This is a genomic window from Pseudoclavibacter sp. RFBJ3 (genome assembly GCF_002931375.1).
In the GTDB taxonomy this organism is placed as follows: Bacteria; Actinomycetota; Actinomycetes; order Actinomycetales; family Microbacteriaceae; genus Pseudoclavibacter.
On the sequence record NZ_PSXZ01000016.1, the window covers coordinates 1 to 55,685 of the forward strand.

Consider the following 55,685-nt stretch of genomic DNA (forward strand, 5'->3'; position numbering starts at 1 on the left):
TGCTCGGTGCTCACTCGCTTGAGGAGCTGAACCCGTCGCACGTCACGCAGCTGAAGCGCTACGTGCCGACGACGTTCATCGAAGCGGCCCCCGACCGCGCGTAGTTCCGGCAGGCTCATCCTGCTGTCATTGCGCGCCCGAGAGGGCTGAGGCTGGTGAGGCCTCGCGCCACCCGCGGATAGGCCCGTCGGTCGCGCGATGTCTGCGCGGGAGCATTGTGGCCTTAACTGTTCCCGCTCCGGGGACACCACCACGCCACTACCCTTCGCCAGGTGGCGGTGATGGCGAGGGTCCCCGCCCAGCGAGTCGGCGCGCGGCCGCGCAGGCTCGCACAGCAGATCATTGCAAGAGCCGCGGCGAGGGCCGCGGTTCTATGAGGAAAGACTGCGCGGTCGTTGTCTGGCCGACGGTCCCAGCTAGCGCACCGTATCCCGGCACTGTTAGGACGCCGCCGAGGTAGATGACCGCGACCGCCTGCATGCTAGCGATGATTGTGATCACGCTCAGCGGTGGTCCCGCGCGCTTCGTTGAGATTCGCGACTCCGTCGGCGGGATCACGGGCAAGGTGCTCACTTCAACACCGGAAGACCTCGAACGCGACGGCATGGTGGCTCGCACTGCCTAAGCAGAGATGCCACAACGCGTCGAGTACGAGCTGACACCACTGGGGCAGACGCTTCGCGGTCCGCAGACTGCCCTGGGGCCCTGGGCAGAAGCGAACTTCGATGACGTGCTGTGGGCGCGAGGAGCATTCGACGAACGTGTCCCTGCATAGGGCAGTCCAGCACGAGCACGCCGTGACTGGATAGTACTTTGTGCAGTTGACGTAACCTGTCCGTCCTGTGCGCTATTAGGTGAATTATCTACGAGCTTCACGGCGCCACACATGCCCAAGCTGTCCCGTCGTTGCAGCCCTCACCGCAGCAGGCCTCAGTATCTAGGCGGCTCGGTCATCGGTAGTGTCTGCATCGGCGCACTCCTAGGTCTGCTTGGTGACGCGCACTAGGCGCCACGGCAGGGTCCCAGCTTGTGGTGATGTCCGACTACTTCTCGGCGCCGGGGTCAATCTGGTCCGCGCCAAGAGAGAGCACTCTACGGGAGGGTCAGGCTGTGAGCAGTCCACCGAATTCTGGTGGCCGGGGGCGCGACGAGTTTCGGCAGGAGCCGGACTTCACCTAAAGTGATGAGATGAGTGACATCATCCCAGTAGAAGGCGGGCACCTTCGGACCCGTGCCGCGGCCGGTGGGGGCCGCCCTTTGTCATCTAAATTGGGTGTAGCCGTAGTGCACGACCTTGTCGCGGCCATCGTTACGGGTGAGGTCCAGCCGGGATCTCCGCTGCCACCCGAAGTGGTCCTGAGTCAGAACTTCGGCGTCAGCAGGACTGTCATCCGTGAGTCCATCAAGCGCATAGAAGAGAAGGGGCTCGTCAGGATCGAACAAGGGCGTGGCACGCACGTCCGCCCGGCCAGCTCGTGGAATGTACTGGACCCGGTCGTGCTGTCCGTGATGGTCGAGAATGACGAGTCACTTCGGGTGCTCGACGACCTCTCAGTCGTTCGGGCGTCACTGGAAGCTTCGATGGCTGGGCTTACAGCTTCGCTCCGTAGTGAAGATCAACTCCAGGCTTTAGCGCAGCAACTGGCGAACATGGAAGCTTCTCTTGACGACGAGGAGGCATTTGGTGAGGCCGATGCTGAGTTCCATCTGCTCGTAATGGCTGCCTCCAGGAACACCCTGGCGGACAGCATTACACGCATTCTCTTCGAGCGAGCGAGAGAGAGTGGGCGCTTCCGTGGGACTGCTACACGAGAGCTGCTCGAGGTGACTGTTGATGAACATCGCTCTGTTTATGAGGCAATTGCGCGCGCGGATCCCGCGGCTGCCCAAGAATTAATGCGCGTTCACATTCACGGTTCGTGGGCACGGAGGCGCCCGAGCTGAAGTGCATAGTGGGGCGTATTGCTGCCCTGCAGGGAGCATCTCATCCTTGCTTTTTCCTGCGTGAAAGGTCGGGATGATCGCCAGGAGGGTTCGAGGGCCAGCTCTCGTTCAACGCCGTGAGCTCCAGCGTGGCCATTGTCCCTAGTTGTATCGACCTAGTAAGCGTGAGCGGAGTCGGGTTTAGCGCGCCAGACCACTGGTCTCGGTCGAGACCAGTGGTCTGGACCGAGCCTCTGCCGAAGCCTGCCGCTTCTGCGAGCAACAAGAGTGGTCTGCTCAGCGCTCGACGCCGTCCAGTACGACCCGGAGGCCAGCCCGGGACGGCCGCATGTGCGGACCAGTCGGATCTGCCCAGCCGCGCCCCGCATCCACGATCGCGGACTCGTCGATCGAGATGCCGGAGCCGATGGCGTCCCCCAGCACGATGCCCCCGTCGGCGAACTCCTGATCGACGCTCATGCCGTGCGCCCAATGCAGCGACTGCACCTCGGTCGTCAGGTGATTGGGCACCGCCGTCATCGCCGCGGCTACCGCGGGATTCGCGTTGTAGCCGACCGGACTGACGGGGAGGTTCCTGGCGTCCGCCGCGTACGCGAGGCGCAGCACGTGCGTGACCCCCCAGATCGCACCGGCCTGCACGACGTCGGGCGCGCCGGCGTCGAACAGCGGACGGAACTGGTCGACACCGGTCAGGTTCTCTCCGGTGGCGACGGCCGCGCGGACGGCGGCGGACAGGCGCGCGTGACCGAGCGCATCCCACCGCCGGAGCGGTTCCTCGACCCACAGCAGGTCAACCTCGGCCTCGATCGCCGACACGTAGCGCACCGCCTGCTTCACCTGCCACGATTCGTTGGCATCAAGCATCAGACCGGGATTCGGTGTGTTGCGGCCAAGCGCGGCCTGCATGACGCGGAGACGGCGCAGATCAGCACGCGGGTCCACACCGCCCTTGAGCTTGCCTGTCACGTAGCCGCGATCGGCGAAGTCCTCGTAGAACGCAGAGAGCTCTCCGTCGTCGAGGGCGATGTCGAGGCCGGATGCGTATCCGGGCACGAACCTGTCGCGTCCGCCGAGCAGGCGCCAGAGGGGCTCGCCGGCGAGCTTCGCCTTGAGGTCCCAGAGAGCGGCGTCGAGCGTCGCGACCCCGCCGTAGGTGGCACCCGCGTGACCGGACTTGAAGACCTGGGCGAGCATCCGGTCGAAGAGCGCCGAGACGCCTCGGGGGTCTTCCCCCTCGAGTGCCGGGAAGAGCCTGGCGATGTCGGCGTGCGAGCCGATGCCGACCCCTTCGACCCCTTCGTCGGTCTCGAGGATCACGATGGGGACGTCGGTGACTGCGGCGCGGATGTGGCCGTTGACGTCGCCGATCGACCGTCCCCAGTCGTGCCTGGTGGTGAGCAAGCGGAAGCCGGTGATCTTCATATCGTCCTTGATCTTCAGATGGATAGTTCAACATTTATCATACGATGTCATTCATCATACGTAAAATGAAAAGCAGTGTTCATAGCGGTGTCGTCCGGCACGGTGGCGGTGCAGCAGCCGCTTCCGTTATGGTCTGCGGCGGAATTGCTGTATCCGCAGATACTGGATCAATCCCGGGGGAGTGGGGACGAATGCGGATGAGCGGGATGGTCGTTCAGATAGTCGAGCGGTCTGAGTAGAGCGCTGGCAGTCAGCAAGGCTGCCTGCCAGCACCGCAATCACAGAGGTGCGCCGTTGCCGAGCATCTCCTCGGCGCGATCATGGAAGACGAAAAGATGCCGGCGGCCCGGCTATCGACGCGGCCGCCACGGATCTGCGGGTGCCCCACGTGCGCGGCGGCAGGCGATGAATGGGCGGTCATGTCTGAACCGGTCTCACCCGCAGGCCGCCGAACCCGCCGTCGACGGCGACCACACTGCCGGTGGTGGACGCGGAACGCGGTGACGCGAGGTACGCCACGGCGCCGGCGACCTCGGCAGGGGTGACGAGCCTCCCCGTCGGCTGGCGAGCATTCATGGCCGCGCGTTCCGCCTCTGGGTCGGCGACGTTCGCGACCATCCGCTGCACCCACGGAGTATCGGTGGTGCCGGGCGAGACGGCGTTCACGCGGACGCCGTCGTGCACGTGGTCGGCGGCCATCGCGAGCGTCAATGCGTGCACGGCACCCTTGGTGGCCGAGTAGAGCGCGCGCTGCTGGATGCCCGTGGTGGCCGCGATCGACGTGAGGTTGACGATGGCTGCCGCGTCCGACTCGCGAAGCGCGGGCATCACCGCGGCGCACACGCGAGCCACGCCCTGCACGTTCACGTCGAGCACGCGCGCCCAGTCCTCGTCGCTCGAATCCTCGACGGTCCCGAACGCACCGATGCCCGCGCAATTGACGACGACGTCGAGCCGGCCGAAGCGCTCGAGCACGGCCGCGACCCCCGCATCGACCGATCTCCTGTCGGACACGTCGACGCTCACGCCCAGAGCCGGCCCCTCGACCGAGCCCCCGTTCAGGTCGAAGACGGCGACGTCAGCGCCGCGCGCGAGGAGCTCTTCGGCGACGGCCGCCCCGATCCCGGATGCACCGCCCGTGACGATCGCGACCCGCCCACCGAACTCACCGCTCACGATGCGTCCTCGAAGCGCTGCCTGGCGGTGCCGAGACCGTCGATGGAGAGCTCGACGATGTCGCCGTCGCGGAGGTAGGGGTTGCCCTCGATGCCGAGCGCGACACCGGCCGGGGTGCCCGTGTTGATGAGGTCTCCCGGCTGCAGCACCATGAACTGGCTGAGGTACCAGACGATGTGGTTGACGTCGAAGACCTGGTCGGCGGTGGTGCCGTCCTGCCGCTGGACGCCGTTGACGCTGAGGCGCAGTCTGAGCGCCTGCACGTCGCCGAGCTCGTCGGCGGTCGCGACCCATGGTCCGAGGGGGTTGAAGGTCTCGCAGCTCTTGCCCTTGTCCCACTGCCCGCCGCGCTCGAGCTGGAACTCGCGTTCGCTCACGTCGTGGGAGAGCACGTAGCCGCCGATGACGTTGGCGGCGTCGGCGGGTGACGCGAGGTAGCGCGCCTCGCGGGCGATGACGACGCCGAGCTCGACTTCCCAATCGGTCTTGACGGAGTTGCGGGGGATACGGACGGCGTCGAACGGACCTGTGATCGTCGACGGGTCCTTCATGAAGATGACGGGCTCTTCTGGGATGGCGGCGCCGGTCTCGGCGGCGTGGTCGCGGTAGTTGAGTCCGATGCAGACGATCTTCACGGGCCGCGCGATGGGCGCGGCGAGGTCGAGGCCTTCGAGGTCTCGTCCCTCGGTCGCGAGGGCTGCCGCCTCGAGCTCGCCGAGCTGCTCTTCCGAGCGGGCGAGCAGCGCGCCGTCGACCTGGTCGACGCCGGCGAGGTCGTAGACCCGGTCGCCGTCGACGATGCCTGGCACGACTTGGTCGCCGTCTCTGCGCTGAACGAATCTCACGGTGGTTCCTCCTGGTGGTTGCTGTCGGGTCGGGGTGCGGCGGTGCGCGGCGGGCGCTGAGCGGTCGGCGGCGCCGGGTGGGGTTGCGGGTGCGGGCTGTGAAATCGGGTGCGCGTGGCTACGCGGTGAGGCGGATGCTCCGCGGGTCGATGAGGCCGTGGCGTTCGAGGTCCGGCCACAGCGCATCTGGGACGGCGACGGATGCGCGCCGCAGGTTGTCGCGCACCTGGCCGGCAGTGCGCATCCCGAGGGCGATGCCGGCGACGGCTGGATGCTGCAGCGGGAACGCGAGGGCCGCGTCCGGCAGTGTCACGCCGTGTCGCTCGCAGATGTCCGCGATGCGGTGCACCCGTTCGAGCGCTGCGGGCGGGACTGGCAGGTAGTTGTAGACGGCGTCCGGGCCCGGCCGCGGCGTCGAGAGGAGGCCCGAGTTGTAGACGCCCACGGCGATGACGGACGCTCCTGCCCTGCGGGCGGGTTCGAGCACGCTCTCGAGGCCGGGCTGCTCGAGCAGCGTGTAGCGGCCCGCGAGCATGGCGACGTCGATGAGGCGCTCGTCGAAGAGGGAGCCGAGCTGGCTGGTCTCGTTGGTGCCGACGCCGATCGCGCCGACGACTCCCTCGTCGCGCAGCTCTCGCAGTGTCACGAGCGCTTCGCGGGCGGCCCCTTCGCTGAAGGCGTCGGGGTCGTGCACGAACGCGATGTCGATTCGGTCGGTGCCGAGCCGCTCGAGGCTGCCCTCGAGGCTGCGGAGCACGCCGTCGCGGCTGAAGTCCCAGTGCCTCATGAGGGTGTCGGGCACGACGAAGCCGTCGTCGAGGCCCGAGGGTTCCGGATTGGGCACGAGCAGTCGGCCGATCTTCGTCGAGATGACGAGTTCATCGCGCGGGTAGGCTGCGAGCGCCGCCCCGAGGCGTCGTTCGGAGAGTCCGAGTCCGTAGTGCGGTGCCGTGTCGAAGTACCGGATGCCGGCATCCCACGCCGCCTCGACAGCGCCCGCGGCTTCCTCTTCGCTCGTCTCGCGGTAGAGGTTGCCCAGAGACGCTGCACCGAAACCGATGCGGCTCACATGCACGTTGGTCTGGCCCACGCGTCGCCCGAGAAATGCTGAGCTTCGCGCCTGCGTCTCGGTTTCTGCAGATGCGTCCCTTGCGGGCCCCAGGTCGAAGCTGCCACCCGTGTTCACTCGTTCACTCCGTACACTCGCGCCGCGGTGCCAACGTCAATCTGCCGTTGTTCAGTGTTGCTGAGCGCGGCCGTGGTGGATCGATATGCATCCATCCAGTCCTGGTAGCCCCCGCGCGTGAGACGGACGAGTGGCCAGTCGGATCCGAACATGAGGCGGGTGGGCCCGAACAGCTCGAGCGCTCGGTCTATGGCGCGCCTCATCGCCGCTTCAGACCAGCCGTCCCAGTCGTCTTCAATGGTGAGGCCAGAAATCTTCGCTGTGACGTTCGGTAACGCGGCTAACCGGCGCAAGCTCGAGTACCAGCCCTCGAGCTCACCCGTCAGGAGGGGCGGTTTGCCGAGGTGGTCCAGCACGAAGCTGGTTCCGGGCACCCGCTCCGCGACCTGGGCTGCCTGCTCGAGCTGCCATGGCCTGATCACGAGATCGAAGGCAAGTCCCCGCGCGCCAAGCTCCGTGAGGCCGTCGGCAACTTCGACATGCGAGAGCCAGTTTTTGTCTTCCTCGGTGTGCACCGGATGTCTGATGCCGACGAGCTTCGACGCGCCCGGGTGCCTGGCGAGGTCATCCAGCTGCAGGCGCACGCCGTCCGCCCCACCGCGCAGGTCCACCCAGCCGACGACGCCGACCACCTCGCTCGTCTCCAGCGCCTCGTCGAGGAGGAAGTCGTTCTCGATGAGCGTGCGGTCGGATTGCACGACCACAGCGCGGGTCACGCCGACCTCGCGCAGCTGCGCGCTCAGGTCCGTGCCGGCGAACTCGCGGTTGATGGCTGCCATGGAATCCGGGTCGACCCAGGTCTGCGGCACCACAGACCGGTCCCAGAGGTGCACATGCGTGTCGATTGGGATGCGTGTGGCACTGGCCGTGCCACGGTTCAGCCGAGCGCGCTCTGGCGCTTCTGTGCGGGTCAGTCCATGTGCCATGCCAGCTCCATCTCCCGCCACAGCTCACCGTCGCGCGCCTCACCGAACGGGGTCTGGCAGGGGTTCGTGAGCCGCCACCAGCGCTGGCTCTGCTCGTCGAGCTGCACGCGCGCCATGTCTGCCTCGTAGTCGTCACCGACGTACTCGTAGGTACCGAAGAGCGTGTTGTCGATGATGAAGATCGAGTAGTTGCGGATGCCCTGCTCGCGCATCGCCGCTTCGACGCGTGGCCAGACGGCCCGGTGCAGCTCCAGGTACTCCTCGCGTTTCTCCGGCCGCACGTCGACCACGAATCCGTGCCGCGACACCGCGGTCCTCTCCGCACTCATCCCTTCGTGCCGCCCGCGGTCATCCCGGAGACGAGGAAGCGCTGCGAGAACAGGAAGATGATGACGATCGGCGCAACCGAGAGCAGCGTCGCGAGGGCGAGCGTCGGCAGCTCGATGACGATGCTCGTGGCCGTCGTGGGGTTGAACTGGGGCACGTTGGAGAGCAGATTCGCGAGGCCGACCTGCACTGGCACATTCTTGCCCCCCACCATGAGGAAGGGCAGGAAGTAGTTGTTCCAGTTGCCGGTGAAGCTGAAGAACCCGACCAGCGCGATGACGGGTGCGGCGAGGGGCATCGCGACCTGGGCGAAGACCCGCAGCTCGCTCGCGCCGTCGATGCGCGCGGCGTCGAGCAGGTCTCGGGACACGGCCGTCGAGAAGTAGATGTAGGTCAGGTACACGCCGAAGGGGAAGAACGAGAAGGGCAGGATCACGGCCAGCGGAGATCCGATGAGCTTGACCGCGCTCAGCTCGAGGAAGATCGGCAGAACGAGGGCCGTGTTGGGGATGAGCATGACGATGAGCGTCACGAGCAGCAGCGCCTTGCGGCCCTTGAAGTTGCCGAGCGCAAGGGCGTAGCCGGCGGGGACGCTCACGATGAGCGTGATCACGAGGGCGCCGAACGAGTAGAGCGCCGAGTTGCCGATCCAGGTGAGGAAGATGCCGTTCTGGAAGCTGAAGAGCTGCTCCCAGTTCGCGGCAAGCTGCTCGAACGAGCCGAACGACATGGGGTTCTCGAGCAGCAGCGAGCGGGCATCCTTGGTGCCGGCGAGGAGGAGCCACACGATCGGGAGCAGGAAGAACACGACGAACGAGGCGATGACCGCGCCGAGCACGATGCGCATGATCCACTCGCCCGGTGTCAGCTTCCGGCCGAGCGCCTTCGTCGGCGGATGCGCGGTGTCCTGGTGCTCGACGTTCCTGGTGTGCACGGTGTCAGTCACGTTCGAACAGCTTTCCCTTGAGGATGAAGACCGTCGAGAGCGCGAGGGCGACGACGAGCAGCGTGATGGAGATGGCGGCCGAGCCCGAGAAGTCGCCCTGCTTGAACGCGTAGAGGTACGCGAGCTGGTTGAGCGAGTAGTCCTCCGGCACGACGCCGCGGCTGGCCTGCGAGAGCACTCGCGGCTCGACGAAGAGCTGCGTTCCCGCGGCGAGCGACATGATGCCCATGTAGGAGATCCACTTGGTCATCATGGGCAGCTGGATGTAGAGAGCCACCTGCAGGGGGTTGGCTCCGTCGACCTTCGCCGCTTCGATGACCTCGGTGCTGATGTTGTTGAGCGCGCCGTACATGATGACGATCCAGCTGCCAGCGCCGGTCCAGAACGCGATGACCGTGAAGACGACCGGCAGGTTGCTGATGGAGACGGTGTTGATCAGCGACTCGTAGCCCATGGCTCGCAGGAGCCCGGCGACGGGGCTGACGGTCGGGTCGAGCACGAACAGCCACAGCATGACGCTCGACGCTCCTGCGATGGCCCCCGGTATGTAGTAGAGGAAGCGGATGCTGACGCTCAACCACTTCGCGCGGATGGAGTGCACGATGATGGCGAGGAACACGACCAGGATGATGAGGCTGAGCAGCCAGAAGACGATATACAGGGTGACGTTGGCGACGGCGGGCAGGAATCGGTAGTCGCCGAAGACGCGGACGAAGTTGTCGATGCCGACGAAGATGCCGTTCTTCGTTACGGAGAGGAAGACCGCGTAGAGCGTTGGCACGATTCCGAAGGCGAGCAGCAGCAGGACGTAGCCGCTGATGAAGACGTAGCCGAAGCGGGTCTCGTTCGCGAGCGGGTTGGCGGCGCGCTTGCGCTTCGCCGTGCGTGGTTTCTTCGGCCCCGCCGGGTCGGCGTCGCTCAGGAGAGCGGCGCCGACCGCGGGTGCAGCCTGGGTGGAGGTCATTCGGTGACCGTGTACCCGTTCACCTGTGCCTCGTTGAGCACTTCGGTCTGCCAGTCCGGGAGCACCGACTCGATGGTCTTGCCTTCGGAGATGGCCGGCATCACGGTGGTCGCCCAAGCGGTCTCCGGACTGAAGCGCGCCGATGCCCAGCCGCTCCAGACAGTGCCGCCGGCGTCGATCATCTGCTGCTCGAATCCGTCGATGAAGTAGCCGGTGTCGGCGAGCTTGCCAAGCCATCCCTCCGCGGCTGACGAGTACGCCGGGTAGCCGCTCGAGAGCTCGACCTGGAACTCGGGCGCGCTCACCGCGAACTCGAGGAACGTCTTGACAGATTCGAGGTTCTTGGTGTGGCTGGAGGCGTACCAGATGCCGCCGCCGACGTTGCCCGTGGCGATCTCCTCACCCTCCCAGGCGAGGGGAGCTGCGACGCCGAGCTGCCCTTCCGGTACCTGGAGTCCGCTCTGGAAGACGGCGCCCGTGTACCAGACCGGCCCGGGCATGACGACGACCTTGTCGGCGTACTTCGACGTGAACTCGGCGCTGAACACGCTGTCCTGCACGATCGTGCCGTTCGCGATCATCTTGTCGAGGATCTTGGTGATCTTCACCGAGTTCTCCGACTCCATGTCGGCGACGAAGGTGTCGCCCTCGGTCTGGAAGACCGGCGACTGCGAGCCCTGGTAGTAGACGTAGGGCATGAAGGCGTCGCCGACACTGCCGAGGATGTAGCCCGGGTGCTCCGCGGCGAGCTTGTCGCCGAGCTGCCCGTATTCCTCCCACGTGGTCGGCACCTCATAGCCGAACTGGTCGAGGAGCGGCTGGTTGTAGTAGGTGACGACCTGCGCGAGGTCGTTGCGGAGGCCGTAGACGGTGTCGTCGATCGTCGTCGGGTCGAGTGCGCCCGGTGCGAAGCCGTCGAGGAACTCCTGGTCGAAGAAGCCCTTGTTGAGCGGTGCTGCGAAGCCCTGTCCGCCGCCGGGCGCCGGCTGCGAGGCCCAGGATGCGTCGTTCTGCTGCGTGGAGAAGACGACGTCGGGCCATCCCTCGCCCGCCTGGTCCATGAGCGCGATGCGCGTCTGGAAGGTGCCGCTTCCGCCGGCGTTGCCGTCGTACACCTCGTACTCGATCGGCACGTCCGGGTTGGCTTCCTTGAAGGCGGCGATTGCTGGCTCGCGGGCGGCATCTACCCACACCATGATGGGGCTGTCGGCTTCCTGCTCCGCCGTTGCGAAGCCGTACTCGCTACTGACTTCGCCGCCTGCTCCGCCTGCGCATCCGGCGAGGAGCAGCGCTGAGGCAGCAGCTGCCGCGATGGTGGCGATGCGCCTGCTGCGGCGCTTCTGGGACGAATCTTGCAACATTGTGCGTCCTTTTCTGGTCGACGTCGTTGACGACTACTGCCCGCTGACTGCAGGTGCTGTTAGTACATCATACGTCCGACATGCACACAAGTGCGAGCATCTGCACCGTGTGCGGGTTTGCGAGTCGACGTTGTACCCGATCGTCGTCGCCGAGGTGGGGACCGTAAGGGTGCACAAGTCAGGGCGCGAGCAGGGCACCGAGGTCTTGGGTGAGGTCCTCGTAGGTCGTGGTGGGATGAAACGTCAGGTAGGTGTTGGAGATGGTCGGCTCAGGCATGGTGCTGAACGGGTTGCGTTAGTGGGTGACGAAAGTGTCGACTGCCACCGCAATGAAAAGAACTGCCAGATAGGCATTGGAGGCAACGAAGACTTTCATTGGCCGCGCACGATCAGGTGTCGCTGATCGAGTCGCTGTCAGATAGCGCCATGCATGCCATACGAACCAGGCGCCGGCCAGGGCAGCAGTGGTCGAGTAGATGATGCCCACCCCTGCGAGCGATATCAGTGCAAGGGCGCAAATCGAGGTGGCGATGGCGTAGCGGAGAACCGACGCGGCGACTTCCGAGGGTGGTCGGACTGCACCGAGCATCGGGATACCAGCCCGGCGGTAGTCGTCGCCGTACCGGACGGATAGTGGCCAGTAGTGCGCTGGGGTCCAGAAGAACACGACCAGGAACAGCAGCCCTGCTGACCACGTCACTGTCCCTGTCGCGGATGCCCAGGCGATGAGCACTGGGAAGCAGCCGGCGAGTCCACCCCAGACGATGTTCTGGATGGTTCGACGTTTCAAAACCAACGTGTAGATCACGACATACCAGATGATCGCGATGGTGGAGAGCGCCGCTGCGAGGGGATTCACCAGCAGGGCGAACCAAGCTGTCGCGAAGGCGGCGAGCGACCAAGCGAAGGTGAGGGCAGCACGCGGGCTGACCTCGCCGGTCACAATCGGACGCCCAGAGGTGCGGGCCATCTGTGCGTCGACGTCGCGGTCGAAGTACATGTTGAAGACAGCGGCAGCTCCCGAGCTGGCCGCCCCGCCGACGAGCGTGGCGCCAACGGCACCGAGGTTCGGCAGGCCACCCTCGGCGAGGACCATCGTCGGAGCGGTCGTCAGGAGAAGGAGCTCCATCACGCGAGGCTTGGTGAGCGCCAGGTAAGCCCCGAGCCTGCCAAGGCGTCGCTCTGGTCTCTCAGTGTTGACAGATGCGCTCTTAGGCACCGAGGATCTCGAGCACTTCTCGTGGTTCGACTCGCCGGCCAGTGAAGAAGGGAATCTCATCGCGCACGTGGAGTCTGGCTCGCGTCGCTCGGAGGGTTCGCATGAGGTCGACGAGGTCCACGGGATCGTCTGCTTCGAGGGGAAGGAGCCACTCAAAGTCCCCGAGCGCGAAGGCGGAGACCGTGTTGGTCAAGATATCTCGGTACGCGGAGCCGGCGCGGCCATGCTCCGCGAGAAGCTCACGCCGCTCCTCCTCTGGGAGGAGGTACCACTCGTAACTGCGGTTGAACGGGTAGAGCGTCAACCGCTGGGCTGGCGCGACCCCTCGAGCGAATGCAGGCACGTGGCTTCGCGTGAACTCCGCATCGCGGTGCACCCCGAGGGCGTTCCAGGTCGGAATCATTCCAGCAAACGCGGTCTGGCGTCGGAACGCGCGAGCCGCTGCCTGCAGTTCTGCCGGGTCGTCGCCGTGCATCCACACCATCACGTCTGCGCCGGCACGGAGGCCGGAAACGTCGTAGAGCCCGCGTACGGTGACGCCACGGCTCGCCAAGGTGTCGATGAGAGTGGATAGCTCATCGGTCGACGCCGGACGTAGGGGTGAGGGCGTTGGGGAGGCACCGAACACGTTCCAGAGCGTGTAGTGCCGAGTGTCGGCCTCGTTGTTCTCCATTTGTGCTCCTCGCGCTAAGACCGACGCCACTTGCAGGCCCACTGCAGGTCGGTGTTTGCGTGATAGCTTACAGGCTGACTGAAAGTTGAGGAGTCGAACTCATGCTTGAGAGAACCGCACATCGAAACGGCGCCATGGTGGTGATGCGAATCGTGTCTGCATTGGAGCTCATCTCCTTGATCGCGATCTTGACCAACCGGTTCACGCTGCAATCGCCGATGATTACGTCGACCGGAGGTCCGATACATGGTCTCTTGTACGTTTCCACGATCCTCTTCGCGCTCCTGCTGCCCTTCCCTCGATCGGCGAAATGGCTCGCAGCGATCCCCGGAATAGGTGGCCTCCTCACACTGTGGCGCGCGCGGCGGGTTGCAATGACTACCCACGTAGCCGCATCAGGCGTCGAGCGAACACACGAGCAGGTGGTGCTCACCGAGCATGATCGACAGGACGCGAATGTCATCATCGATGCAGCTACCGTCGTCTTCTCGGGGGCCCTGCAAATCGGGCCCCTCACCTTCACAGTTCCCAGGGGGAGTGTGACGGGGCTCATCGGGCCCAACGGGGCTGGGAAAACGACGGCGTTGCGAATGCTCTGCGGTCTTGTGACCCCGACCGCAGGGGTGATCACCGTGCAGCCAGGTCCTGGCGAGCTTGCACCGGATCGCGACCGTGCGGCACCGATGGGGGTGCTCATCGACTCGCCCGGATTCATCCCTGGTCTCACGGCGCACGCCAACCTGCTCGCACTGACCCGCCTCGCAGGCTGGTCGCCACCGCTCGTGGACCGAGCTCTCGAACGCGTCGGCTTGACGGATGTACGCGACCAGCGAGTCGGAACGTTCTCCCTCGGCATGAAGCAGCGCCTGGGGCTCGCGGCGGCGCTCCTTGGGCAGCCGCGCGTCGTGATCCTCGACGAACCAACCAACGGGCTCGACCCGCGTGGTGCTCTCGAGCTGCGCGCCTTCCTGCGCTCTCTGGCTGCGGAAGGGCTCACGGTCATCATTGCCAGTCACGCCCTCGACGAAATCGAAGAACTCTGCGACCACATTGTCGCCATGGAAAGAGGCCACGTTGTTTTCAATGGATCGCCCGCGCGCATGACGGGAACGCTCCCCAGCGGCATCCTCTGCGGCGCCCAGGACCCGGAATCACTCTCCATCGCCGTCGAAGCGCTCGAGCGCGACGGGCTCTCCGTGAGCGCCGTCAACGAGCTGACTTTCTTCATCCCCGGTGACGTCGAGGCGGGGGAGCGGGTCAACCGGGTTGTCGCCCAATCGGGCATCTTCCTTTCGGAGATCTCGCCCCAACGCCCGACTCTGGAGCAAGCGTTCTTAGAGCTCACAGGCAGTGGGAGTGAGCCCGGGGTTGATGCTGCCGGCGCGCCCGTCTTGACGGCGGTCGCACGATGATCGGCGCATTCCGGTCGGCATGGACCATGCTCGCTCGACCGATCCTGCTGTGGCCCGGGCTCGGGGCGATCGTCGTGTTCTCCATCACGGCGATCACCTTTACCTTCACGACGGCATCGGCGCCAGGCGGCTCGCGACTCACCTCGCCCCCAATCACCTTGGCAGACCTGGCGGGCCCCGACACCTTGACGCAGATGGTCGGACGGCCGGTGATGATCACCGGCACGGTGATCCTGGCCATTGCCATTCTGCAGATCACCAGTCAGTACGCATCCGGTTTCGTTCGCATCGCTCTGGTGTATCAGCCGCGTCGCGCTCTGTGGCTGGTGGGCAACTGGCTGGCCCTGGCAGCGGCCGCGATCATCGCGAGCGTCGTGGGTGCGGGTGCTGCCATCGCCACGGCTCTCGTGTGCGCGGCGGTGTGGGGTGTTGATACGGCGGCTTGGGGGCACGATATCGTCGGAATCCTCGGCGCAGTTGGCAACCTCGCCCTGGGGATGACCGCATTCGCAATCGCCGGCAGCGCCCTGGCGGTCTGGTTGCGTTCTCCGGTCGCGGCCCTCGGCACGGGGTTGGTGTACGCCCTGTTCGAAAACATGCTGCAGGCGGCTGCGCCAGTCGGGCAGGGGCTCCTGCCGGTCTCGGCGTTTTCGACGGTCGCCACATCCGGACTGAGCGGTGACCCCTATCTGCCATCGCTCATCGCGACGGCGATTCTGCTCGTCGCCATCATCAGCGGAACCTCCGGGCTCGTGACAAGTAGGGACGTGACCGAATGAGCGACAAACCCAACCGTGCAACTCGACGTGGCTTCCTCATCGGCGGTGCAGCTGCCCTAAGTGCAGCTGGCGGCGTCATCATCGGCAGCCGCTTCCCTGAGGGTGCGCCGGAATCGTCACCCGTTTCGACGGTGGATCCAGGCGGCAACTCAGTGCCGTTCTTCGGCCCTCACCAACCCGGCATCGCCGATCCCACGCCCACACATGCGATCTTCCTGGCCTTCGACCTTCGCCCCGAGGCAGGCAAAGCGCAGCTGGCGAAAGTTATGCGCGCCTGGACCACGATCGCCGCGTCGTTCGCGACCGGAGACACCAGTGTTGATCAGTCGATGATTTCGCACGGCTCAGGTCCAAGCATGTTCACAATGACGGTCGGGCTGGGCGGAAGCGCACTCGACCAGCTCGGGATCACTCGGCCCGCACCACTGGTTGATCTCCCCGACTTCCCTGGCGACCAGCTCGACCCGCAATCGTCCTACGGTGGTGTGTTTGTGCAGTTGTGCTCCGACGACGCCGTCTACCTGGGAGGCGCCCTCAGGGCTGTGCGACTCGCGGCAGCCTCGGTGCTACTCCCCAGATGGCAGATGAACGGATTCCGCGGGGTCACCGCCGCAACCACGAGCAGTAATGGTCGCAACCTCATGGGGCAGATCGACGGCACCAACAACATTGCGGTCAGCCGAGCATCCACCGGTGGGGCCGTGTGGGTGGATGCTGCATCGCCGGACTGGATGACCGGCGGGTCGTACGTCGCCGTGCGTCGCTTCCACATGCTCCTCAATAGTTGGGAGGCTGCGGGGGCGGAGGTGCGAGATCACACCGTTGGTCGGCACATTGCAACTGGAGCGCCGCTGGGCGCGCAGCAGGAATCTGACCCCGTCGACCTCGATGCTGTGGACGAGGCGGGGAGCCCCGTCATCCCGGCCGACGCGCACATCCGTCTAGCTGCCCCGCGGCGTGGTGCGGGGGAGGAAATGCTGCGGCGTTCCTACTCGTACTCAACGGGACGGCTCGTAGACGAGGACGGTGACGAGGATGCCGGTCTGATCTTCATTTCCTACCAATCAGATCCAACGACGAGCTTCATCCCTGTTCAGCAGCGGCTTGCAGAGTCGGATGCGCTCAACCGGTTCACGATCACGACTTCGAGCGCGCTCTTTGCGATCCTGCCGGGAGTCAACGCCGAGGGTGACTGGTACGGGCGCGCACTCCTGGAGTGACCTCAGTCAGTTGTCTTGCGTCGATCACGTTGGAACGTCGTAGCGAGGCGAACGAGCGCGTCTCCGAGGTCTTTCCACTCCCCGTCAGCAAAGAGTTCGCCGTCGACCTCGGAGACCATCTCCGTCGCACGATCAAGTGCATCAGAGCCAGTGGACGTGAGTTCAAGGACGGCTGCCCGGCCTTGACCAACGCCCCCGATCGTGTGGACGTACCCGAGATCGAGGAGTGTTTGCACGATTGGCTGCAAGCTCTGAACCTTGATGCCTGCACGTCGAGCGAGGTCGCTGAAGGAGATGCCGGGTGTTGCTCTCAAGTGCCCGAGAAGCCCGAAGCGTCGCAGGGACAGGCCTTGTTCCTTAAGTCTGCTCTCGACGACCGCTTCGACGCTGCGAGCATGCAGGATGAGCGTCATAGCGGCGCTCGGCGCAGCCCGTGGGGCTGGGCGAGCTTCGTCGACCCGGGATTTGCTGTCCATGATGGCTCACCGTAGCAGCACTTACAGTTAGACTGTAAGTATGATTCGTTTGCGCTCCGCGCTCGCCGCCACAGCAGTTGTCATCGCAATCACCACCTCCTTGTCAGGGTGCGCGCCCGACGTTGGCGACATCGACGCCCGTGCGTCCGCGGTTGATGTCCTCACCATCGACGAGATAGGAGAGGTGCTCGTCGACGGAGAGGGTGCTGTGCTCTACGTCTTCGCTCCAGACGAGGCGGAAGCGGTCAGCTGTGCGTTCACCTGCGCGACAAACTGGCCACCTTTCGTCGCGCCGGAAGGCAAGAGCGCTGTCGCGGGCGACGGCGTCGACCAAGCACTTCTCGGAGCGATCGCCAACCCATCAGGCGGTGAGGTCGTGACCTATAACGGTTGGCCCCTCTACCGCTACGCAGCCGACAAGCAACCAGGGGAGCACAAGGGGCAGAACCTCTACCTGAACGGGGGCGACTGGTTCGTCATGACCCCGGCAGGCGAACCACTGCGCCCGTGAGGTTGACGCCCTCACCTCATCCCACTCTTATCTGATCTACAGGAGGTAGCGATGCACTACGTGCTGCTTGTCATCCACGTCGCGACGGCCATCATCTTCATTGGAGGCGTAACCGTCTCCGCCAGTGTCTTCCCTCGATACGCGACCGCGGAAGCCGCAGCTCCGTACGCGGAGAATGGCGGCCACCCCGGAGCCTTAGCGATGCATCGCATAACAAGGGGGTATGGCCGTTTGGCGATCATCACCCCTGTAGTCGGGCTGATGCTGGCGATGTTGCTTGGTCGCCTCGGTGAACTCTGGATCTTGATCTCGGTCGGACTTGTGGTCCTAGGTGGGTGGGTCCTCGTCATGAAGATCATCCCGACCCAGGTTGAGATGCTCCGCGAGCCTCCGACAGATCCTGAAGCCCGCAAGCGAGCCATGCTCTATCCCGGCCTTCTCAACGTGATCTGGCTGGCCGTGCTCGTTCTGATGATCGTCAAGCCCGGCGGAGTTGGCTGAACGCACTCGAGACTCCAGAAGCGACTCCACCTAGGTCCCCTCCCATGAACAACAGTGAAAGGCACTCCATGCTTGTCCAGATAATCCTGTTCGAAGGATTCGACCCCCTCGACGTCGTCGCACCCTTCGAGGTCTTGAGTGCTGGCTCCGACGCGCTCGGAGGTTCACTCGAGCTCAGGCTCGTCGTCACCGACGAGCCGAGATCCGTCGTGAGTGGCACTCGCGGTCTCGAGCTCACGGCGACCCACGTCTTGGAGCCTGAGGCGCCAGGCATCGTGATCCTGCCCGGAGCATCCGGACCGACTTCCGGAGACCCCGATCTGGTGAAGACGATTCCTGTCATCCTCGCTGGTCTCGCTGAGACCGAGCTTCCCGATTTGATGCGGCGGGCCTTCGCGGCTCCGGACGTGCTCGTGGCCACGATCTGCGGCGGGGGTCTTGCGCTCGGGATGGCCGGCCTCCTCGAAGGAAGAACCGCGGTGACGCACACCCTCGGCAACGACGTGCTTGAGGCGACGGGAACCACCGTCGTTAGAGCGCGCGTTGTCGACGACGGAGACTTCATCAGCGCCGGAGGCGTGACCTCCGGCCTTGACCTCGCCCTCTACCTGCTTGAGCGCGAGTTCGGACCACAAATCGCGCATGCCGTCGAGCAACTCTTTGAGTACGAGCGCCGCGGCACCGTCTGGGCCGCACGGGGCCCCGAGGCGAAGCAACTGTGAGCGGGTCAGCATCCGCCGATCACGATGCGGAGCGCAGCGTGAAACGGTTGGCTGGCACGTGGGACATCTCGATGCGAACCCCTATCGGTACGCTGCGCGCAGTACTTATCTTTCAGGACGACGCAGGAACACTGAGCGGTGTCGCGGAGGGGAGCGGTGAGCTGGCGGTCCCTCTTCGTGACCTGCAGGTCGCAGTCAAGGACGCGGCGGATCGCGTCACCTGGGCGCAGACCGTCACAAAGCCCATGAGGCTGGAACTTCTCTTCGACGTGACGGTCGACGGAGACCTGATGTCTGGCTACTCGCGCGCCGGTCGTCTTCCAAAGAGCGCCGTGTCAGGAGTCCGCAGACAGGGATGACCCGTCCCGGCAAGCGTCGCTGGGCCCGATCTCCAGAAACAGGACACTCGGCTCGATAGGGACTGCAACCCTTCACTTACTCGAAAGCGCGTAAGTGAAGGGTTGCAGTCCTGCGCTCCTCAGCATCTGCACCGCAACTCTTGCGGCCAGAGCGTTCGAAGCGACGAGCAAGGAGAGCCGGCGCGCCGCTGCGCAGCAACGTGGCCGGCCTCTACTCCGGCGAAGCGCGAGCGATGTGCACGGCAAGGAACGCCACTTCCTCATCGGGGAGCTCAACCCCGTGTGCCTCGCGGATGAACGTTCGTACTCGTTCCGCAGTCGCGATCGCGCGAGGGGCGCGTTCGCTGAGGGTCCGGAACAGGAAGTCGTCGCCTTCGAGGAGTTGACCGGCGAAGAATCGTTCGGCGAAGAACTGCAGGTGCGTCAGGAACCGCGACGCATGGAGATCTTTGCGTGACGCTCGAACGGCCGAGGTCATGGTCACAATGCTGGTGACTTTTGCGACGAGATCGACGACTCCCATTGAGTCGACGTCCGGCTTTCCGGTGTCCGCATTAACCAGGTGGAAAGCCACGTTGGCGGCTTCCTCATCACCCAGCCTCACAGCGAGCCTGTCTTCGACGTGGTCGATCGCCTTCACACCGACTGCGTGATGGTCGGGGTAGACCGTGCGCACCTCCCACGCGAGTCTGTTGGTGAGCTTGATTCCCTTCTTGAACCGTTCGACCGCGAAGTGGAGGTGATCGGTCAGCGTGAGATAGACGTGCGGATCGAGCGTCAGCCCCGCTTGAGCCGCATCCGCCACGATCTCTCTCGTCAGCTCCACGTACTCCGCTGGGATCTGCGCGAGGAGCTCGACGAGGTTTCGGTGATCCGAGTCAGGGAGGGAGATGAACTCCTGGTCCGTGATCGTCGCGGAAACCTCGTCGCCCGGCTTCTGTCCGTACCCGATGCCCTTGCCCAGGAGGACGCGCTCGACGCCGCGGTCGTCGACGACGAGCACCACACTGGAATTGAGGATTTTCTTGATGGCGGGCACGGTGGTCTCCTTTGACGCCGCTGGTGGTTTCTGCTCGTCAGCTGGGTGAACTCGGCTGAGCTGAGTTGTTCTGAGCCCAGCTCAGCCGATCAGGTCAGCTGAGGTTCGTGCCGTTGGACTCGATGACCTGGCGGTACCAGTGGAACGAGTCCTTGCGTCGGCGCTCCAGTGTGCCATTCCCGAGGTCGTCGAGGTCGACGTGGATGAACCCGTAGCGCTTGCTCATCTGCGACGTCGACGAGCTGACGAGGTCGATGGGCCCCCAGCTGGTGTAGCCGAGCAGGTCGACGCCCTCGTCCACAGCCTGGATCATCTGCTCGAAGTGCGCTCGGAAGTACTCGACGCGGTAGTCGTCGCGGATCCGGCCGTCCTCGTCGACCGTGTCGCGCATCCCGAGCCCGTTCTCCACGATGAAGAGGGGCTTGCGGTAGCGGTCGTAGAGGTCGAGGAGGGAGATGCGCAGCCCGATCGGGTCGATCTGCCAGCCCCACTCGGACGAGCCGAGGTAGGGGTTCTTGACGCCGAGGACCGTGTTGCCGGGCGTGCGCTCGGCGTCGGGGTCGACGGATTCGGTCATCGACATGTAGTAGCTGAACGACACGAAGTCGGCGGTGTGCTCGCGCAGGAGCTCGACATCGCCGTCCTCGAACGGCACGGTGACGCCCAGCTCCTCGAGCTGGCGGAGCACGATCGGCGAGTACGAACCGCCGGCCTGCACATCCGAGCACATGTAGAGGAGGCGCTCCTTCGCACGCGTCGCGGCGACATCGTTCGGGTGGCAGGTGCGCGGGTAGGTCGTGAGCATGGTGATCATGCAGCCCATCTGCGCGTCCGGGTGCAGCTCTCGCAGCATGCGGGTCACGGACGCGCCGGCGATGAACTGGTGGTGGAGGGCCGTGTAGCAGGCCTGCGTGATCGAGGTGCCCGTCACGGTTTCCTCGATGATGCCGCCCGAGGTGAACGGGTGGCGTTCCATGCCGTCGATCTCGTTGAACGAGATCCACCGCTTCACGATGTGCCCGAACCGTTCGAAGCAGGTGCGGGCGAAACGCTCGAAGAGGCCGATCGTGGCCCGGTCGAGCCAGCCGTTGCGGGTGACCGCGAGCTCGAGGGGCGCGTCGAAGTGCGACAGCGTCACGAGGGGCTGGATGCCGTGGCGCTGCATCTCCTCGAACAGGTCCAGGTAGTAGGCGATGCCGTCCTCGTTGGGCTCCAGCTCCTCACCGGTCGGGTAGAGGCGCGACCAGAGAATCGAGACGCGGAGCACGGAGAATCCCATCTCTGCGAACAGCGCGAGATCTTCCTTATAGCGGTGCACGAAATCGATGCCTCGCCGCTTCGGGAAGTACGTGGGGTCGGGGTCGCGCTTGGCTTCGGAGATGCTCTCCAGTGTCACCGCGTGGAGTGCTGCGAAGTCGTCGTTGTTGGCGTTCGGGTGGCGGCGGAGCACGTCGGTGACGACCCAGCCGCGGCCATCCTCACCCCAGCCGCCTTCGGCCTGGTTCGCGGCGATTGCGCCGCCCCAGAGGAAGTGATCAGACAGTGCCATTTGCGGTCTCCTTGGTGTTGGTGAGGGTAATGAGTACTGCTCCGCGCTCGACCGTCTGGCCGGTCTCGAAGCGCGCATCTCTGCCTGCCGGGTTCACGACCACAACGGGTGTGATGGTGTCGAGTCCGGCTGCTGCGATTGCGGTGAGGTCGGCATCGATGACGTGCTGTCCGGCTTCGACCCGGTCGCCCTGCGCAACGTGCGTCGTGAAGGGTGCCCCGTCGAGGGCGACGGTGTCCATGCCGACGTGCACGAGGACTTCGATGCCGTCGTCGGTGCGGATGCCGATGGCGTGGCGCGAGTCCATGAGGGAGGTGACGGTTCCCGTCACAGGTGCCACGACGCGTCCGTCACTCGGGCGGATGGCGACGCCTTCCCCGAGCACGCCCGAGGAGAAGACACCATCTTCAAGCGATGCGAGTTCGACGATCTCGCCGCTCATCGGAGCAACGAGGGAAAGCCCCTCGAGGTTCGGAGCGGTCTCATCGGAATGTTCGGTCGTCTCGCCGAGCACTCGCAGGGTGCCGGAGTCCGAGTCCTTCCAGAGGACAACCCCGACCACGAACGACACGACGAGGCCAATGACGAGACCGATCAGCGCGTGGATGAGGTTCCACGGGTCGAGCGAGTCGATGAACATGGAGATGCTGGCCAGGCCAGGGCTGACGATCGCGAACGTGTCGACGAAGGTGATGCCGAGGTAGGCACCGGAGGTGATCGCGCCGGCGAGGACGGCGATGAGGGCGCGACGGTTCTGCAGCGTCACACCGTAGAGGGCGGGTTCTGTGACGCCGAAGAGGGCGGAGAATCCTGCGGACACGGCTATTGCGCGGAGTGCCTGGTTGCGGGTGCGGAGGGCCACGGCGAAGCTCGCGCCTGCCTCGGAGATGTTGTGCGCGAGGGAGGCAGTGAGGTAGAAGCTCTCCTTGCCGTACGTCGCCATGGTCGTGATCGTCGGCGGCAGGAGCGGCTTGTGCATGCCCACCGAGATGAGGAACGGCAGGATCGCGGCGAGGAGCGCGACCGCAATCCATCCGAAGGTGTTGTGGAAGTTGAAGAGCACACCGGCGAAGAGGTCGCCGATCTCGAAGCCGAACGGTCCGATGAGGAAGACGGTCGCGGGGGCCACGACGAGGTAGCACATGAGGGGCACGAAGAACGTGCGGATGGGAGGCCAGGAAAACTTCGTGAAGAAGCGCTCGGTGCCCCACAGGAGGAGCACCGCGAGGATCGCGGGGAACACCTGTGAGTTGTAGTTGACGACGGGGACGGGAATCCCGAAGAGTGCAGTGCCGCCTTCTTGCGTCACGAGGGTTGTGAACGCGGGGAAGAGGAGGAGGGCGACTGTGCCGAGCGCCACGGGACGGTTGACATCGAGCTTCTTGGCCGTCGTGTAGGCGACAAGCAGCGGCAGGAACGCGAACACGGCGTCAGGGACGGCGGAGATCAGCGCGTACGAGTCTGTCTCCCGGTCGATCCAGCCGAGCGCAGCCGCGAGGACGAGGAGCGACTTGAAGATTCCGGCGCCCGCGATCGCGGGGATGATGGGCACGAAGACGCTGACCACGAAGTCCAGCACCTTGGAACCGACTCGCTTGAACGTCCACGGGGTTCGTGGCTTCTCTGCGACGGGCGAAGCCGAGGAGCCCGAGCGGAGCTTCTCAACTGCGCGGTAGTACTCGAGCACTCGTCCTCCCACGATGACCTGAGTCTGCGGGCCTCGGACGACGCCGAGTACGCCCGGGATGGTCTTGAGTGCGGCCTCGTCGACGGTGCTGTCGTCGGCGAGGGAGAATCGAAGGCGGGTCGAGCAGTGCTGCAGGGCAGACACGTTGCTGCTCCCGCCGACGTGCTCGAGGATCTCTGCAGCCTCTGAGCTGATGTTCATGTTGTGCTCCTCCATTGGAACTCCGGGGGACTGCATCCGGGCAACAAAAAAGGACCCGATCGTAGCTCTGTAGAGCAACAATCGGATCCTGCCTGCATGACCAGTCACATGTCCGTTGCATGAACATACACGCATCTCAGTTCGGTGTCCACTGGGGATTCGTGGGTACACTCGGCCCCAGTAGGTGTGAACATTGCAGCTGCACGCCAGGTGACCTTCGGGGCCTTCGCGATCCGATCGGTGAGCGAAAACTGGAGTCCCCTTGACGAACCCCCGCCCCAGGGAGCGTGCCCTGGCTGCGTTTGCCGCCGTTGCGTTCGGTTTCGTGATCGCCGGTGCCAACAGCATCAACCCGCTGCTGCCCATGCTCCGGGTCGAGGTTCCCCTGAGTCCGCTCGGTGTGTCGCTGACGTTCGTGGTCTACGTGTCGGCAGCGGTTGCCACCCTCCTGGTCGTCGGCTTCTCGCGGCTGCGGGTGACACCCGGTGCGGCCGTGGTCGCGGCCCTGCTTATCGCTGCGCTCGCGAACCTGCTCCTCGCTTCCTCGAGCGAGGTGCAGCTGCTCGTCGGACGGGCCGCTACCGGTGTCGCGGTCGGACTCGCCACGGGCGGTGCGGCTGGCTTGGTGGTGGATGCGCTCAAGGGGCGCGGGAGGGGATTGGCCGCCACGGGGAATCTCGTCGGCGCTGTCGTCGGCACCGCGATCGCGCAGAGCGTGGCGGTGTTGGAGACCATCGCTGGGGCGATCGTCATGTACCTCGTCGGCGCTGGCTTCGCGCTGCTGCTCGCGCTGGTGCTCGGCTTGCTGCTCCGCGCAGGCTCGTCGCGGGCCCCGCGCGGGCCCGGATCCGGCCCTGTGCCAGCTAGCAGGTTGACACGCGCAGATGTCGGGACAGTCGTGCGTGCCGCCGTCGTCTGGATGGGGCTCAGCGCGGGAGTCGTGTACACGCCCACGGTGTTCGCTGATGCCGCGATGCCGGTCGCGCAATTCTCCGGCAGTGTGACCATGTTGGTGGCCGCAGCAATTGCCCAGCTCGGAAGCGTGCCGCTCGGGCGACTGTTCCCTGGGGCGAGCGGCCACCTCGCGTTTGCTGTTGGCAGCGCGCTCGCCGTGGTTTCCGTGCTCCTTGTGAGCAATGTGATGGCGCTCATCGCGATGGCGCTCATCGGTGGGGGAGGGGCCGTGGCGTATCGATCATCGCTGGTGTATCTGACGAGGGGTGCCGTGCCGAGCCTGCAGAGTTCGCTGGCGTCAAAGTTCGCGGTCGCCACCTACACGGCATCAGCCTCCGCAGTGCTCACGGTCGGCCTGATGGGCAGCGCGATGCCGACGGAGGCCGTCCTCGCTGTCTTTGCAACACTGTTGAGTCTTGCTGCGATCTTCATGCATTGGGGAGCACCCAGATTTAGGGATCTGAGCGCGAGCTGAGGCCGAATCGGATGCGGATTATTCGGTCGGGTGCAGTGCCCGTCGAAGTTCTTCGAGCGCCTTGATGTGCGCGTCCATCGCCGAGCTTCCGTGCTCGTGTGCCCAGTCGTTCACCAGCATTCCGAGCGAGGCATCAAACGACACCGTCGGGTGCTGCTCTCTTTGCCTATCTCGGTTCCTGAAGCGCTTGCGCTGGGTCAGGCGCGCGTGCAGTTCCGTGTCGATGAGGCGCACGACGTCGGCCACGTCCATGAATCCGGCAAACGAGAGTCTCACGGTCAGCTCTGGCTCTTCGAATCGATTCGGCGGAGTGTACTTCGAGGTAAGCCAGGAGAGGAAGGCCTTGGCTCCGTCGTCGGTCACGCGGTACACCTTCGAGTCGTTCGCTCCCGCTTTGGGTTCGACGGAGTGGCTGACCAGGCCTCGGTCCTCCATGTGCGCGAGTGAACGGTAGACCTGGCTCATCTGCGTCTTGGCCCTCAGGAAGCGGCCATCGGTGTCGAAGAACCGTTTGAGGCTGTACCCGTTGCTTGGCTGCTCGAGCAGCACCCCAAGGATGAGATGCTCCAGCTTCACGGTCACGCTCTCAAGGTTAGTGGCTGATTCGCCCTTGCGGGGCTACTCCACTTGTGTCATCCTTAGCCCACGAAAAGCATGACACAAGTGTCATGCCATCGTTCCAAATTGGATTCAGACGCAAAGGAGCGCGCGATGCGGGCGATCATGCTCATGTTCGACAGCCTCAACCGGCACATGTTGCCGACCTACGGTGACACTGTCGTCGACGCACCGAACTTCGCACGCCTTGCCACCAGGACAGCGACCTTCGACGCGTTTTACGCCGGTTCCATGCCCTGCATGCCCGCCCGGCGCGAACTGCACACCGGCCGGTACAACTTCCTGCACCGCTCGTGGGGTCCGCTCGAGCCCTTCGACGACTCGATGCCTGACCTGCTTCGCCAAGCTGGCGTGCATACGCACCTCGCGTCCGACCACCCGCACTACTGGGAGGATGGAGGCGCGACCTACCACACGCGCTACTCGACCTGGGAATTCTTCCGAGGGCAGGAGGGTGATCCTTGGAAGGGTGTGGTCGCTGACACCAAAGGCTCTTTCGGTCCGGCAGCGATGCACTCGCAGGACCAGGTGAACCGGCGATATATGCCCACCGAGGCGGAGCACTCGCAGACGCTCACCGTGGATGCGGGCCTGCACTTCATCGACACCAACTCAGCCGCAGACAACTGGATGGTGCAGATCGAGCTCTTCGATCCCCATGAACCTTTCTTCACGCATCAGTCCTACAAGGATCTGTACCCGCACGACTACGACGGTCCGGAATTCGACTGGCCCGGCTACCAGAAGGTGAGCGAGTCGGCGGACCAGGTGGAGCACGCGCGAATGGAATACGCGGCCCTCGTCTCCATGTGCGATCGCTCCCTCGGTCGAGTTCTCGATGCGATGGACGAGCACGGGCTCTGGGAGGACACGATGCTCATCGTCAACACCGACCATGGCTTCCTGCTCGGTGAGCACGGCTGGTGGGCGAAGAGCGTCCAGCCGTGGTTCAACGAACTCGTCCACCTGCCGATGTTCCTGTGGGACCCACGGACCGGTGCTCGCGACACCCGCCGAGGCGAGCTCGCGCAGACGATCGATCTTGCCCCGACGCTCCTCAGCTTCTTCGGGGTCGAAGTCCCCTCCGACATGCAGGGCATCAACCTGGCGCTGTCGGCTGAAGCCGCGGCCTCGACGCCCGTCGCACGCGACGGCGCACTGTTCGGTATCCACGGAGGTCACGTCAACGTGACCGACGGGCGATACGTGTACATGCGCGCGGCTGCCTTGGAGGACAACGCTCCGCTCGAGGAGTACACGCTCATGCCGACGCACATGCGCAGCCGGTTCAGCCCCGACGAGCTGCGCGACTGGACGCAGAGCGAACCTCTGCCGTTCACCAAGGGCGTCAGTGTGATGCGAATGGATGCGGTGACCGGTTGGATGAATCCATGGCGGCACGGCACCCTGCTCTTCGATACCGAAGTGGACCCACAGCAGACCGCACCGATCGTCGACGACCAGCTCGAGCTGAGGATGGCGCAGTTGCTTGTCCGCCTGCTGCGAGAGAGCGATGCGCCACACAGTCAATTTCAGCGTCTCGGTCTGCCCGCGGTCGGCTCGGTCGGACCTGAGCATCTGCTCGCGAGAGCTCAACGAGAGCGTGCAGGTGAGATGGCGAAACCGCTACCTGAACCTGCGTTCTTCGAGGCGCATCCGTTCCTCGAGCAGCCACTGGTCCACCTCAACCAGGACCCGCGCATGAGAGCTCTCCTGGAAGAACATCTGGGTATCGGTCGCACCGAACTGGTCGCCGCGCCCGCGGCCATGTCGCTCCTGGACCTCGCCAAGCACGCGTTCATCACCACCGACCAGCTCGTGGCTCTGGCCGCAGCTACTGCCCCCGTCAGCAACGACTGACTTCACTCAACGCACGACATTCGAGAAACTGAGAAAATTGCAATGACGCAACAGAGCTCTCTGAGCACCTCGCCGCCTGAAGCGGCGCTGAAAGTCCCACACCGGTGGCGGAACCTCGCCACGCTCACGGGCGTCACCGTTGTCGACAACACAGAAGCGGGAATGATCAACACGCTCTTCCCCTCCATCGCGGCAGCGCTGCGCCTCGACAACAGCGGCCTCGGCGTCATCGCGGCGCTCGGGAAGATCATCGCCGTGCCCGCGGGTCCCTTCTGGGTCTGGCTGGCGACGAAGATCGGCCGGCGAGCCGCACTCGTGCTGACCACCGTGCTCGGTGGTGCCTTCGGTATCGCAACCGGCTTCTCGCAGGACTTCGTCCAGCTGGCCGTTCTCGCCACACTCATGGCCGCATGCCTCATCGGTGGATCGCCCATCGCCAACGCCGTCATCGCCGACTCGTTCTCCGACCGGGAGCGAGGTAAGGCAGCTGGGCTCTTCTACGGGGGAGTGAACGCCATCGCATCGTTCGTCGGTCCGCTCATCGCTTTGTTCACCGGCATCACCGACGGCTGGCGTTTCGGCATGTGGGCCCTCGGTGGTCTCTGTCTCGTCGCCGGACTGATGGTGTGGGTCCTGTTCCGAGATCCAGGCGTCGGCGCCTCTGACGGCATTGCCGCCCCAGCAACCAGCGCCGTTGTCCTGCAGAGGACCAGCTTCAGGCGAGTGCTCTCGCTCTTCGCGATCCCAACGTTCTCCGTCATGATGATCTCCCGTCTGCTCTCGGGTCACCTGCTCATCACGATCTTCGGTATCCAGTTCCTCGTGACCGAGCGAGGCTTCGACAACGCGACGGCCGCCATCGTCCTCATCCCCTTTGGAATCGGCTACATCGTCGGAACTGTCGGTGGCGGGTTCACGCTCCCGACGCTCGATCGCATCATGGGGCTGCGCGGTCGCGTCTTCTTCATGCAACTCGCACAGCTGGTGTTCGCCGTGGCAGCGTACTTCGGCACGCAGATCGTGTTCGAGGGAATCCTCGCCTACGGAGTCTTCTGGGCACTCATGGGGCTGGGGCAGGGCATGAACCCACCTGTCAACCGCCCGATTGTCTCGTCCGTTGTCCCGGCAGCACTTCGAGGGCAGGCGTTCGCCATCTGGCTTACCGGATTCGAGACCGTCGCTTGGGCGATCTTCTCGCTCGGTGCGGGACAGCTGGCAGACACCCTCGGGCTCCAGCAGGTCTTCCTCTACGTGCTTGTGGGCTCGATGCTCCTCAACGCCTTGCTTCTGACGGTGCTCTACCGAACCTATCCGCGCGACGTCGCGCGGGTGGCCGAGGCACAAGGGCTGCTGCGTGCGTGACCTGAACTCGACTCCGCCTCCCCACTCCACTGAAGAGGAACACATCGTGAACACCCGCACCGAAGGACCATCGGACGACCGCATTCGGGACCTCATCGAGCGCCTTGAGCTCGAAGAGAAGGTCGAACTCCTCACCGGCCGTGACTTCTGGTCCACGCTTCCGATCGAGAAGATCGGTCTGCGAAGCATGCTCCTCTCCGACGGCCCGAGCGGCGTTCGCGGTGAGACTTGGGACGAACGCTCGCCCTCCCTCAATCTGCCGTCGGCTACCGCATTGTCGTCGTCCTGGGACCCGGCCATCGCCTACCGCTACGGGGTAGCGTCGGCAGCTGAGGCGCGACGCAAGGGCGTCGATGTCGTTCTCGGACCGACGATCAATCTCCACCGGTCGCCGCTCGGCGGTCGCCACTTCGAGGCGTTCAGCGAGGATCCCGTGCTGACGGGCGAGCTTGCAGCGTCGTACGTTCGGGGCGTGCAAGACAACGGCGTCGGCGCGTGCGTCAAGCACTACGTCGCCAACGACTTTGAGACCGATCGATTCACGGCGGACGTGCAAGTGAGCGACCGCGCCCTTCGTGAGCTCTACCTTCTCGCCTTCGAGAAGGCGGTCGTGGATGCACGAGTTTGGACGGTCATGAGCGCCTACAACTCGATCAACGGCACTACAGCTACCGAGAACGAACTACTGGAAGACCCGCTCAATAGCGAATGGGGCTTCGACGGCGTCGTCGTCAGCGATTGGACCGCCGTGCGCGGTATCGCGAGTGCGATGCAAAGCCAGGACCTCGTCATGCCAGGACCTGACGGGCCCTGGGGAAGAGCGCTTGTCGAGGCTGTCCGTCGGGGAGATGTCGCCATGGCTGCGATCGACCGCAAGGTGGAGCGAATCCTCAGGCTCGCCGCACACGTTGGCGCGCTCGAGGGGTTCGAGCCCTCGATGTCCCGGAGCAGCACGGAGGATGGGCTGAGCTTCGCACGTGAGGCCGCTGCTGAGGGCACTGTGCTGCTCCGCAACACGGGCATCCTGCCACTCGACCCGTCAACTGTCGGCCGTATCGCGGTGATCGGTCACAACGCGGATCAGGCGAGGACCCAGGGCGGGGGAAGCGCCACGGTGGTTCCCGAACGGATTGTCTCGCCTCTCGAAGGCATCCGTGCGGCCTTCCCAAATGCGTCCGTCGAGTATTCGCTCGGCGCGGTTGTGCAGGATGGCGTAGCCGCATTCCACCCCGACTGCACGAAGAATCCGTCGACGGGGGACGCCGGCGCACACATCCGGTTCCTCGATCACCTCGGCGACAGCATCTACGAGGAGGACCGCTTCACAACCGAGCTCGTGTACTTCGGCGGGACCGCACCGATTCGAGAGATGTCCACGTTCGAACTCACGACGTTCTACACAGCTCAGCGAACAGAACGGGCTCGCCTCGGCTTCGCGGGAGTCGGGACCGGCCGCATCTACGTCGACGGTGAGCTGCTCGGCGAGCTCACAGCCGAGGCCGTCGGCACTGATCTCGGCGCTGCCCTGCTCTCGCCTCCTCCCGCGAGCATCCCAGTGCAGCTCACGCAAGGAAAGCCTGCCGAGATTCGCATCGAGTTCCGCCCCGCCCAGACCGAGGGGGCCGAACTGGGGGCTCTCGGCCTGACGGTGGGTCTCGAGGCGAGCGAGGCTGACCCCGAGGAACTCTTGGCTCAGGCTGCCCGCGCCGCAGCGGACGCCGACGTCGCGATCGTGGTTGTCGGGACGAACGCGAAGGTCGAGTCCGAGGGATACGACAGGACGTCGCTCTCGCTGCCGGGCAGGCAGGACGATCTCGTCGCGGCGGTCATCGCAGCCAATCCACGAACCGTCGTCCTCGTCAACAGCGGCTCGCCGGTGCTCATGCCGTGGCGCGAAGAGACCGAAGCGCTCTTGGTGACCTACTTCGGCGGCCAGGAATACGGCAACGCTGTCGGCGACGTGCTCACAGGCATCCGGGAACCGGGTGGTCGGCTCCCCACCACGTGGCCAGCACTCGAAACTGATGTGCCCGTGATCGACGTCACTCCGGTCGATGGGGTTCTGCGCTATGACGAAGGCATCCACATCGGCTACCGTGCATGGCTCAAGGCGGGTAAGGAACCGGCTTTCCCGTTCGGCTTCGGCCTCGGCTACACGAGCTGGGAAGTCGAGAACGTCACGCTGCACCAGACCGATTCGAGCGGTGCGGGACGCATCACCGCCGCAGTGAGGAACACCGGAGATCGACGCGGCAAGCAGATCATCCAGGTATACGCGTCTCGACCGGATTCTCGGGTCGATCGCCCGGTGCGATGGTTCGTGGGTTCGGCGGTTGTCCGCGCCGATGCCGGCCAAGAGGTACGCGTCGAGATCCCGTTCTCCTCGCGCGCTTTCGCAGACTGGGCTGACGGATGGCACGTGGAGCCCGGCGAGTACACGTTGGAAGTTGGCTTGGCCGTCGACGATCTCCAGCACCGCGTCGACATCGCGGTTGGCGGACGGTAAGCACGCAGCTCAGGGGACGCTTTCGCGTCTGTCCGGCGCGAAGGCGCTGCGGGAGGTTTTCGATGAGGGAAGGGCGAGACATGCAGGCACAAGCGATTGGCGTGGACGTCGGAGGCACGGGCATCAAGGCTGGGGTCGTGGAGGTCGACACGGGCGTGCGTCTCGGCGAGCAGCTTCATGTGCCGACGCCGACGGGCGCTGAACCAGAAGCCGTCGCGGCGGAGGTCCGAGCCCTCGTTGCGCGCCTTGGCCTCAGCGACGCTCACCCGCGCCCGGTCGGGGTCTGCCTTCCATCGATCGTGGCAGGGGGACGAGCCCTGTCCGCATCGAACATCTCCGCCGACTGGCTCGGGCTCGACGCTCGGATGCTGTTTCAGCAGGCCCTCGGCACGCCAGTCCACGTGCTGAACGATGCGGACGCCGCGGGGGTTGCCGAGGCTGCCTTCGGGGCCGCGCGTACCTCTAGCGGACTCGTCATGCTCGTGACGCTCGGAACCGGACTCGGCACCGCCATGGTCCATGATGGTGTGCTCGTCCCGAACTGCGAACTCGGCCATCTCGAGATCAACGGCGTCGACTGGGAGACGCGCGCTTCTGTTGCAGTCAAGGAACGGGAGTCGCTGACTTGGGAGCAGTGGGCGGACCGGCTCCAGGTCTACTTCACTCATCTCGAGGCCTTGACGACTCCCGATCGCTTCGTTGTCGGCGGTGCGATCTCAGCGGCCGCCGACAGCTTCCTCCCGCTTCTTGACCTGCGAACACCCATCGTGCCGGCAGTTCTGGGTAACGACGCTGGGCTCACCGGTGCGGCATTTCTCGCGGCCCGGTCCCGCACCCACGCGGGGAGCGTCGGGCGATGACGAGGTGGCGGTGGCCACACTGGGTCTACCGGGAGGGCGACGAGCCGGATCCTCGCTTCACGCTCGCGAATGAACGCACCTTCCTCGCTTGGATCAGGACGTCGCTCGCCCTCGTAGCGGCAGGTGTCGCACTGGAAGCACTAGCGCTGCCCATCGAGCCGGCCGTACGCCTCATCGCGGCCCTGCTCTTCCTGGGACTCGGATTGCTCGCCGCCGTGAACTCATTCATCGGCTGGATGCGCGCCGAACGATCAATGCGCCGCCACGAGCCGCTGCCAGGGCCTTCGCTGAGCGGAGTCCTCTCAATCGGGGTCGTCCTGGCGGTCGCCCTCGTCACTATCGGACTCTTGGTGTGAAGGTCTTCGACGTCGGACTGCAGCCCGAGCGGACGCTGCTCGCCTGGCAACGGACATGCCTCGCGCTGGCTGTAGCTTTCGCCGTGGCGCTCCGACTTGCAACTCCCGTCATGGGTGCGGCCGCGATCGCGGCGTGTGCCGGCGGGCTTGTCCTCGTCGCTAGCGGATGGGTCGCAGCGAGCCACCGCTACCGGCGGAACCACCACGACCTGATCGGACCCTCTGGTGCCCTCTCGACCACCGCCCTGCCGGTCGTGCTGCTGGCGGTGTCGTCTGTGCTCATCGCCACTCTGGGTATCGTGTTCGTCGCACTCCTAGGATTGAGCCCCCAATGATGCAACCGGACATGATCACCCTCGATAGCGGTGAATTCCTCATGGGCTCACAACGCCACTACCCCGAGGAGTCACCCACCATGCGAACCTCGGTGGCGTCGTTTGAACTTGCTGCCACGGCAGTCACCAACGCGCAGTTCTCCGCATTCGTCCAAGACACCGGGTATGTGACTGTTGCAGAGCGACCGCTGCCCGCGGCCGACTTCCCCAGCCTCAATCCCAACGAGCTCGAAGCCGGCTCCCTGGTCTTTCAACCAACCGATGGTCCTGTTGATCTCCGTGACTGGCGAGCTTGGTGGAAGTTCCAGCGAGGCGCCTGCTGGACATTGCCTAGAGGCCTCGGATCTTCGATCGAAACGCTCGGGGCGCATCCCGTGGTGCACATCGCGTACGAGGATGCTGAGGAGTACGCCCGATGGCTCGGTGCGCGCCTTCCGACCGAGCCCGAGTGGGAATACGCGGCGCGCGGTGGGTTGGAGCAAGCAACCTACGCCTGGGGTGAAGCGCCCAACACCCCCGGAGGTCGTTTCGCGAAGACCTGGCAGGGGCGCTTTCCATTCGAGAACGAAGCAGAAGAGTGGCCGTACACGGCTCCCGTCGGCGAATATCCACCGAACGGGTTCGGCCTCTTCGACATGACCGGGAACACTTGGGAATGGACATCGAGCGTGTGGACTCCGCGACACGATGCGGGAGGTGGTAGCGAAGCAGACGCATCATGCGCGTGCAGTCCCCAGCAATTCGCGCCGGCCTCGACTCGAGGGCGTGTGACCAAGGGCGGGTCGCACCTCTGCTCGCCCGCGTACTGCCTCCGCTATCGGCCTGCTGCTCGGACGCGACAAACAGAGGACTCATCGACCAGTCATCTCGGATTCCGCATCGCTCGATCAACCAGCGCCTGATCCACGATCTGCCCGTCTGGACCCTTGCTTCTCACCGAAGCTCCGAGATCAGCTCGAGCATAAGTGGCATCGACGCTGTCGACAGCAGCGTCTGCACGCCGATGATGGTCGCCATGAGTCGGGTGTCTCCGCCGAGTTTCGCGGAGAGAATGGCGGCAGACGGGGCCGTCGGGACGGCCGTCAGGATGACGATTGCGTGCAGGGTCAGCTGGTCCGCACCGAGTGTGATGGCCAGGCTGGCAGCGGCGAGCGGCAGTACAGCGAGCTTGATGAGCGTCGGGACGGTCACCTCGATCAGGTCGCGTCGTCTCCAGGTGAAGCTGATGCTGGCGCCGGCGATGAGGGTGCCGCAGAGCAGGGCGGACGATGCTGCCAGGTCGAGGGTGCTGGCGATCGCGGTCGGCAACTCGAGGTTCGTGATGCTCAGGGTCAGGCCGACGAGGCAGCTGAGGATGAGCGGATTCGTCGCGATCTCTCGCAGGAGTTTCGGTCTTGGCCTGGCCTCATCGTGTGCGCCGTAGATCGTGAGTGTTGAGACGCAGAGCAGGTTGACGACGGGTACCGAGATTGCGCAGGCGATCGCGAACGTCGCGATTCCGAGCTCACCGTGCAGTGCGTTGATAAAGACCAAGCCGATGTAGGTGTTGATGCGGATGGCGCCCTGCACTATCGATCCGAGGGCGGGTCCGGAGGATCTGAGCAAGGGTCGCGCCGCGACGAGCACGCCCGTTGCGGCGATGATGGGGACGGTCGTCGTCAGCAGGAGCGGGCCGACGTCGATGGCGCCGAGGTCGGCGTTCCCGATCGAGGTGACGAAGAGCGCTGGTCCGAGCACGTAGTAGGTGAGGCGTTCGAGGCCGCTCCAGAACTCGCCCGACTTCAGCATGCTTCGCCGCAGAACCGCTCCGCCGATCAATGTCAGCAGCACGGGGACGATCGCAGTCATGACAATTTCCACGCCTCAACCGTGGTGCAATAGGTCAATGCAGTTCAACCATGACAACATGACAGGTGTGTTCCTCGCGGCCGATGTGGTCAACGCGGCATCGAGCAGCGACCCGCTACAGCGGCTCGGCGAGGCATTCGAACGGCACGTGATCCGCGGGCGGGAAGCGCTGCAGCTATTTGTCGATGGCCTGCTCGACTGGGCTGTGTGCCTCCGCGGGGTCTTCGAGGGCGTGGATGCGCGGGCACGCTGCGACGAGGTCAACGCACTCCTCGCGACCGGAGCGAGCAAAGGCGTCTACCTGACCACGCACGACGGTCTCGACCCGCACCTGCACTTCGCTCCCGAAGGCGATGACCTCCTCGCGCGAGTTCGGGCCGTCACCGCGGGTGGCCTGGCGATCTTCCTGACCGAGTCGCGAGGCGCCCGTCTTGGCGTCTGCTCCCGGCGTGGGTGTGGGCAGGTGTTCGTCGATGTCGGCAGGAACGCGACGCGTCGGTACTGCTCAACGCGATGCGGGAACAACGACGCCGTCGATCGCTATCGGCAGCGAGCCTAGCGATGTGATCGGCTCAGATGAGTCCGAGCTGCTCGAACGCCGCCTTCAGACCGTCTTCGTCGACTGATGCCGTGACGATGTCAGCGGCGTCCTTCGCCGCGGGTGTCCCGTTTCCCATCGCGACCCCTACGCCGCAGGCGACGAGCATCTCGAGGTCGTTGCCGCTGTCGCCGACGGCAATCGCATCCTCAAGCGTCAGCGCGAGCTCGGGGAGGAGCTCTTCGATGGCGGTGGCCTTGTGGACGCCGAGCATCGAGATCTCGCCGCCGCCCCCGCCAAGTCCTGGCATGGTGCCGCCGACGATCGCGTAGTCGCTCCCGAGCCGCTCTTGAACGCGCACGAATGTCGTTTCATCGTCGCTGCTGAAGACGATCTTGGCGGTCTGGTCGAGCCGAAGCGGGCCCGAGTCGATCACGTGGTGCCTGAGGCCGGTGTTCTCGATGTCCGTGAACCCCAGCTGGGCGAGGACGCGGCGCATCCGCGACCGGTGCCCAACCGTCGTATGCATCGCGTGCCGGCCCTGCAAGCTGTAGTCGACTCCCAGTTCGTCAAGCGTCCGCGTGACCGATACGGCTTCAGCCTCCGTGAGGTGCTTGTCGACGATCCAAGTCCCGTTGTAGCGGACGTAGGCGCCGGCACCCGCCACCATGCCATCGAAGCCAACGGCATCAACGCGAGCATCGATCTCGAGCGGGCTGCGCCCGGTCGCGAGAAAGATCAGGTGGCCGTTCAACTGCGCCTGCTTGATCGCGGAGTGCGCCGAGTCGGGCACGTCTCCGAGATCGGTGGTCAGCGTGCCATCGATATCGAGAAAGATCGCTCGCCGCCGGGACGGCATCGATGCGTCCATCACCCGCAGGGCCCTACTGGCGCGCTGCGAGCTCTGCGCCATACATGGCCGAGCTCGGGAGATTGTCTTTCGGCAGTGCTTCGCCTGCTTTCAGAGCCTGCGTCCATCCCTCTGTTGTCGACACCGCGGCGAAGTTCGACTGCAGGAGCGTCATGAGCGTGGTGTGCACCGTCTCGGCGGTCGCGAACCCGGCACCGTTGGCGATGTTAATCGCACCCGTCGCGTCGGAAAGGACTTCCGCCGCGATGTTGAGCTCCTCAGCCGCGGCGGACGAAGCGATGATGCAGTTGTTCGTCATGTAGCCGACGAACGTCACCGTATCGACGCGCTGCTCCTGCAGCCAGGGGAGGAGGTCTGTTCCGGCGAAGACGGAGCTGTACTGCTTGACGACGCTCTTCCACTCTGACTGCTGGCGATCCGCGATTTTGGGGTGCAGAGCGAACTCGGGGGTGGTCGGGTTGAAGACCGGTGCCTGGTCGCCGGCAGTGTGCTGGACGGCGACGATCGGAATTCCGGACGCGGTGGCGGCGTCGATGGCGGCCGTGATGTTCGTCAGAGACTCCGCGACGGGCGGGAAGTGAATCTCGAGCGGACCGGAAAAGTACTGCTGCTGCACGTCGACGAGGATGAGGGCTCTACGCGGGGTTGTCATGCATTCATCCTCGCTTCGTTGGGGGTGCGAGACCACTGGCGTAAATGCACGTTTACGATGGATTGAAGCCAGATTGGAGAGCGAATGAAGATTGCCGTCTACGCGTTCAACGGGGTGTCCATGTTCCACCTCTCGGTGCCTCACCTCGTGTTCGACGAAGTCACGCGCAGCCGAGCAGCAGAGTGGAAGACCTGGCTGTTCTCCGAGCGGTCAGGGTCGATCCGCACGGCGGAGGGCTACACGATGGGCGGCGTGCAGGGGCTGCGAAGCGCAGAAGACGCAGACCTCATCGTCATCCCATCCTGGCTGCAGGATGGGATACCTCCTGGTCGCGCCCTACTGAAGATACTCCGTCACCGGCATGCTTCGGGTGTCCCTATCGTCGGTTTGTGTCTCGGGGCGAACGCCCTCGCCGATGCCGGCTTCCTCGCGGGACGCACTGCGGTAACGCACTGGAAGAGCACAGAGGAGCTCGCATCCCGGCACCCGGAGATCTCGGTCCAACCGTCCGCGCTCTACCTCGACCACGGCGATGTCATGACCTCGGCGGGCACCGCGTCCGGCATCGACGCGTGCCTCCACATCGTGCGAACGAGGCTGGGTTCCGCCGTCGCGAACCAGGTTGCGCGGCACCTCGTCGTCGCGCCTCACCGGGAGGGAGGGCAGGCGCAGTACATCGCGAGGCCGGTTGCGGTGAAGTCTGCGGACGGGGCGATAGCTGTCGCCTGCTCATTCGCGCTCGAGCACCTGGCCGAGGAACTCGACGTCGCTCGCCTCGCTGACGCGGCCCACATGAGCCAGCGTTCGTTCGTACGCGCGTTCCGAGACTCGACTGGGGCGACGCCGGCGGCCTGGGTCAGGTCCCGGCGCCTCGATGAGGCGCGCACACTGCTCGAGACCAGCGACCTCCCCATCGACCAGATCGCCGCCGCCACCGGGTTCGGCAGCCCCGTCACGTTCCGACAGAACTTCATGTCCGCGTTCGGCAGCACGCCCTCCAGCTACCGGCGACGCTTCGACGCTCGATGACGCGGCGAAGCGTCCGACCGGTGCTATGTCACGCGTTCAATGACGAGTCTCCGCTTTCGTCTGGGGCATGGATGCGGCCCGCGTCCCCGCCGTCGCGGGGGTCAGGAACACAGCGGCAACAACGAGAAGTAGGGGCGCGATGAGCGCCGTTCGAAGAGCGAAGTGTTCTCCGAGGAAGCCGATGGCCGGCGGACCGACGAGGAAGGCCACGTATCCAATGGTCGCGGCGAAGGACACACGCCGAGCCGAGTCCGGGCCGCTCTCGCCCGCCGCGGACAAGGCAAGCGGGAAGCCGAGGGAAGCGCCAAGACCCCACAGCACAACTGAAAAAGCTGCTACGAGCGGATTGTCAACGACAGCCACGAGCAGCATGCCAAGCGCACCCAGCGCGATACTGACGCGGAGGACGAGCGGCCGCCCGAACCTGACGACGAAACGTCCACCCACGAAACGTCCGATGGTCATGGCGATCGCGAAACCTGCATAGACGGCCGAACCAAGGGCCGCGTCGAACCCGTGCCCATCGACCATGATCAGGGGGAGCCAATCTCCGGCTGTGCCCTCCGCGAGGGCCATGGCGAGCACGATGGCCGCGATGAGCACCAGCTTCTGCTCCTTCCAGACCGCTCTCCGCGTTCTCGGTGCTGCCACAACTGCGACAGGAGTGCTGACCACCACAAGACCTGTGCCCGCGGGGATCTTTCCCGCCGCTGCCGCGAGGAGCACAACACCGATCACGCCGACAGCGCTGAGATGCCCCTGGATGGGAACCTCTGCAAGGGTGAACACGATGCCCGCGGTAGCGCCGAGCGCCGTCCCGAGGCTGAAGAAGCCGTGCAGTGCGGGAAGAACCGGGCGTCCCATCTCCCGCTCGATATCTGCTCCCTCGACGTTCATCGCTATCTCGCCGCCACCCATCCCGAACCCAAAGAGGAACAGGGCTGCAACGACAAGAGCGGTCGATGACCAAGCGGCGCCGAAACCGATCACGGGGAGGCTGACGGTCACGGACGCGGTTCCGATGAGCATGATCGGCCGAGCACCGAACCTCGCAACCCCGGGCCCTGAAGCGAGGATGCCGAGCATCGAACCAACCGAGAGGCCGAGAAGAATGAAACCCATCTCGGACGTCGAAGCGCCAAGTAGATCTCGAATAGCTGGAGTTCTGGTGACCCAGGAGGAGATGCCGAGGCCGGGCAGTGCAAAGAGGGCGAACAGCGCGAGTCGTCGCTGGCGGATGGAGATGAGAGAACTGCTTTCTTGAAGTCGTGCGCGATGATGCGCCGAGAGCTGAGGCGGGGAGTGTTTCGCCGCGATGTGAACTCTACGGATGAAGTGCGACAGCGGCGAGAGGCTCAAAAACCATCTTGCAATGGTTTCACGCCACGCTGCCCCGAGGTGGGTTCCGCGCACATGACAAGCTTGACATATACCCCATGGGGTATATGTTCTCTCCATGGCTCCTCTGACAGACACCCCGCACAGGTCACCCACTGATGGACGCTCCAGGTGCTCCAGGTGAGGATTGTCGTCGTCGGCGGGGTCGCCGGGGGCATGAGCGCTGCTGCGAGGGCACGGAGGCTCGACGAGCATGCGGAGATCATTGTCCTTGAACGTGGAACTCATGTGTCGTTCGCCAATTGCGGTCTGCCGTACTTCGTCGGCGGGGAGATCGCCGACCCGGATGCGCTGCTTGTGCAGACCCCGGAGCGGCTTCGCGCGTCCCTCAACCTCGACATTCGTGTTGGCCACGACGTCATCGGTCTCGATGTCGACTCCCGCGAGCTCACTGTGCGGACCTCGGAGGGGGTCACGTCGCTGAGCTATGACGCGCTTGTGCTCTCGCCGGGTGCGCGAGCCGTGATCCCGGCGATTCCCGGCATCGACTCTGATCGCGTTCGCACGCTGCGCACGATTGAGGATGCCCACTATCTCCGCTCACTCGCGGATGCGGGTGTACGCCAGGCGCTGGTCATCGGGGCTGGATTCATCGGCCTGGAAGCCGCCGAAGTGCTCGCAGCTCGCGGGATCGCGACTACTGTTCTTCAGCGTGGGCCTCAGGTGCTGCCGCAGCTCGACGCCGAGCATGCGCAGCTTGTGCTCGAGGAGCTACGCAGGCTCGGTGTGCAGGTGCGCGCTGAAACCGAGGTGATCGAGATCCTCCCCGGGACGGATGCCGACCGAGTCCTATTCTCGGACGGCGCCGAAAGAGAGTACGATCTCATCCTTCTCGCCGCCGGAGTTCGACCGGATACGGGCCCCTTCGCTGCCGCAGGGCTGCGGGTCGAGGATGACGCGATCATCGTCGATGAGCGGGGGCGGACGTCCGCCGATTCGGTGTGGGCGGTCGGGGATGCCACGCTCAGCGTGAGTGCGATCACCGGCGGCCGTGGGCCGGTTGCGTTGGCCGGTCCGGCGAATCGTGCCGGACGACTCGTCGCCGACAACATTCTGCGGCCCGCGACCGCTCGAGCGATTCCGCAGCCTCTGGGGACGGCGATCATCCGCGTCGGTGCCGTGACAGTTGCGCTGACCGGCGCGAGCCGCCGCGCACTCCAGCGTGCCGACATCGCCTTCCGGACTCTGCACCTGCACCCGAACCAGCACGCCGGGTACTTTCCTGGCGCATCACAGATTCATCTGAGCCTCCACATCTCGGAAGATGGCGGGCGAATTCTTGGCGCACAGGCAGTCGGCGCCGACGGGGTCGACAAACGCATCGATGTGCTCGCAACGGCCATTCGGGCAGGACTGTCGGTGGATGACCTCATCGACCTTGACTTGGCGTACGCGCCCCCGTACGGGCAGGCGAAAGATGCGATCAACTTTGCCGGCATGCTCGGCGCCAACGTCCTCGACGGCACACTTGTTCTCTGGGATGCTCACGACCTCGATGAAGTGCGCCAGGGGTCTCTCATTCTGGATGTGCGTGGCAGTGAGGAAGTTGCGAGCGGCATGGTTCCCGGGGCGTTGCAGATCCCGCATACGCAGCTGCGCGAACGGCTGGCCGAGGTTCGAGAAGCAGCCGCGGGGCGTCCGGTGCGGGTCATGTGCGCTTCCGGTGTCCGCTCGGCGATCGCCCATCGTGTGCTCGCTCAGCACGGCTTCGATTCGGCCTCGCTTTCCGGCGGAATGCTGACGCTGCGGGCTGTGCTCGGCGACCGTGCCGATGAAGTCCTCAGCGACAGTTCCACGCCATCCCAGTAACGTGCCATCCGCAGACAACGGAAGAGAGAACCACTGATGAGCTCACCGAACGCAGACGCCCAGCGCAAGGTCAGGAATCGACTCAGTCGTGCCCGGGGTCAGCTTGATGCGCTCATCGCTGCCGTCGACGAGGGTGCTCCGTGCCGGGATGTTGTCACGCAACTGGCGGCTGTGACGCATGCCCTCAATCGTGCAGGGTTCCTGGTTGTCGCGACTGCCCTCGAGGAGTGCGTTTCTGCCCCCGAGGACGCGGAGGCTCGGGATGGTCTGACCACCGAGGAGCTCGAGAAGCTCTTCCTCTCGCTCGCCTGAGCTGGCTTCCCTTGCCCGAGCTCTGACTCCGTTCCGACCTAAAAGCGGAACCGTGCTCGCTCGCTGTCTGGCGGGTGATTCATCCACGACGAAGAACTATCCCCAAAATGAGGAGTACCGAATGTGCCGAGCTGTTGCCTGTAAGACCTGCGGAAAGACAACCTGGGCGGGGTGCGGTCAGCACGTCGACCAGGTCATGAGCAGTGTGCGCTCCGCGGACCGCTGCGGTGGTCACGAAGAGCCTAAAGCGACTCCAGCCGGATTCTTCGCTCGCCTATTCCGCCGCGAGGGCGGCCGCTAGTCTGCTCAATCTCCGGGCGTGGTGCCATGGTTCTTGCGCGCGTAGGCGCGTGCGGCACGCACCCGGTCGCCGCATCGGATCGAGCACCAGTGTCGCCGCGCGTGTGTGCGGAGCAGGAATCGATCGCACGGCGCCGCGGCGCATTGGGCGAGGAGTTGCGCCTGGTCGCCACTCAGGAGCTTCGCCGCGTCGTCGGCAAGTTGGCTCATGGCGTGCTCAACGAGCCGAGAGACGGGGTGTACTGACTCGCGCGCGAATCCGTTTCCCGGACTGAACCGGAGCGCTGAAATCCCCGGGGCAGCGGTCATGGTTGTGTTGAGGTGCTCCAGTGCGTGCACGGCGGGGGTTTGCCCTTCTACCTGAGCGGAGAAGACTATGCGCAGCGTCTCTCGAAGCCCGGTGAGCTGCTGCTGACAATACGAGAGCAGAGCTGTATTCGATGGGACTAGGCCGTGGTCGATCAACCAGGTGGTTGCCTCCTGTGGGTTCCCCAGCTCATCGAAGTGTTGCCCGCTCGTGAGTGTCACGGCGCTGTTCGCGAGCGCCAGGCTCGTGTGCAGGGTTTCACCTGGTGCGGCAGGAAGGGGGGTGCTGGTCATAGCCTCACGGTATCAGTGGGTTATTTCCGTGAGAAGGTGTTAGCGTTGATCTCACGTCAAAGAAACAGATTTGACATGAGAAATTTGGAGAGCATATGCAGCCCGTACCCCCGTCCGGAACCGCGCCGTTCGCGCTCTCTGTGCTGGACAACGCGTTGACCGGAGCCGGAACTCCGGCCAGCGCGGCGTACCGCGACGTCGTTGACCTGGCGAAGATCGCTGACCGTCGCGGGTTCCAGCGCTTCTGGATGTCCGAGCACCACGGCATGCCTGGCGCCTCAACGTCCTCACCTCAACTCATGCTCGCCCGCCTCACCGGGGAGACGGAGCGCATTCGCTTGGGCGCCGGGGGAGTGATGCTCCCCAACCACGCGCCCCTCCTGGTCGCCGAGCAGTTCGGAATGCTGAACGCGCTCGCTCCCGCCCGCATCGACCTCGGCGTCGGTCGCGCGCCGGGCACTGATCAGCCCACCGCAGCCGCGTTGCGGCGCCATCGAGACGCCAACGATCAGTTCCCCGAGCAGATCGCAGAACTGGTGGGGTTTCTCGAAGACGACTTCCCGGCTGGCCACCCCTATCAGTCTGTACATGCGGTTCCCGGGCCCTGGCAGGCTGCCGAGAACCGCGTCCCCCATGAAGAGGGTGTCCCGCAACTGTGGGTGCTGGGTTCCTCGAACTACTCGGCGCATCTCGCCGCGCAGCTTGGCCGTCCCTATGCGTTCGCCCTCCAGTTCGGTCGGGCCGACGTGGCAAGCGCACTGCGGATCTACCGAGAGAAGTTCCGGCCCTCGGTCACCCTTGCTGCACCCCACGCCATGGTCAGTGTGTCCGTCGCGGCGCACGACGACCCCGATGAGGCGCGTCGGCAGACGAGCTCCACAGCGATGGCGATGCTGCGCATGTTCCAACGCAGGCCCTACGCGCTGCTCCCTCCAGAGGAGGTCGCCGCGTACTCGGCGACGCTCGAAGAACAACAGGTTCTCGACCACTACATGGCGAACACGATCCACGGCTCAGGTGAGCAGGTCGGCGACGCGCTGGAACGCCTGCACCAGCAGACAAAGATCGACGAGATCATGCTTGTCACCGGCGGCCATTCGCGTGAGATCCAGACCAGGACGGTCGAGCTTATGGCCGACCACTTCGGCCTCGCGAGGTGACATTCAGGTGACGCTCCACGAGATGCGGCGTAGGTTCGGCCACGTGTTCGCGTGATCCTGCGGGACTTCTAGGAGGTAACACAATGAGCGAGTATCAACCGACTTCGATCAAGGTGCGCGGCGCGCGGGTCCACAACCTGAAGAACGTCGATGTGGATGTGCCGCTCGGGCAGCTCGTTGCGATCGCGGGGGTTTCCGGGTCGGGGAAGTCGTCGCTCGCCCTCGGCGTGCTCTACGCCGAGGGGTCACGCCGGTACGTCGAAGCGCTCTCGACGTACACGCGGCGTCGCATGTCGCATGCGACGCGTGCCACGGTTGATTCCGTGCATCATGTGCCGGCCGCTTTGGCGCTGCGGCAACGCCCGAGCATGCCCGGTGTGCGATCGACGTTCGGCACATCCACGGAGCTCCTGAACGTGCTGCGCGTGATGTTCTCCCGCCTCGGTTCGCACGTGTGCCCGAACGGGCACCGTCTCGCACCCACCATTGACGTGGCGGCGAACAAAGACCTGGTTTGCCCCGAATGCGGGGCCATCTTCTATCCACCGGGTGCAGAGTCCCTCGCATTCAACTCCGATGGAGCCTGCCCGGTATGTACCGGCACTGGCACTGTGCGCGACGTCGATGACGCGGCCCTCGTCCCCGACGCGTCGAAGACGATCGAGGGTGGCGCAGTCGCGCCGTGGGGGATGTTCGGGCTCGCCGTGATGCCTCAGGTCGTCGCCGAGCTCGGGGTGCGCATCGACGTGCCGTACCGCGAGCTGACGGAGCAGGAACGACAGATCGTGGTGGACGGCGAGGCCGTCAAACGAGAGATCAGGGTTCCCTCGAAGTCGGGGAAGCTCTTTGACCTCGACTTCACCTACCGCAGTGCGAGGCAGGCGGTGCGGGAAGCGATCAACAACGCGAGCAGCGAGGCCGGGCTCACCCGAGTGAGCCGATTCATCACGACGTACGGATGCACTGCCTGCCACGGCAGTCGCCTCTCGGACAAGGCGCTGGGCAGCGAGGTCGACGGCATCAACCTCGCCCAGGCGGCTCAGAAGAACCTCGAGGAAGTCCTCTCTTGGGTTTCGACGATCCCGAACTCGGTGGACTTGGAGCTTCGTCCCATGGCATCGCTCATAGCCGGGCAGTTCGCGGAGATGGGACAGCGGCTGGTGCAGCTGGGGCTGGGGTACCTGACGCTTGATCGGGCCAGCTCGACGCTGTCGACGGGCGAGCGTCAGCGTGTGCAACTCGCTCGCGCCGTGCGCAACGAGACAACCGGGGTGCTCTATGTCCTCGACGAACCGTCCATCGGCCTGCATCCCGCGAACATCGACGGTCTCATCGGGGTGATGCGAGATCTCCTCCGAGACGGTAACTCCGTTGTCCTCGTGGATCACGACGTGCAGGTGCTGCGTGAAGCTGACTGGATGATCGAGATCGGGCCAGGTTCGGGTGCTGCTGGGGGAACGGTGCTTGCACAGGGCACGATCTCCACGATCGCAGCCGATCCGGTCTCGCTGATCGGAGAGTTCCTGTCCGGCCGGGCTGAGATCGTCACGAGGGTGCGGAAACACTCGGCGGAGGTGTTCGCCGACGGGGCGGTGCGGCTTGCGACCTCCGCCGTACACACCGTCCGCCCTCTCGAGGTCAGCATCCCGAAGGGGCGGCTCACGGCGGTGACCGGCATGTCCGGCTCTGGCAAGACCACCCTGGTTCTCGACAGTCTGGTTCCGGCTATCACCGCCGCGCACGAGGGCACGGAGTTCCCTCCGCATGTCCGCAGCATTGACGCTGCTGGTTTGACGAGCGCCAATGTCGTCGACGCGACACCGATCGGCGCCAACGTGCGATCGACCGTTGCGACCTACAGCGGTGTGCTCGACGATCTTCGTCGCCTCTTCGCGTCGACGCCCATCGCACGCGAAGAGGACCTGAAGGCGGGAGACTTTTCTTACAACACGGGTTCGTTGAAGTGTCCCCGTTGCGAGGGCACTGGCCAGATCGTGCTCGATGTGCAGTTCCTGCCGGATGTCGACATCCCTTGCCCGGACTGCCACGGGACTCGCTACAGGCCGGCTGCCGATATCATCCGGATCCCGACGGGAACGGCAACGAATAGCCTGCCTGAACTACTATCTGCCACAGTAGCCGACGCCGCTGAACTGCTCGCGGACCATCCCCGGATCGCCAAGAAGCTGCAGACTCTGGTCGAACTCGGCCTCGGATATCTGACGCTGGGGGAGGACACACCGGCTCTCTCTGGTGGGGAGGCTCAACGCCTCAAGCTCGCCACAGAACTCGGTCGTAAGCACACGAGCACCCTCTTCATCCTCGACGAGCCGTCGGTGGGGCTGCATCCGCTGGACACAAGAGTGCTGCTGGCCGTGATCGATCGCCTGTTGAGCACTGGCGCGACGGTCATCATCATCGAGCACGACCTCGACATGATCGCGAACGCGGACCATGTCATCGATCTGGGCCCTGGTGGCGGGACCGCGGGAGGCCGCATCGTCGCCACGGGGAGCCCGGAGGGAGTCTCGGAGAACCCCGACAGCGTGACGGGTCGATACCTCGCTCGGTTCTCGAGGAATCCCTAAGCGCTGACCGAGGCTCGCTCACCTGCTGAGCTGCAGGACACCAAGATCGGCACGGAATCCTCGCTCGTGATGTTCGGAACTCTGATCACCCAGGCGTTCATGGCGTCCAGGACTCCTTGGAGCTCCTGCCCGACCTCGGTCAGTTCATACACGACTCGCGGAGGGACCTCGGCATACGCAGTCCTAGTGACGAGCCCGTATGTCTCGAAGCGGCGAAGCCGGTTCGAGAGTGTGTGCGCACTTATCCCAGGGGAGTGCGGTGCCTAGCTCAGTGAAACGAGCCGACCCAGTAAGCAGCTCGCGCACGATGAGGGTCGCCCAAGGGTCATCGAGCAACGTCAGGAAGCGCGCGATTCCGCATTCGGGCCAGTCGACTCGGAGAAGGTCATAGGGGCAACATGCGCTTATTAGTGCATTCGGCGCCATCAGAGCACTGCAGCAACTGAGTAGTCCTGCCGATGGAAGAACGACCGAACCGCGCCCAAGGCACACTTCTGTACCCCTGGGGCGCGGCTCGGCGAGGGATGCTAGCGCTACTTCTGACCCCAGAAAAGGTCTTCGTTCACGCCATCTTCGGAGAACAGGTGCGCTTCGATGATCTTCCCGTCACGGACCGTGAGGAGGTCGATGCCGGCCATGTCCATGGAGGTGCCTGCGCGCTGGCCCGTGAAGCGAACAGGCACAGCTACGAGCTCACCGTTGACCATGGCGGGTCCCGTGACGGCGAGTTGGAAGGTGCCCTGGCTGGCTTCCATCATGCCGCCGAGAAGTGCTCCGACTCCATCGACGCCGTGGTGTGTTCCGGAGAACTGATTGGCGCCCGGCTGGTTCCAGACGACGGCGTCACTGAACTGTGCCATGACGGTTGGAAAATCTCCTCGGCCGAGGGCGTCGAAGTACGTGGCTGCGACTGCTGCTGGGGTGTTGGTCATGGTGCTCCTTTGGTCAGGTTCTGAGTGGGATACGCTCACATAGTTACATTCGGAAACCTGTTACCTCAAGGTAACTAAGGAGAATCATGGAACCCAATCCACCCACTTGGAACGTCATGCTCGCGACTTGTCCGTCCAGAACTTCCCTGGCGAAGATCGCGAACAAGTGGACCGCGATGATCGTGATTGCTCTCAGTGATGGACCAGCGCGCTTCGGTGAGATCCGAGAACTCGTCGAAGGCATCACGGGCAAGGTGCTGACAACAACGCTTCGAGATCTGGAACGCGACGGGATCGTGACCCGCACCGCGTACAACGAGATGCCACCGCGTGTTGAGTATGAACTCACCCCTCTGGGCCAGACCCTCCGCGCTCCGCTTCTTGCCCTCGGCCTGTGGGCCGAAGCGCACATCAGCGAGGTACTTGAGGCTCGCGTGGCCTTCGATCAAAGGGGTTCTGCCTAGCGGAACATCCAAGCTTGTCGGTTGCGACCCCTTCGGCTACTGTCATACAGACCGAGCGCGCGGTTTGTATAGATCTCAATGAGGAGCAATCGATGACCGACAACACAGCTGTGAACAGCACAGAGCATCCCCCGACGTTTGCCATACCAACCGTCAAGGCACGTCCCGGCGTCGTCGCGACTATGATCGCTGCCCGCTTGGGCCTCATGCTTCCGCTTTCGACGGTCATCTCGGCCGCCCTGGTGCTGAAGCTGCAGTCATTAATGCCCCAAGCGGAGGTCGTTCCGATGCTGGGCCTCATCACCTCGATCGGCGCCTTCTCCGCCCTCTTCTTCGACCCGGTCTTCGGTCGCATTAGTGACAGGACCATGAGTCGGTTCGGTCGTCGTCGCCCCTGGATGATTCTGGGCATGACGGGCCTGCTCGTCTCGTTGTTGGTCATGGCGTTGGCGCCTAGCGCCATGGCTGTTGGAATCGGCTGGATTCTCGCGCAGATCACCGCCAATGCGGCGGTGGCCGCGCACACAGCGTCTATTGCGGACCAGTTGCCCTCATCGCAGCGAGGGAAAGTCGCCGGTGCGATCGGCATCGCTCAGCAAGCAGCCACGCTCGGCGCGGCCTACGCCGCTCAGCTGTTCTCCAGCGATCTGCTGCTGCTCTTCCTCGTGCCTGGTGTGATCGGCTTCATCCTCGTTCTCTTCTATGCGCTCCTCTTGCCAGACCAGCCTCGGCCGTTTCCGGCGAGGCAGGGAGAGGGATGGAAGGTGGTCCTCAAGACCTTCTGGGTGAACCCCATCAAGAACCCTGACTTCGGACTCGCGTGGTGGTCTCGTTTCCTCGTTGTTCTGGCCAACTTCATGTTCACCACTTTTCGACTCCTGTGGATTCAGCACGAGATGGACCTGGAGCCTACTGAGGCGGTCCAGATCATGGCGACCGGAGTTCTCGTGTTCACGGTTGCGCTCGTTGTGAGCGGTCAGGTCGCCGGATGGCTTTCAGACAAGCTGGGGCGACGCAAGGTCTTCATCGTCGTTTCGGCGCTCATCTTCGTTCTCGGCACGATCTTGCTGACACAGACGACCGGGCCGACGATGTTCTACGTCGCCGAAGCGATTATTGGCGTTGGGTTCGGTGCCTACGTAGCTGTCGACCTCGCGCTTGTCCTCGACGTTCTCCCGGATCCGGAGGAGACGGCAAAAGACCTCGGCGTCTTCAACATCGCGATGGCAGGACCACAGGTGATCGCCCCCGCTCTCGCAGCTTGGATCATCGGGCTGAGCAACGGCGCTAACTACGACGCGATGCTCATGGTAGCCGCAGGGATCGCGCTTGTTGGCGCACTCCTAATCGTTCCCGTCCGAAGCGTGAGGTAGATGATGAACAGACATGCTCAAGAGACCCCATCGGCCGGACAGCTCGATGAGCTCATCGAGGAACGCCTGCGGTTGTTGAGCCTCGAATCCAAGATCAGGCTCCTCTCGGGAGCAGATTCCTTCTCACTCCACGGTGACGAGAGCATCGGCCTCCGCCCAGTGGTCCTCTCTGATGGGCCCACCGGGGTTCGAGGGGAGGTCGTCGTGGGTGGGCGGGAAAGCTGTCTCCTCCCAAACGCAAGCCTCCTCGCGCAGACGTGGAGTAGAGCTGCGCTCGCTGAGGCCGGGGGGGTGCTTGCTGACGAGGCCGAGGCTCAGCACACGCACGTCGTTCTCGGGCCGACCATCAACCTCCACCGTTCTCCACTCGGGGGGCGCCTCTTCGAAGCCTTCAGTGAAGACCCCCTGCTCACGGGCCATCTGGCAAGCGCCTACATTTCGGCGCTCCAGGAACGCGGGATCGGTGCGAGTGCCAAGCATTTCCTCGGAAATGAATCGGAGACAGAGCGCACGACCGTCGACGTCCGCATCTCGGACAAAGCGCTCAGGGAGGTGTATCTGACGCCTTTCGAGATCGCTGTGCAGGACTCGAACCCGTGGACGCTGATGGCGGCATACAACAACGTCAACGGAGTGGCATCGACGGAACACCACCAGCTCCTCACTGAAGTCGTCAAAGACCAATGGGGGTATGACGGTCTTGTTATGTCGGACTGGTATGCGACCAAGACGGCCGCGGAGAGCGCAAATGCGGGACTCGACCTCGTCATGCCTGGACCCGAGACCCCCTGGACCGCAGAGCTCGAGCGCGAAGTGCGTTCGGGTGTCGTCGCAGAGGCGACCATCGACGAACACGTGCGTCGACTCCTGCGGCTCGCGTGGAGGGTCGGGGCTCTGGACAGCGGCCGCGACTGGCTAACCGGCATGAACGCACCTACGAGTCCGAGTCGGCGCGCGCAGCTGATGCGCCTTGCCGCTCGCGGCATGGTCGTCCTCAAAAACGAGCGACAGACGCTGCCGCTCTCCCCGGACACCAGCATTGCCTTGATCGGGCGACATGCATCAGACACCATCGGTCAGGGCGGTGGGTCGGCTCAGGTGCGTGCGCCACACATCGTTTCCGTTGTCGACGGACTTACGTCACGGCTGGGGGCAGATCGGATGACATTCACGGACGGCGTCGAAACACGCCAAGTGCTACCCGCCGCTTCCACCTCCCTAGTGTGCGACCCCGAGACCGGGGAGCCCGGGGTGCGCGCCCGCGCGCTCAACACCGCGGGTGAGGTACTAGAAAGTCGCCACCTTGAGGTTGCTGAACTGGAAGACAGTCAGATCGGATGGCTCGAGCAGGCTGCCTCGATTCAACTCAGCGCCCGCTTGACGATCACGCACGGGCGAACGATGCAGATCGGCGCGCGGGGCCCCGGCAACTGGCGGCTCGAGGTCGGCGCTCATCGCCGTGATCTTCGGATCGATTATCACCCGGGTCCAGGCGGCGGATTCTTCCGCCCGAAGAGCTCGTCGAGCCCTGTGCATGTGGAGCCAGGTCAGCTGATCACCGCCACCGTTGAACGCGACGAGCTGCCCCGCATCCTCGGGTTGGTCGTCAACGAAGCGACGCGATCCCCGGCATCGGCCATCGCTGCCGCCGCGACCGCCGCGCGAAACGCGGACGTAGCAGTGGTCGTTGTCGGGCTGACTCCGGATCAGGAGACCGAAGGGGAGGATAAGGCTTCGCTGTCGCTTCCAGGGGAACAGGATGCGCTGGTGGCGGCTGTCGCCAGCGTCGCAACTCGGACCGTCGTCGTCGTCAACGCTGCAACACCGGTGCTCATGCCATGGCTCAGAGACGTCGACGCCGTGTTGTTCACCGGACTGCCAGGGCAGGAAGCTGGGGATGCTGTCGCCGCGGCACTGCTCGGGGATGTTCTGCCCGAAGGGCGACTGGTCACGACCTTCCCGGGGCCCCACCAACACGGACCTGCCTGGAACACCACACCACGAAGGGGAATTCTGGAGTACGCCGAAGGCACCTCCATCGGATACCGCGGCTGGTTCGATCGCGGAGAAGAACCTGCCTTCTGGTTTGGGCACGGACTCGGACTGACGACGTGGCACTACTCGCGCGCCGTAGTCGCCAGGTCGAACGTCGAGGGCGTGCTGGAAGTGGAGGTCGACATTGCCAACACCGGGTGTTGCGCCGGGCAGGAGACCGTCCAGGTGTACTTCGAACCCGATCGCCCGGATGAGCCAGTCCGTCTCATCGGCTGGGGGCAGGCTTCCATCGGAGCCGGCGAATCGATCACAGTCCGAGTGGTCTGTGATCCGCGGCTGCAGCGAAGCTGGGATACGGAGAACCAGACGTGGGTTCCGTTGCAGGATGGGGTCTTCCTCATCGGGCGAAGCCTTGGAGACGTCCGAGTTAGGATCTGATCGGACCGTCTCAACATCGCGCGTTGACACAAACCCAGCCTCGAAAGAAGGATCTTTGTCGTTTCCACCAAGATATGCCGCTGAGGCTCGACCTCGGCGAACACGACGATCGGCTGCGGAAACTCAGAAGCAGATCATTGGCGTAGCGGTAGACCAGATCGCGGCAGTTGGTTTCAACAAGATGTCTATCGCAGAGGTGGCTGCGGCCAGCGGAATCTCACAGTCGGGGCTCCTTCATCATTTCCCGTCGAAGGTTGCGCTCCTCGCTGCCATCCTCGAGCAGCGTGAAGAGGATGACAACGCGTTCCTCTTCGGAGATGGCACAGTCCCACTCGGCTGGGATGCGTTTGAAGCTCTCGTCTCGGTGTCGGCGCGGAACTCCACGCGTCCCGAATGGGTGGGCGTCTTCGTCCGTGTCGCGGCCGAGGCGACCGAAGCTGATCATCCCGCCCACGCGTGGTTGCGCGCTCACTACACCAGCGCCCAGAGGTGGCTTGGTGATGCCCTCGAGCACGGAAAGCGTGTGGGGGTAGTCCGCAAGGACGCACCAACGGAGCTTCTCGTCGGTAACACTGTCGCGGTACTCGATGGAATTCAGCAACGGTGGCTCGTCGATGAACAGATCGACATGGTCGGTTGCGTTCGCGAGTATGTTGCGGGACTCCGCAGATCCTGGGAAGTCGCGCCGTAACTTGCAGCATGTGCAGGCGGGTCGACCTTTTTCTCATCCATGAACCGACCGTGCGCGCGGTCAGTTATCGGCATCGCCCATCTGCGTTGGGTGGACGTCTCATGTACACGCCAAGAAAGTGGCCAAGATGCTCATCCTCATCCTCATCCTCGGGTTCATCATCGGAGCCCTGACCGGCTTCCTCGGTGCGGGCGGGGGTATTCTGACCGTTCCGGCGCTGGTCTATCTCGTTGGCCTACCGGTCTCGACAGCCGTGTCAACGTCCCTCGTGCTCGGCGCTCTTGGCCCGATTGCTGCTCTGGCGCCGAGGGTTCGGGATGGAGTCGACTGGAAGATGGTGCTCCCCGTGGCTGGAGCAGGTGCAGTCGCGGCGCTTGGCGGAACTCTGGTTGGGCGCCTCGTCCCGGACGACCTCTTGCTGCTCATGTTTGCTGTGCTCATGATCGCGTCGGCGGTCCAGATGTTTCGTGGCAAACCGAAAGTGGACGGCATCGATGAGCGTCCGAAGTTCTGGGTCGTACGTGCCCTAGCCGTGGGGCTCCTGGTCGGGTTCTTAACTGGTCTGCTCGGCGTCGGCGGCGGATTTATCACCGTCCCGGCGCTCGTCTTCCTTCTGGGTCTTCCCATGCGCCTCGCGGTGGGCACGTCATTGGTCGTCGCGATGATCAACTCGATCGCGGGAATTGCCGCGCATGCAGGCACTTCGAGCCCCGACTGGCTTGTCGTGCTCGCATTCGTCGTGCCGGCGATGGTGGCCTCATTCCTTGCCGCGCTTCTGGCGAAGCGTGTCAGCAACAAGGTGCTGCAGAGGTCGTTCGCGGGCCTCATTCTCGGGGTCGCGTTCATGACTCTCGCGCAAGTTCTCTTGGCTTGATGCTCGTGTGGCGAAGTCTGAATGACCTTCGCTACGGGATGAGTCGTTACCTTAGTGCACTTGACGTAACCGATGCATGCCCTGCACTAATAGGTACATGACCTATTTGATTCACGGCGCCACGGGCGCCCAGGGCGCCCCCGTCGTCGCAGCCCTCACCGCAGCCGGCCTCGATGTCACCGCTGCTGTCCGCACGCCGAGCTCCTATTCCGGCCCAGGAGTGGCAGCGGCCGTCGACTTCGCCGACACCGCCTCACTGACCACTGCCTACCGCGACATCGACGGCCTCTTCATTCACCTGCCCATCGGGTCACCCGCAGAACAGCTCGCTGTGGCAACCGCCGTCGCCGTCGCCGCCGAAGCATCCCGCCCCGCACGCGTCGTGGTCTCCACCAGCGGCTACACCCTCGAAGATCCGCAGAGTGCGCTCGCTGTGCTGGTGCGCAGGCTAGAGGAAGCGGGGATCTCGACCGCTGTCGTGCAGCCCCGCCTCTATCTCGAGAACCTCCTCTTGCCGTTTGTCGTCGGACCGGTGAAGGAGCGCGGAGTTCTCAGCTACCCCCTCCGCGCTGACTACGCGGTTTCCTGGAGCTCTCACCTCGACGTCGCTGACGTCGTCGTCGGGCTGCTGCAGGACAGCACGGTCACCGGCACCGTGAGCATCGGAGCCCTCCCAGGTCTGCTCGGCGAGGATCTTGCCCAGGGCTTCGCAGCGTACCTCGGACAGCCGGTCAACTTCGAGAGCAACGACCCGGACGATTTCGGCAGGGACCTCAACCTCCTCATCGGTCCTGGTGCCGGGCCGGTCGTCGAATCCTACAAATGGCGTGCCTCGCAGCCCGATGAGATCATCGACGAAGCGACGAGCGCGCAGCGGCGCCTCGGCATCATGCCTCGCTCGGTTACAGAATGGCTGGCGCAGATGGGCGTCTAGTTTGGCACGAATTCTCTGAAAGCGAGCCCGCCCCGGCTGAGTAGCCAGGGGGGCTAGCGAGCCTACCTAGGCAGCGTCCGATTTAGGTGTGAGGCATCTCGAGCCAATGTCCCTCACACCGCCATGACTCGTTCTTGGAACCTTGTCACTAGCTCGGCGTTGTGTGTGTCGTTGCCATCAACGTTTGCGCTTCACCAGAGGGCAGCTCTAAGTCCAGGTCGTAGGCCTTTCGTAGTACGGTCACCCAGAGGGCGGTATTTGCGACGCTATACGGGGGAGGTGACGGGTGGGTTTGGGGGCGAGCTCACGTCACCTGGCGGCACTGCCGTGTCGATGACAATGTCCGCGAGTGATGCGAGCGTGCATCTTGATCGTCGTGGGGCTGACTCCGTGGCGTGGAGTGAGGCGAAGGCGGTGACTGTGGCCCCACGGTCGTTCGCGACTTCGGCGATCTCAACTGGGTACGGATTCACGCCGCTGTTCGAGAAGATGACGACTGTGTCCTCGGCGGCGAGGTTCGCATTCTTGGCGACCTCATGACCTAGGCCGGGTCGTCGTTCCGCGCCAGTCGCAGAACGTGCTCCGGAGAAGGGGAGCACTTCGGGATGTCAAAGCGGGCTCATGAACGCTGCCCCCCCCCGGCCCGGAAGAAGGTCTCGAGGGCAGCAGCCAGCGAATGGCCAGCGGCTCCTGGTCGCCCAAAACCTGCGTGCTGACCGGTCAGATCAATGGCCTTCGCCGCAGTTGACGTCGACGCGTCGTTTTTGGCGAGAACCTGGTCGATGAATGTTGCGATATTTGAGATCATAGCCATACCTTTCCTTGCAGGCCGACGTTGAACCGTTCTTTGATGTGCTTAGCGTTGACGAAGTGGGCGATCTGCGCCGCGATCGGTGCAATGTCGGTGATCTCCTCGAGGTACGTCTCCTGTGTATTCCCGACCTCGGGGATTTGGGGCCTCGTCGATCTCAGGTCGGTGTACGTGACATTCGCTTCAACGCCGTGTTATTCAAGCGCTTTGAGATCCCGAGAGGTCCCCAGTGTGGTGGCACGAGCGGGGGCGTCATCGGAATCGAGCCCCAAGGGGCCGAAATCGGAATCTTGAGAGATGTCACGGAGTCGTCTCGGCGATTCCGAGTAGCCGTCGCCGAGAGCTACGACGGACCCAGCCATCCAAGTGTTGGCGGTATATCCGCGACGCGCGTCTGGAAGATCCGGGGGTGGGATTGAAATATTGGACTCAGCGCCCGCATGTGGGGGCGTTGGTTACGTTGAGGTAACTGCACTACCTACTGCCAGCATGAGCAGGATCCACTGGACGAGTAAATAGGGGGGGGGAACTCATTCATGATGTCAATCACGCGGCAGCTCATCACGGGACTCTCTGCTGGGGATTGGGCTGTGCGAGCCCGCGGCCGTGTCCAGCTCCAACTCAACCGATTCGACCCGAGTAGGTACTTCGGGGTATTCGCTCCCGCTCATCAGCGAACGCGTCCCGGCCGCCTAACGCCAGTCGACGCACTCCACAGGCTCAAGAATGAGCGAATACATGCCTGGAAGCCCGAAATGAAGCGAGCGGGCGTCACTGTCTCAGAAGGGAGCACTGTACTACGTGAGCTGTCTACGCATGTCGGCCTGCATCGACACGCGTTCGCTGCATCCCGCCTCGCAGGACGTCAGCTTGAAGCTATGACTGCGCGAGTGCTCTCGGTTAGAACTCTTCTACGAGATATCCCTCGAGCAAGAGGGCGGCCCGCAGGTCCTCACGCGACGAGGCTACTCGCCCCGCCTGCGAGAGCCTGCGACGGGCCAACTTTAGGTGTGTTCGCACGGTATCCCCATGGAGGCCGAGCAGGTCCCCGATCTGTCGACAGGTCGGGGCAGCACGACTCGCGAAAAGAGCGGCGACCTGAAGCTCTCGGTCAGAGAGTGCCCCTGGGATTCCCCGATACTGACCGGCTGCACCACTCGATGCGGTGTCGATGTACTCGATGAGTCGCTGCCACGACGTGTTTTTCCTGCCGGCCACGAAGCTTGTTCCTTCCTGTTCCAGCCGCCTCGTCACGGCGCTCGGTTGGGTGTTGATGAGTACGCCGACTTGGGTGCCG

General features: G+C 64.4%; 55 protein-coding genes and 1 pseudogene (1 of these 56 running past the window's edge). 30 read left to right on the forward strand and 26 right to left on the reverse strand.

What is annotated here, in order from left to right:
• Positions 1 to 487: 487 nt before the first annotated feature.
• Positions 488 to 775: pseudogene (locus C5E07_RS19945) on the forward strand (winged helix-turn-helix transcriptional regulator).
• Between the two features lie 413 nt (positions 776 to 1,188).
• Positions 1,189 to 1,944: a FadR/GntR family transcriptional regulator gene (locus tag C5E07_RS16205; protein ID WP_104300675.1), complete on the forward strand. Its 756-nt coding sequence runs from the start codon at positions 1,189 to 1,191 to the stop codon at positions 1,942 to 1,944.
• 276 nt (positions 1,945 to 2,220) lie between these two features.
• Here C5E07_RS16205 and C5E07_RS16210 read toward each other — a convergent pair whose 3' ends face one another.
• The 11 genes from C5E07_RS16210 to hemQ all read right to left on the reverse strand — a co-directional run bounded on the left by C5E07_RS16210 (position 2,221) and on the right by hemQ (position 12,989).
• Complete coding sequence (locus tag C5E07_RS16210) at positions 2,221 to 3,366, reverse strand: mandelate racemase/muconate lactonizing enzyme family protein (RefSeq protein ID WP_104300677.1); 1,146 nt, start codon at positions 3,364 to 3,366, stop codon at positions 2,221 to 2,223.
• A 417-nt stretch (positions 3,367 to 3,783) separates the two neighbouring features.
• A complete protein-coding gene (locus C5E07_RS16215) occupies positions 3,784 to 4,542 on the reverse strand; it encodes an SDR family NAD(P)-dependent oxidoreductase (protein WP_104300679.1) in 759 nt (252 codons plus the stop codon).
• Entirely contained in the window at positions 4,539 to 5,387 is an 849-nt protein-coding gene (locus tag C5E07_RS16220) for a fumarylacetoacetate hydrolase family protein (RefSeq protein ID WP_258063997.1), read from the reverse strand. Before C5E07_RS16220 ends, C5E07_RS16215 begins: the two co-directional genes overlap by 4 nt.
• Positions 5,388 to 5,505: 118 nt before the next feature.
• Positions 5,506 to 6,456, reverse strand: coding sequence for an aldo/keto reductase (locus C5E07_RS16225; RefSeq protein WP_258063998.1), 951 nt, complete (start codon positions 6,454 to 6,456; stop codon positions 5,506 to 5,508).
• 113 nt (positions 6,457 to 6,569) lie between these two features.
• Entirely contained in the window at positions 6,570 to 7,499 is a 930-nt protein-coding gene (locus C5E07_RS16230; RefSeq protein ID WP_104300683.1) for an amidohydrolase, read from the reverse strand.
• On the reverse strand, positions 7,484 to 7,807 hold the full coding sequence (locus C5E07_RS16235; protein WP_258063999.1) for an L-rhamnose mutarotase: 324 nt from the start codon (positions 7,805 to 7,807) through the stop codon (positions 7,484 to 7,486). The genes C5E07_RS16230 and C5E07_RS16235 overlap by 16 nt, the downstream gene beginning before the upstream one ends.
• Before the next feature lie 17 nt (positions 7,808 to 7,824).
• On the reverse strand, positions 7,825 to 8,772 hold the full coding sequence (locus C5E07_RS16240) for a carbohydrate ABC transporter permease (RefSeq protein ID WP_258064000.1): 948 nt from the start codon (positions 8,770 to 8,772) through the stop codon (positions 7,825 to 7,827).
• Positions 8,765 to 9,736: a carbohydrate ABC transporter permease gene (locus tag C5E07_RS16245; RefSeq protein ID WP_258064001.1), complete on the reverse strand. Its 972-nt coding sequence runs from the start codon at positions 9,734 to 9,736 to the stop codon at positions 8,765 to 8,767. Before C5E07_RS16245 ends, C5E07_RS16240 begins: the two co-directional genes overlap by 8 nt.
• Complete coding sequence (locus C5E07_RS16250; RefSeq protein ID WP_104300687.1) at positions 9,733 to 11,097, reverse strand: ABC transporter substrate-binding protein; 1,365 nt, start codon at positions 11,095 to 11,097, stop codon at positions 9,733 to 9,735. Before C5E07_RS16250 ends, C5E07_RS16245 begins: the two co-directional genes overlap by 4 nt.
• A gap of 295 nt (positions 11,098 to 11,392) precedes the next feature.
• Positions 11,393 to 12,376, reverse strand: coding sequence for a heme o synthase (locus tag C5E07_RS16255; protein ID WP_104300689.1), 984 nt, complete (start codon positions 12,374 to 12,376; stop codon positions 11,393 to 11,395).
• Positions 12,309 to 12,989 (reverse strand): hydrogen peroxide-dependent heme synthase, encoded by a 681-nt coding sequence (gene hemQ, locus C5E07_RS16260; protein WP_104300691.1) that lies wholly within the window; start codon positions 12,987 to 12,989, stop codon positions 12,309 to 12,311. The genes C5E07_RS16255 and hemQ overlap by 68 nt, the downstream gene beginning before the upstream one ends.
• Before the next feature lie 101 nt (positions 12,990 to 13,090).
• On the opposite strand from hemQ, the gene C5E07_RS16265 reads away from it, so the two are divergent.
• The 3 genes from C5E07_RS16265 to C5E07_RS16275 all read left to right on the forward strand — a co-directional run bounded on the left by C5E07_RS16265 (position 13,091) and on the right by C5E07_RS16275 (position 16,400).
• The gene (locus tag C5E07_RS16265) at positions 13,091 to 14,401 is read left to right on the forward strand and encodes an ABC transporter ATP-binding protein (RefSeq protein WP_104300694.1); all 1,311 of its coding nucleotides are present in this window, start codon (positions 13,091 to 13,093) and stop codon (positions 14,399 to 14,401) included.
• Positions 14,398 to 15,180 carry a hypothetical protein gene (locus C5E07_RS16270; protein ID WP_104308663.1) on the forward strand — a complete coding sequence of 261 codons (783 nt, stop codon included), beginning with the start codon at positions 14,398 to 14,400 and terminating at the stop codon, positions 15,178 to 15,180. Before C5E07_RS16265 ends, C5E07_RS16270 begins: the two co-directional genes overlap by 4 nt.
• A gap of 152 nt (positions 15,181 to 15,332) precedes the next feature.
• Positions 15,333 to 16,400, forward strand: a complete 1,068-nt coding sequence (locus C5E07_RS16275) for a Dyp-type peroxidase (RefSeq protein WP_181058105.1) — start codon at positions 15,333 to 15,335, stop codon at positions 16,398 to 16,400.
• 2 nt (positions 16,401 to 16,402) lie between these two features.
• On the opposite strand, the gene C5E07_RS16280 is transcribed toward C5E07_RS16275, so the two are convergent.
• Positions 16,403 to 16,813: a MarR family winged helix-turn-helix transcriptional regulator gene (locus tag C5E07_RS16280; RefSeq protein ID WP_181058107.1), complete on the reverse strand. Its 411-nt coding sequence runs from the start codon at positions 16,811 to 16,813 to the stop codon at positions 16,403 to 16,405.
• Between the two features lie 103 nt (positions 16,814 to 16,916).
• Between C5E07_RS16280 and C5E07_RS16285 the strand changes: the two genes are divergently transcribed.
• The 4 genes from C5E07_RS16285 to C5E07_RS16300 all read left to right on the forward strand — a co-directional run bounded on the left by C5E07_RS16285 (position 16,917) and on the right by C5E07_RS16300 (position 18,969).
• Positions 16,917 to 17,387 (forward strand): hypothetical protein, encoded by a 471-nt coding sequence (locus C5E07_RS16285; RefSeq protein WP_104300702.1) that lies wholly within the window; start codon positions 16,917 to 16,919, stop codon positions 17,385 to 17,387.
• Between the two features lie 51 nt (positions 17,388 to 17,438).
• Positions 17,439 to 17,888 carry a hypothetical protein gene (locus tag C5E07_RS16290; RefSeq protein ID WP_104300704.1) on the forward strand — a complete coding sequence of 150 codons (450 nt, stop codon included), beginning with the start codon at positions 17,439 to 17,441 and terminating at the stop codon, positions 17,886 to 17,888.
• Positions 17,889 to 17,956: 68 nt separating this feature from the next.
• Positions 17,957 to 18,610, forward strand: a complete 654-nt coding sequence (locus tag C5E07_RS16295; RefSeq protein WP_104300706.1) for a DJ-1/PfpI family protein — start codon at positions 17,957 to 17,959, stop codon at positions 18,608 to 18,610.
• Positions 18,607 to 18,969, forward strand: coding sequence for a hypothetical protein (locus tag C5E07_RS16300; RefSeq protein ID WP_219820030.1), 363 nt, complete (start codon positions 18,607 to 18,609; stop codon positions 18,967 to 18,969). The genes C5E07_RS16295 and C5E07_RS16300 overlap by 4 nt, the downstream gene beginning before the upstream one ends.
• A 211-nt stretch (positions 18,970 to 19,180) precedes the next feature.
• On the opposite strand, the gene C5E07_RS16305 is transcribed toward C5E07_RS16300, so the two are convergent.
• The 3 genes from C5E07_RS16305 to C5E07_RS16315 form a co-directional block, all read right to left on the reverse strand.
• Complete coding sequence (locus C5E07_RS16305) at positions 19,181 to 20,008, reverse strand: PRD domain-containing protein (RefSeq protein WP_104300708.1); 828 nt, start codon at positions 20,006 to 20,008, stop codon at positions 19,181 to 19,183.
• A gap of 94 nt (positions 20,009 to 20,102) precedes the next feature.
• Positions 20,103 to 21,557 carry a glycoside hydrolase family 1 protein gene (locus C5E07_RS16310; RefSeq protein WP_104300710.1) on the reverse strand — a complete coding sequence of 485 codons (1,455 nt, stop codon included), beginning with the start codon at positions 21,555 to 21,557 and terminating at the stop codon, positions 20,103 to 20,105.
• Positions 21,544 to 23,445 carry a beta-glucoside-specific PTS transporter subunit IIABC gene (locus tag C5E07_RS16315; RefSeq protein WP_104300835.1) on the reverse strand — a complete coding sequence of 634 codons (1,902 nt, stop codon included), beginning with the start codon at positions 23,443 to 23,445 and terminating at the stop codon, positions 21,544 to 21,546. Before C5E07_RS16315 ends, C5E07_RS16310 begins: the two co-directional genes overlap by 14 nt.
• A gap of 262 nt (positions 23,446 to 23,707) precedes the next feature.
• On the opposite strand from C5E07_RS16315, the gene C5E07_RS16320 reads away from it, so the two are divergent.
• Positions 23,708 to 24,874, forward strand: coding sequence for an MFS transporter (locus C5E07_RS16320; RefSeq protein ID WP_104300712.1), 1,167 nt, complete (start codon positions 23,708 to 23,710; stop codon positions 24,872 to 24,874).
• Between the two features lie 18 nt (positions 24,875 to 24,892).
• Here C5E07_RS16320 and C5E07_RS16325 read toward each other — a convergent pair whose 3' ends face one another.
• Positions 24,893 to 25,456: a PadR family transcriptional regulator gene (locus tag C5E07_RS16325; RefSeq protein WP_219820031.1), complete on the reverse strand. Its 564-nt coding sequence runs from the start codon at positions 25,454 to 25,456 to the stop codon at positions 24,893 to 24,895.
• Positions 25,457 to 25,558: 102 nt separating this feature from the next.
• Here C5E07_RS16325 and C5E07_RS16330 point away from each other — a divergent pair, with 102 nt between their 5' ends.
• The 7 genes from C5E07_RS16330 to C5E07_RS16360 all read left to right on the forward strand — a co-directional run bounded on the left by C5E07_RS16330 (position 25,559) and on the right by C5E07_RS16360 (position 33,673).
• Entirely contained in the window at positions 25,559 to 27,352 is a 1,794-nt protein-coding gene (locus C5E07_RS16330) for a sulfatase (RefSeq protein ID WP_258064002.1), read from the forward strand.
• Between the two features lie 42 nt (positions 27,353 to 27,394).
• Positions 27,395 to 28,714 (forward strand): MFS transporter, encoded by a 1,320-nt coding sequence (locus tag C5E07_RS16335; protein ID WP_104300716.1) that lies wholly within the window; start codon positions 27,395 to 27,397, stop codon positions 28,712 to 28,714.
• A 43-nt stretch (positions 28,715 to 28,757) separates the two neighbouring features.
• Entirely contained in the window at positions 28,758 to 31,220 is a 2,463-nt protein-coding gene (locus C5E07_RS16340; RefSeq protein ID WP_104300839.1) for a glycoside hydrolase family 3 protein, read from the forward strand.
• A gap of 80 nt (positions 31,221 to 31,300) precedes the next feature.
• Positions 31,301 to 32,080: a polyphosphate--glucose phosphotransferase gene (ppgK, locus tag C5E07_RS16345; protein WP_104300718.1), complete on the forward strand. Its 780-nt coding sequence runs from the start codon at positions 31,301 to 31,303 to the stop codon at positions 32,078 to 32,080.
• Positions 32,077 to 32,436 (forward strand): YidH family protein, encoded by a 360-nt coding sequence (locus tag C5E07_RS16350; RefSeq protein ID WP_104300720.1) that lies wholly within the window; start codon positions 32,077 to 32,079, stop codon positions 32,434 to 32,436. The genes ppgK and C5E07_RS16350 overlap by 4 nt, the downstream gene beginning before the upstream one ends.
• Entirely contained in the window at positions 32,433 to 32,771 is a 339-nt protein-coding gene (locus C5E07_RS16355) for a DUF202 domain-containing protein (RefSeq protein WP_104300722.1), read from the forward strand. Before C5E07_RS16350 ends, C5E07_RS16355 begins: the two co-directional genes overlap by 4 nt.
• Before the next feature lie 11 nt (positions 32,772 to 32,782).
• A complete protein-coding gene (locus C5E07_RS16360; RefSeq protein WP_219820032.1) occupies positions 32,783 to 33,673 on the forward strand; it encodes a formylglycine-generating enzyme family protein in 891 nt (296 codons plus the stop codon).
• Positions 33,674 to 33,704: 31 nt separating this feature from the next.
• Here the strand turns inward: C5E07_RS16360 and C5E07_RS16365 are convergent, their stop codons facing one another.
• Positions 33,705 to 34,619: an AEC family transporter gene (locus C5E07_RS16365; RefSeq protein WP_104300724.1), complete on the reverse strand. Its 915-nt coding sequence runs from the start codon at positions 34,617 to 34,619 to the stop codon at positions 33,705 to 33,707.
• 58 nt (positions 34,620 to 34,677) lie between these two features.
• On the opposite strand from C5E07_RS16365, the gene C5E07_RS16370 reads away from it, so the two are divergent.
• Positions 34,678 to 35,178 carry a CGNR zinc finger domain-containing protein gene (locus C5E07_RS16370; protein ID WP_258064004.1) on the forward strand — a complete coding sequence of 167 codons (501 nt, stop codon included), beginning with the start codon at positions 34,678 to 34,680 and terminating at the stop codon, positions 35,176 to 35,178.
• A 13-nt stretch (positions 35,179 to 35,191) separates the two neighbouring features.
• On the opposite strand, the gene C5E07_RS16375 is transcribed toward C5E07_RS16370, so the two are convergent.
• Both C5E07_RS16375 and C5E07_RS16380 read right to left on the reverse strand, forming a co-directional pair.
• Positions 35,192 to 36,028: an HAD family hydrolase gene (locus tag C5E07_RS16375; RefSeq protein ID WP_258064012.1), complete on the reverse strand. Its 837-nt coding sequence runs from the start codon at positions 36,026 to 36,028 to the stop codon at positions 35,192 to 35,194.
• A 13-nt stretch (positions 36,029 to 36,041) separates the two neighbouring features.
• The gene (locus tag C5E07_RS16380; protein ID WP_104300730.1) at positions 36,042 to 36,680 is read right to left on the reverse strand and encodes an isochorismatase family protein; all 639 of its coding nucleotides are present in this window, start codon (positions 36,678 to 36,680) and stop codon (positions 36,042 to 36,044) included.
• Between the two features lie 84 nt (positions 36,681 to 36,764).
• Between C5E07_RS16380 and C5E07_RS16385 the strand changes: the two genes are divergently transcribed.
• A complete protein-coding gene (locus tag C5E07_RS16385) occupies positions 36,765 to 37,709 on the forward strand; it encodes a GlxA family transcriptional regulator (protein ID WP_104300732.1) in 945 nt (314 codons plus the stop codon).
• Between the two features lie 36 nt (positions 37,710 to 37,745).
• On the opposite strand, the gene C5E07_RS16390 is transcribed toward C5E07_RS16385, so the two are convergent.
• Positions 37,746 to 39,335 (reverse strand): MFS transporter, encoded by a 1,590-nt coding sequence (locus tag C5E07_RS16390; RefSeq protein WP_258064005.1) that lies wholly within the window; start codon positions 39,333 to 39,335, stop codon positions 37,746 to 37,748.
• Here C5E07_RS16390 and C5E07_RS16395 point away from each other — a divergent pair.
• From C5E07_RS16395 to C5E07_RS19845, 3 genes are all read left to right on the forward strand, one after another.
• A complete protein-coding gene (locus C5E07_RS16395) occupies positions 39,264 to 40,916 on the forward strand; it encodes an FAD-dependent oxidoreductase (RefSeq protein WP_308471379.1) in 1,653 nt (550 codons plus the stop codon). The two genes, C5E07_RS16390 and C5E07_RS16395, sit on opposite strands and share 72 nt — an antisense overlap.
• A 36-nt stretch (positions 40,917 to 40,952) precedes the next feature.
• On the forward strand, positions 40,953 to 41,228 hold the full coding sequence (locus tag C5E07_RS16400; RefSeq protein WP_104300736.1) for a metal-sensitive transcriptional regulator: 276 nt from the start codon (positions 40,953 to 40,955) through the stop codon (positions 41,226 to 41,228).
• A 121-nt stretch (positions 41,229 to 41,349) separates the two neighbouring features.
• On the forward strand, positions 41,350 to 41,529 hold the full coding sequence (locus C5E07_RS19845) for a hypothetical protein (RefSeq protein ID WP_104300738.1): 180 nt from the start codon (positions 41,350 to 41,352) through the stop codon (positions 41,527 to 41,529).
• Between the two features lie 5 nt (positions 41,530 to 41,534).
• Here the strand turns inward: C5E07_RS19845 and C5E07_RS16410 are convergent, their stop codons facing one another.
• The gene (locus C5E07_RS16410; RefSeq protein ID WP_104300740.1) at positions 41,535 to 42,128 is read right to left on the reverse strand and encodes an ABATE domain-containing protein; all 594 of its coding nucleotides are present in this window, start codon (positions 42,126 to 42,128) and stop codon (positions 41,535 to 41,537) included.
• A 95-nt stretch (positions 42,129 to 42,223) separates the two neighbouring features.
• On the opposite strand from C5E07_RS16410, the gene C5E07_RS16415 reads away from it, so the two are divergent.
• Together C5E07_RS16415 and C5E07_RS16420 are read left to right on the forward strand one after the other, a co-directional pair.
• Positions 42,224 to 43,288 carry an LLM class flavin-dependent oxidoreductase gene (locus C5E07_RS16415; protein WP_104300742.1) on the forward strand — a complete coding sequence of 355 codons (1,065 nt, stop codon included), beginning with the start codon at positions 42,224 to 42,226 and terminating at the stop codon, positions 43,286 to 43,288.
• A gap of 83 nt (positions 43,289 to 43,371) precedes the next feature.
• Positions 43,372 to 45,876, forward strand: a complete 2,505-nt coding sequence (locus C5E07_RS16420) for an excinuclease ABC subunit A (RefSeq protein WP_104300744.1) — start codon at positions 43,372 to 43,374, stop codon at positions 45,874 to 45,876.
• On the opposite strand, the gene C5E07_RS19850 is transcribed toward C5E07_RS16420, so the two are convergent.
• Positions 45,873 to 46,121 carry a helix-turn-helix domain-containing protein gene (locus tag C5E07_RS19850; RefSeq protein WP_258064013.1) on the reverse strand — a complete coding sequence of 83 codons (249 nt, stop codon included), beginning with the start codon at positions 46,119 to 46,121 and terminating at the stop codon, positions 45,873 to 45,875. The two genes, C5E07_RS16420 and C5E07_RS19850, sit on opposite strands and share 4 nt — an antisense overlap.
• 288 nt (positions 46,122 to 46,409) lie before the next feature.
• Positions 46,410 to 46,808 (reverse strand): nuclear transport factor 2 family protein, encoded by a 399-nt coding sequence (locus C5E07_RS16430; protein ID WP_104300746.1) that lies wholly within the window; start codon positions 46,806 to 46,808, stop codon positions 46,410 to 46,412.
• An 86-nt stretch (positions 46,809 to 46,894) separates the two neighbouring features.
• Here C5E07_RS16430 and C5E07_RS16435 point away from each other — a divergent pair, with 86 nt between their 5' ends.
• From C5E07_RS16435 to C5E07_RS16445, 3 genes are all read left to right on the forward strand, one after another.
• Positions 46,895 to 47,272: a helix-turn-helix domain-containing protein gene (locus tag C5E07_RS16435; RefSeq protein ID WP_104300748.1), complete on the forward strand. Its 378-nt coding sequence runs from the start codon at positions 46,895 to 46,897 to the stop codon at positions 47,270 to 47,272.
• A 92-nt stretch (positions 47,273 to 47,364) separates the two neighbouring features.
• The gene (locus C5E07_RS16440) at positions 47,365 to 48,645 is read left to right on the forward strand and encodes an MFS transporter (RefSeq protein WP_104300750.1); all 1,281 of its coding nucleotides are present in this window, start codon (positions 47,365 to 47,367) and stop codon (positions 48,643 to 48,645) included.
• On the forward strand, positions 48,646 to 51,078 hold the full coding sequence (locus C5E07_RS16445; protein WP_219820033.1) for a beta-glucosidase: 2,433 nt from the start codon (positions 48,646 to 48,648) through the stop codon (positions 51,076 to 51,078).
• A 217-nt stretch (positions 51,079 to 51,295) separates the two neighbouring features.
• On the opposite strand, the gene C5E07_RS19855 is transcribed toward C5E07_RS16445, so the two are convergent.
• On the reverse strand, positions 51,296 to 51,679 hold the full coding sequence (locus C5E07_RS19855) for a hypothetical protein (protein WP_258064006.1): 384 nt from the start codon (positions 51,677 to 51,679) through the stop codon (positions 51,296 to 51,298).
• Between the two features lie 217 nt (positions 51,680 to 51,896).
• On the opposite strand from C5E07_RS19855, the gene C5E07_RS16455 reads away from it, so the two are divergent.
• On the forward strand, positions 51,897 to 52,643 hold the full coding sequence (locus C5E07_RS16455; RefSeq protein ID WP_104300754.1) for a sulfite exporter TauE/SafE family protein: 747 nt from the start codon (positions 51,897 to 51,899) through the stop codon (positions 52,641 to 52,643).
• Positions 52,644 to 52,740: 97 nt separating this feature from the next.
• On the forward strand, positions 52,741 to 53,577 hold the full coding sequence (locus C5E07_RS16460; protein WP_104300756.1) for an SDR family oxidoreductase: 837 nt from the start codon (positions 52,741 to 52,743) through the stop codon (positions 53,575 to 53,577).
• 266 nt (positions 53,578 to 53,843) lie between these two features.
• Here C5E07_RS16460 and C5E07_RS20010 read toward each other — a convergent pair whose 3' ends face one another.
• A complete protein-coding gene (locus C5E07_RS20010) occupies positions 53,844 to 54,176 on the reverse strand; it encodes an SIS domain-containing protein (protein ID WP_104300758.1) in 333 nt (110 codons plus the stop codon).
• 20 nt (positions 54,177 to 54,196) lie between these two features.
• Positions 54,197 to 54,391 carry a hypothetical protein gene (locus tag C5E07_RS19240; protein ID WP_146080625.1) on the reverse strand — a complete coding sequence of 65 codons (195 nt, stop codon included), beginning with the start codon at positions 54,389 to 54,391 and terminating at the stop codon, positions 54,197 to 54,199.
• 1,026 nt (positions 54,392 to 55,417) lie between these two features.
• Between C5E07_RS19240 and C5E07_RS19245 the strand changes: the two genes are divergently transcribed.
• Positions 55,418 to 55,685: the 5' portion of a hypothetical protein gene (locus C5E07_RS19245; RefSeq protein ID WP_146080626.1), read on the forward strand. 83 nt of this gene lie beyond the right edge of the window; the window shows 268 of its 351 coding nt (coding positions 1-268); its start codon is at positions 55,418 to 55,420; the stop codon falls past the right edge of the window.

Bases quoted from the DNA above. Each gene is read 5' to 3' on its own strand.
- C5E07_RS16285 (WP_104300702.1), top strand. From the start codon at position 16,917: ATGATTCGTTTGCGCTCCGCGCTCGCCGCCACAGCAGTTGTCATCGCA.
- C5E07_RS16210 (WP_104300677.1), bottom strand. From the start codon at position 3,366: ATGAAGATCACCGGCTTCCGCTTGCTCACCACCAGGCACGACTGGGGA.
- C5E07_RS16250 (WP_104300687.1), bottom strand. From the start codon at position 11,097: ATGTTGCAAGATTCGTCCCAGAAGCGCCGCAGCAGGCGCATCGCCACC.
- C5E07_RS16270 (WP_104308663.1), top strand. From the start codon at position 14,398: ATGATCGGCGCATTCCGGTCGGCATGGACCATGCTCGCTCGACCGATC.
- C5E07_RS16440 (WP_104300750.1), top strand. From the start codon at position 47,365: ATGACCGACAACACAGCTGTGAACAGCACAGAGCATCCCCCGACGTTT.
- C5E07_RS16310 (WP_104300710.1), bottom strand. From the start codon at position 21,557: ATGGCACTGTCTGATCACTTCCTCTGGGGCGGCGCAATCGCCGCGAAC.
- C5E07_RS16385 (WP_104300732.1), top strand. From the start codon at position 36,765: ATGAAGATTGCCGTCTACGCGTTCAACGGGGTGTCCATGTTCCACCTC.
- ppgK (WP_104300718.1), top strand. From the start codon at position 31,301: ATGCAGGCACAAGCGATTGGCGTGGACGTCGGAGGCACGGGCATCAAG.
- C5E07_RS16295 (WP_104300706.1), top strand. From the start codon at position 17,957: ATGCTTGTCCAGATAATCCTGTTCGAAGGATTCGACCCCCTCGACGTC.
- C5E07_RS16290 (WP_104300704.1), top strand. From the start codon at position 17,439: ATGCACTACGTGCTGCTTGTCATCCACGTCGCGACGGCCATCATCTTC.
- C5E07_RS16375 (WP_258064012.1), bottom strand. From the start codon at position 36,028: ATGGACGCATCGATGCCGTCCCGGCGGCGAGCGATCTTTCTCGATATC.
- C5E07_RS16445 (WP_219820033.1), top strand. From the start codon at position 48,646: ATGATGAACAGACATGCTCAAGAGACCCCATCGGCCGGACAGCTCGAT.
- C5E07_RS16460 (WP_104300756.1), top strand. From the start codon at position 52,741: ATGACCTATTTGATTCACGGCGCCACGGGCGCCCAGGGCGCCCCCGTC.
- C5E07_RS16430 (WP_104300746.1), bottom strand. From the start codon at position 46,808: ATGACCAACACCCCAGCAGCAGTCGCAGCCACGTACTTCGACGCCCTC.
- C5E07_RS16335 (WP_104300716.1), top strand. From the start codon at position 27,395: ATGACGCAACAGAGCTCTCTGAGCACCTCGCCGCCTGAAGCGGCGCTG.
- C5E07_RS16205 (WP_104300675.1), top strand. From the start codon at position 1,189: ATGAGTGACATCATCCCAGTAGAAGGCGGGCACCTTCGGACCCGTGCC.
- C5E07_RS16350 (WP_104300720.1), top strand. From the start codon at position 32,077: ATGACGAGGTGGCGGTGGCCACACTGGGTCTACCGGGAGGGCGACGAG.
- C5E07_RS16380 (WP_104300730.1), bottom strand. From the start codon at position 36,680: ATGACAACCCCGCGTAGAGCCCTCATCCTCGTCGACGTGCAGCAGCAG.
- C5E07_RS16245 (WP_258064001.1), bottom strand. From the start codon at position 9,736: ATGACCTCCACCCAGGCTGCACCCGCGGTCGGCGCCGCTCTCCTGAGC.
- C5E07_RS16280 (WP_181058107.1), bottom strand. From the start codon at position 16,813: ATGACGCTCATCCTGCATGCTCGCAGCGTCGAAGCGGTCGTCGAGAGC.
- C5E07_RS16390 (WP_258064005.1), bottom strand. From the start codon at position 39,335: ATGAGTTCCACGTTCAAGGACAATGATCTCCGCATGCTCGTCGAGCCT.
- C5E07_RS16455 (WP_104300754.1), top strand. From the start codon at position 51,897: ATGCTCATCCTCATCCTCATCCTCGGGTTCATCATCGGAGCCCTGACC.
- C5E07_RS16410 (WP_104300740.1), bottom strand. From the start codon at position 42,128: ATGACCAGCACCCCCCTTCCTGCCGCACCAGGTGAAACCCTGCACACG.
- C5E07_RS16265 (WP_104300694.1), top strand. From the start codon at position 13,091: ATGCTTGAGAGAACCGCACATCGAAACGGCGCCATGGTGGTGATGCGA.
- C5E07_RS16370 (WP_258064004.1), top strand. From the start codon at position 34,678: ATGACAGGTGTGTTCCTCGCGGCCGATGTGGTCAACGCGGCATCGAGC.
- C5E07_RS16415 (WP_104300742.1), top strand. From the start codon at position 42,224: ATGCAGCCCGTACCCCCGTCCGGAACCGCGCCGTTCGCGCTCTCTGTG.
- C5E07_RS16365 (WP_104300724.1), bottom strand. From the start codon at position 34,619: ATGACTGCGATCGTCCCCGTGCTGCTGACATTGATCGGCGGAGCGGTT.
- C5E07_RS16315 (WP_104300835.1), bottom strand. From the start codon at position 23,445: ATGAACATCAGCTCAGAGGCTGCAGAGATCCTCGAGCACGTCGGCGGG.
- C5E07_RS16230 (WP_104300683.1), bottom strand. From the start codon at position 7,499: ATGGCACATGGACTGACCCGCACAGAAGCGCCAGAGCGCGCTCGGCTG.
- C5E07_RS16435 (WP_104300748.1), top strand. From the start codon at position 46,895: ATGGAACCCAATCCACCCACTTGGAACGTCATGCTCGCGACTTGTCCG.
- C5E07_RS16400 (WP_104300736.1), top strand. From the start codon at position 40,953: ATGAGCTCACCGAACGCAGACGCCCAGCGCAAGGTCAGGAATCGACTC.
- C5E07_RS16420 (WP_104300744.1), top strand. From the start codon at position 43,372: ATGAGCGAGTATCAACCGACTTCGATCAAGGTGCGCGGCGCGCGGGTC.
- hemQ (WP_104300691.1), bottom strand. From the start codon at position 12,989: ATGGAGAACAACGAGGCCGACACTCGGCACTACACGCTCTGGAACGTG.
- C5E07_RS19845 (WP_104300738.1), top strand. From the start codon at position 41,350: ATGTGCCGAGCTGTTGCCTGTAAGACCTGCGGAAAGACAACCTGGGCG.
- C5E07_RS16360 (WP_219820032.1), top strand. From the start codon at position 32,783: ATGATCACCCTCGATAGCGGTGAATTCCTCATGGGCTCACAACGCCAC.
- C5E07_RS16255 (WP_104300689.1), bottom strand. From the start codon at position 12,376: ATGAGATTCCCTTCTTCACTGGCCGGCGAGTCGAACCACGAGAAGTGC.
- C5E07_RS16395 (WP_308471379.1), top strand. From the start codon at position 39,264: ATGAGCGCTGCTGCGAGGGCACGGAGGCTCGACGAGCATGCGGAGATC.
- C5E07_RS19240 (WP_146080625.1), bottom strand. From the start codon at position 54,391: ATGGCTATGATCTCAAATATCGCAACATTCATCGACCAGGTTCTCGCC.